The sequence below is a fragment of the Thermodesulfovibrio sp. TK500a genome (assembly GCF_055381765.1).
In genome coordinates, this window is record NZ_AP041606.1 from 459,076 (window position 1) to 516,746 (window position 57,671).

General features: G+C 37.9%; 58 protein-coding genes (2 of these 58 only partly in view). 9 read left to right on the forward strand and 49 right to left on the reverse strand.

Features of this window, described 5'->3' with window-relative positions:
• The 10 genes from flhA to ACZ430_RS02455 form a co-directional block, all read right to left on the reverse strand.
• Nucleotides 1-1,014: the 5' end (the start) of a flagellar biosynthesis protein FlhA gene (gene flhA, locus ACZ430_RS02410; RefSeq protein ID WP_464910645.1), read on the reverse strand. Its footprint begins 1,029 nt before the window's first position; 1,014 of the gene's 2,043 nt are visible here — the first part of the coding sequence; it begins with the start codon at nt 1,012-1,014; the stop codon falls past the left edge of the window.
• A 5-nt stretch (nt 1,015-1,019) separates the two neighbouring features.
• Entirely contained in the window at nt 1,020-2,081 is a 1,062-nt protein-coding gene (gene flhB, locus ACZ430_RS02415; protein WP_297211705.1) for a flagellar biosynthesis protein FlhB, read from the reverse strand.
• A gap of 3 nt (nt 2,082-2,084) precedes the next feature.
• Nucleotides 2,085-2,816, reverse strand: a complete 732-nt coding sequence (locus ACZ430_RS02420) for a flagellar biosynthetic protein FliR (RefSeq protein ID WP_297211708.1) — start codon at nt 2,814-2,816, stop codon at nt 2,085-2,087.
• Nucleotides 2,813-3,082, reverse strand: coding sequence for a flagellar biosynthesis protein FliQ (fliQ, locus tag ACZ430_RS02425; RefSeq protein ID WP_297211711.1), 270 nt, complete (start codon nt 3,080-3,082; stop codon nt 2,813-2,815). The genes ACZ430_RS02420 and fliQ overlap by 4 nt, the downstream gene beginning before the upstream one ends.
• Nucleotides 3,079-4,086, reverse strand: coding sequence for a flagellar type III secretion system pore protein FliP (gene fliP, locus ACZ430_RS02430; RefSeq protein ID WP_297211715.1), 1,008 nt, complete (start codon nt 4,084-4,086; stop codon nt 3,079-3,081). Before fliP ends, fliQ begins: the two co-directional genes overlap by 4 nt.
• A gap of 17 nt (nt 4,087-4,103) precedes the next feature.
• The gene (fliN, locus tag ACZ430_RS02435) at nt 4,104-4,526 is read right to left on the reverse strand and encodes a flagellar motor switch protein FliN (RefSeq protein ID WP_297211718.1); all 423 of its coding nucleotides are present in this window, start codon (nt 4,524-4,526) and stop codon (nt 4,104-4,106) included.
• 1 nt (nt 4,527) lies between these two features.
• Nucleotides 4,528-5,493, reverse strand: a complete 966-nt coding sequence (gene fliM, locus ACZ430_RS02440; RefSeq protein WP_297211721.1) for a flagellar motor switch protein FliM — start codon at nt 5,491-5,493, stop codon at nt 4,528-4,530.
• A 3-nt stretch (nt 5,494-5,496) separates the two neighbouring features.
• Nucleotides 5,497-6,000, reverse strand: a complete 504-nt coding sequence (locus tag ACZ430_RS02445) for a flagellar basal body-associated FliL family protein (protein WP_297211724.1) — start codon at nt 5,998-6,000, stop codon at nt 5,497-5,499.
• A 174-nt stretch (nt 6,001-6,174) separates the two neighbouring features.
• Nucleotides 6,175-7,809 (reverse strand): DNA mismatch repair endonuclease MutL, encoded by a 1,635-nt coding sequence (gene mutL, locus ACZ430_RS02450; RefSeq protein ID WP_297211727.1) that lies wholly within the window; start codon nt 7,807-7,809, stop codon nt 6,175-6,177.
• Nucleotides 7,810-8,340, reverse strand: a complete 531-nt coding sequence (locus ACZ430_RS02455; protein WP_297211731.1) for a Slp family lipoprotein — start codon at nt 8,338-8,340, stop codon at nt 7,810-7,812.
• A gap of 62 nt (nt 8,341-8,402) precedes the next feature.
• On the opposite strand from ACZ430_RS02455, the gene ACZ430_RS02460 reads away from it, so the two are divergent.
• Together ACZ430_RS02460 and ACZ430_RS02465 are read left to right on the forward strand one after the other, a co-directional pair.
• On the forward strand, nt 8,403-9,476 hold the full coding sequence (locus ACZ430_RS02460; protein WP_297211734.1) for a 3-methyl-2-oxobutanoate dehydrogenase subunit VorB: 1,074 nt from the start codon (nt 8,403-8,405) through the stop codon (nt 9,474-9,476).
• Nucleotides 9,477-9,480: 4 nt separating this feature from the next.
• The gene (locus tag ACZ430_RS02465) at nt 9,481-10,506 is read left to right on the forward strand and encodes a mechanosensitive ion channel family protein (RefSeq protein WP_297211737.1); all 1,026 of its coding nucleotides are present in this window, start codon (nt 9,481-9,483) and stop codon (nt 10,504-10,506) included.
• Nucleotides 10,507-10,508: 2 nt separating this feature from the next.
• Here the strand turns inward: ACZ430_RS02465 and xerD are convergent, their stop codons facing one another.
• The 16 genes from xerD to ACZ430_RS02545 form a co-directional block, all read right to left on the reverse strand.
• Nucleotides 10,509-11,393, reverse strand: coding sequence for a site-specific tyrosine recombinase XerD (xerD, locus tag ACZ430_RS02470; RefSeq protein ID WP_297211740.1), 885 nt, complete (start codon nt 11,391-11,393; stop codon nt 10,509-10,511).
• Nucleotides 11,371-12,165, reverse strand: coding sequence for a ribonuclease H-like domain-containing protein (locus ACZ430_RS02475; protein ID WP_297211743.1), 795 nt, complete (start codon nt 12,163-12,165; stop codon nt 11,371-11,373). Before ACZ430_RS02475 ends, xerD begins: the two co-directional genes overlap by 23 nt.
• A gap of 54 nt (nt 12,166-12,219) precedes the next feature.
• Entirely contained in the window at nt 12,220-13,347 is a 1,128-nt protein-coding gene (locus ACZ430_RS02480) for a metallophosphoesterase (protein WP_297211746.1), read from the reverse strand.
• 63 nt (nt 13,348-13,410) lie between these two features.
• Nucleotides 13,411-14,124 carry a YdcF family protein gene (locus tag ACZ430_RS02485; protein ID WP_297211749.1) on the reverse strand — a complete coding sequence of 238 codons (714 nt, stop codon included), beginning with the start codon at nt 14,122-14,124 and terminating at the stop codon, nt 13,411-13,413.
• A 4-nt stretch (nt 14,125-14,128) separates the two neighbouring features.
• On the reverse strand, nt 14,129-14,335 hold the full coding sequence (locus ACZ430_RS02490) for a hypothetical protein (RefSeq protein WP_297211752.1): 207 nt from the start codon (nt 14,333-14,335) through the stop codon (nt 14,129-14,131).
• Nucleotides 14,332-15,876 carry a bifunctional metallophosphatase/5'-nucleotidase gene (locus tag ACZ430_RS02495; RefSeq protein ID WP_297211754.1) on the reverse strand — a complete coding sequence of 515 codons (1,545 nt, stop codon included), beginning with the start codon at nt 15,874-15,876 and terminating at the stop codon, nt 14,332-14,334. Before ACZ430_RS02495 ends, ACZ430_RS02490 begins: the two co-directional genes overlap by 4 nt.
• Before the next feature lie 126 nt (nt 15,877-16,002).
• Nucleotides 16,003-17,028 carry a hypothetical protein gene (locus ACZ430_RS02500; protein ID WP_297211757.1) on the reverse strand — a complete coding sequence of 342 codons (1,026 nt, stop codon included), beginning with the start codon at nt 17,026-17,028 and terminating at the stop codon, nt 16,003-16,005.
• Nucleotides 17,029-17,362: 334 nt separating this feature from the next.
• Entirely contained in the window at nt 17,363-17,782 is a 420-nt protein-coding gene (locus ACZ430_RS02505; protein ID WP_297211760.1) for a DUF3617 domain-containing protein, read from the reverse strand.
• A 94-nt stretch (nt 17,783-17,876) separates the two neighbouring features.
• Nucleotides 17,877-20,411, reverse strand: a complete 2,535-nt coding sequence (gene leuS / locus ACZ430_RS02510; protein ID WP_297211762.1) for a leucine--tRNA ligase — start codon at nt 20,409-20,411, stop codon at nt 17,877-17,879.
• Nucleotides 20,412-20,466: 55 nt separating this feature from the next.
• Nucleotides 20,467-21,144 carry a cytochrome c biogenesis CcdA family protein gene (locus ACZ430_RS02515; RefSeq protein ID WP_440871035.1) on the reverse strand — a complete coding sequence of 226 codons (678 nt, stop codon included), beginning with the start codon at nt 21,142-21,144 and terminating at the stop codon, nt 20,467-20,469.
• Nucleotides 21,141-21,623, reverse strand: a complete 483-nt coding sequence (locus tag ACZ430_RS02520; protein WP_297209069.1) for a MogA/MoaB family molybdenum cofactor biosynthesis protein — start codon at nt 21,621-21,623, stop codon at nt 21,141-21,143. Before ACZ430_RS02520 ends, ACZ430_RS02515 begins: the two co-directional genes overlap by 4 nt.
• A complete protein-coding gene (locus ACZ430_RS02525) occupies nt 21,620-22,054 on the reverse strand; it encodes an MOSC domain-containing protein (RefSeq protein ID WP_297209066.1) in 435 nt (144 codons plus the stop codon). The genes ACZ430_RS02520 and ACZ430_RS02525 overlap by 4 nt, the downstream gene beginning before the upstream one ends.
• Nucleotides 22,055-22,056: 2 nt before the next feature.
• A complete protein-coding gene (locus ACZ430_RS02530) occupies nt 22,057-22,893 on the reverse strand; it encodes a universal stress protein (RefSeq protein WP_297209063.1) in 837 nt (278 codons plus the stop codon).
• Nucleotides 22,890-23,195 carry an MTH1187 family thiamine-binding protein gene (locus ACZ430_RS02535; protein ID WP_297209060.1) on the reverse strand — a complete coding sequence of 102 codons (306 nt, stop codon included), beginning with the start codon at nt 23,193-23,195 and terminating at the stop codon, nt 22,890-22,892. Before ACZ430_RS02535 ends, ACZ430_RS02530 begins: the two co-directional genes overlap by 4 nt.
• 48 nt (nt 23,196-23,243) lie before the next feature.
• Entirely contained in the window at nt 23,244-23,999 is a 756-nt protein-coding gene (locus ACZ430_RS02540; protein ID WP_297209057.1) for an energy transducer TonB, read from the reverse strand.
• Between the two features lie 36 nt (nt 24,000-24,035).
• Nucleotides 24,036-25,151 carry a cysteine desulfurase family protein gene (locus ACZ430_RS02545; RefSeq protein WP_297209054.1) on the reverse strand — a complete coding sequence of 372 codons (1,116 nt, stop codon included), beginning with the start codon at nt 25,149-25,151 and terminating at the stop codon, nt 24,036-24,038.
• Nucleotides 25,152-25,185: 34 nt separating this feature from the next.
• On the opposite strand from ACZ430_RS02545, the gene ACZ430_RS02550 reads away from it, so the two are divergent.
• Nucleotides 25,186-26,514 carry an MBL fold metallo-hydrolase RNA specificity domain-containing protein gene (locus ACZ430_RS02550; RefSeq protein WP_297209051.1) on the forward strand — a complete coding sequence of 443 codons (1,329 nt, stop codon included), beginning with the start codon at nt 25,186-25,188 and terminating at the stop codon, nt 26,512-26,514.
• The gene (locus tag ACZ430_RS02555; RefSeq protein WP_297209048.1) at nt 26,501-27,688 is read left to right on the forward strand and encodes a radical SAM/SPASM domain-containing protein; all 1,188 of its coding nucleotides are present in this window, start codon (nt 26,501-26,503) and stop codon (nt 27,686-27,688) included. Before ACZ430_RS02550 ends, ACZ430_RS02555 begins: the two co-directional genes overlap by 14 nt.
• Here the strand turns inward: ACZ430_RS02555 and ACZ430_RS02560 are convergent.
• From ACZ430_RS02560 to mraZ, 18 genes are read right to left on the reverse strand one after another with little or no spacing between them, the layout of a single operon-like run.
• Nucleotides 27,654-29,312 carry a radical SAM protein gene (locus tag ACZ430_RS02560; protein ID WP_297209045.1) on the reverse strand — a complete coding sequence of 553 codons (1,659 nt, stop codon included), beginning with the start codon at nt 29,310-29,312 and terminating at the stop codon, nt 27,654-27,656. The genes ACZ430_RS02555 and ACZ430_RS02560 overlap by 35 nt on opposite strands.
• Nucleotides 29,296-30,693: a cell division protein FtsZ gene (ftsZ, locus tag ACZ430_RS02565; RefSeq protein WP_297209044.1), complete on the reverse strand. Its 1,398-nt coding sequence runs from the start codon at nt 30,691-30,693 to the stop codon at nt 29,296-29,298. The genes ACZ430_RS02560 and ftsZ overlap by 17 nt, the downstream gene beginning before the upstream one ends.
• A 44-nt stretch (nt 30,694-30,737) precedes the next feature.
• Entirely contained in the window at nt 30,738-32,015 is a 1,278-nt protein-coding gene (ftsA, locus tag ACZ430_RS02570) for a cell division protein FtsA (RefSeq protein WP_297209041.1), read from the reverse strand.
• Nucleotides 32,016-32,024: 9 nt separating this feature from the next.
• Nucleotides 32,025-32,720, reverse strand: a complete 696-nt coding sequence (locus ACZ430_RS02575; protein WP_297209038.1) for a cell division protein FtsQ/DivIB — start codon at nt 32,718-32,720, stop codon at nt 32,025-32,027.
• Nucleotides 32,710-33,624, reverse strand: a complete 915-nt coding sequence (locus ACZ430_RS02580) for a D-alanine--D-alanine ligase (RefSeq protein WP_297209035.1) — start codon at nt 33,622-33,624, stop codon at nt 32,710-32,712. Before ACZ430_RS02580 ends, ACZ430_RS02575 begins: the two co-directional genes overlap by 11 nt.
• Before the next feature lies 1 nt (nt 33,625).
• Nucleotides 33,626-34,513, reverse strand: coding sequence for a UDP-N-acetylmuramate dehydrogenase (gene murB, locus ACZ430_RS02585; RefSeq protein ID WP_297209031.1), 888 nt, complete (start codon nt 34,511-34,513; stop codon nt 33,626-33,628).
• Nucleotides 34,510-35,880 (reverse strand): UDP-N-acetylmuramate--L-alanine ligase, encoded by a 1,371-nt coding sequence (gene murC / locus ACZ430_RS02590; protein ID WP_297209028.1) that lies wholly within the window; start codon nt 35,878-35,880, stop codon nt 34,510-34,512. The genes murB and murC overlap by 4 nt, the downstream gene beginning before the upstream one ends.
• Complete coding sequence (gene murG / locus ACZ430_RS02595) at nt 35,880-36,980, reverse strand: undecaprenyldiphospho-muramoylpentapeptide beta-N-acetylglucosaminyltransferase (RefSeq protein ID WP_297209025.1); 1,101 nt, start codon at nt 36,978-36,980, stop codon at nt 35,880-35,882. The genes murC and murG overlap by 1 nt, the downstream gene beginning before the upstream one ends.
• Nucleotides 36,977-38,155, reverse strand: coding sequence for a putative lipid II flippase FtsW (gene ftsW, locus ACZ430_RS02600; protein WP_297209022.1), 1,179 nt, complete (start codon nt 38,153-38,155; stop codon nt 36,977-36,979). Before ftsW ends, murG begins: the two co-directional genes overlap by 4 nt.
• Nucleotides 38,152-39,600: a UDP-N-acetylmuramoyl-L-alanine--D-glutamate ligase gene (gene murD / locus ACZ430_RS02605; protein WP_297209020.1), complete on the reverse strand. Its 1,449-nt coding sequence runs from the start codon at nt 39,598-39,600 to the stop codon at nt 38,152-38,154. The genes ftsW and murD overlap by 4 nt, the downstream gene beginning before the upstream one ends.
• Entirely contained in the window at nt 39,572-40,606 is a 1,035-nt protein-coding gene (locus ACZ430_RS02610; protein ID WP_297209017.1) for a D-alanyl-D-alanine carboxypeptidase family protein, read from the reverse strand. The genes murD and ACZ430_RS02610 overlap by 29 nt, the downstream gene beginning before the upstream one ends.
• 4 nt (nt 40,607-40,610) lie before the next feature.
• Complete coding sequence (gene mraY / locus ACZ430_RS02615; RefSeq protein ID WP_297209014.1) at nt 40,611-41,696, reverse strand: phospho-N-acetylmuramoyl-pentapeptide-transferase; 1,086 nt, start codon at nt 41,694-41,696, stop codon at nt 40,611-40,613.
• Nucleotides 41,686-43,032, reverse strand: a complete 1,347-nt coding sequence (locus ACZ430_RS02620; protein ID WP_297209012.1) for a UDP-N-acetylmuramoyl-tripeptide--D-alanyl-D-alanine ligase — start codon at nt 43,030-43,032, stop codon at nt 41,686-41,688. The genes mraY and ACZ430_RS02620 overlap by 11 nt, the downstream gene beginning before the upstream one ends.
• Before the next feature lie 2 nt (nt 43,033-43,034).
• The gene (locus ACZ430_RS02625) at nt 43,035-44,513 is read right to left on the reverse strand and encodes a UDP-N-acetylmuramoyl-L-alanyl-D-glutamate--2,6-diaminopimelate ligase (protein WP_297209009.1); all 1,479 of its coding nucleotides are present in this window, start codon (nt 44,511-44,513) and stop codon (nt 43,035-43,037) included.
• A complete protein-coding gene (locus tag ACZ430_RS02630) occupies nt 44,510-46,216 on the reverse strand; it encodes a peptidoglycan D,D-transpeptidase FtsI family protein (protein WP_464910646.1) in 1,707 nt (568 codons plus the stop codon). The genes ACZ430_RS02625 and ACZ430_RS02630 overlap by 4 nt, the downstream gene beginning before the upstream one ends.
• Before the next feature lie 23 nt (nt 46,217-46,239).
• Nucleotides 46,240-46,566: a hypothetical protein gene (locus tag ACZ430_RS02635; protein ID WP_297209006.1), complete on the reverse strand. Its 327-nt coding sequence runs from the start codon at nt 46,564-46,566 to the stop codon at nt 46,240-46,242.
• The gene (gene rsmH / locus ACZ430_RS02640) at nt 46,554-47,441 is read right to left on the reverse strand and encodes a 16S rRNA (cytosine(1402)-N(4))-methyltransferase RsmH (protein ID WP_297209003.1); all 888 of its coding nucleotides are present in this window, start codon (nt 47,439-47,441) and stop codon (nt 46,554-46,556) included. The genes ACZ430_RS02635 and rsmH overlap by 13 nt, the downstream gene beginning before the upstream one ends.
• Entirely contained in the window at nt 47,431-47,886 is a 456-nt protein-coding gene (gene mraZ / locus ACZ430_RS02645; protein WP_297209000.1) for a division/cell wall cluster transcriptional repressor MraZ, read from the reverse strand. The genes rsmH and mraZ overlap by 11 nt, the downstream gene beginning before the upstream one ends.
• 70 nt (nt 47,887-47,956) lie before the next feature.
• Here mraZ and bioF point away from each other — a divergent pair, with 70 nt between their 5' ends.
• Nucleotides 47,957-49,129 (forward strand): 8-amino-7-oxononanoate synthase, encoded by a 1,173-nt coding sequence (gene bioF / locus ACZ430_RS02650; protein WP_297208997.1) that lies wholly within the window; start codon nt 47,957-47,959, stop codon nt 49,127-49,129.
• Here bioF and ACZ430_RS02655 read toward each other — a convergent pair.
• From ACZ430_RS02655 to sdhA, 5 genes are read right to left on the reverse strand one after another with little or no spacing between them, the layout of a single operon-like run.
• The gene (locus ACZ430_RS02655; protein ID WP_297208994.1) at nt 49,095-50,309 is read right to left on the reverse strand and encodes a type II secretion system F family protein; all 1,215 of its coding nucleotides are present in this window, start codon (nt 50,307-50,309) and stop codon (nt 49,095-49,097) included. The genes bioF and ACZ430_RS02655 overlap by 35 nt on opposite strands.
• A complete protein-coding gene (locus ACZ430_RS02660) occupies nt 50,251-50,643 on the reverse strand; it encodes a succinate dehydrogenase/fumarate reductase transmembrane subunit (RefSeq protein WP_464910647.1) in 393 nt (130 codons plus the stop codon). Before ACZ430_RS02660 ends, ACZ430_RS02655 begins: the two co-directional genes overlap by 59 nt.
• Entirely contained in the window at nt 50,643-50,987 is a 345-nt protein-coding gene (sdhC, locus tag ACZ430_RS02665; protein WP_297208988.1) for a succinate dehydrogenase, cytochrome b556 subunit, read from the reverse strand. Before sdhC ends, ACZ430_RS02660 begins: the two co-directional genes overlap by 1 nt.
• Nucleotides 50,984-51,703 carry a succinate dehydrogenase iron-sulfur subunit gene (locus tag ACZ430_RS02670; protein ID WP_297208985.1) on the reverse strand — a complete coding sequence of 240 codons (720 nt, stop codon included), beginning with the start codon at nt 51,701-51,703 and terminating at the stop codon, nt 50,984-50,986. The genes sdhC and ACZ430_RS02670 overlap by 4 nt, the downstream gene beginning before the upstream one ends.
• The gene (sdhA, locus tag ACZ430_RS02675) at nt 51,703-53,436 is read right to left on the reverse strand and encodes a succinate dehydrogenase flavoprotein subunit (RefSeq protein ID WP_297208982.1); all 1,734 of its coding nucleotides are present in this window, start codon (nt 53,434-53,436) and stop codon (nt 51,703-51,705) included. The genes ACZ430_RS02670 and sdhA overlap by 1 nt, the downstream gene beginning before the upstream one ends.
• A gap of 75 nt (nt 53,437-53,511) precedes the next feature.
• On the opposite strand from sdhA, the gene ACZ430_RS02680 reads away from it, so the two are divergent.
• The 4 genes from ACZ430_RS02680 to ACZ430_RS02695 form a co-directional block, all read left to right on the forward strand.
• Nucleotides 53,512-54,915, forward strand: a complete 1,404-nt coding sequence (locus tag ACZ430_RS02680; RefSeq protein ID WP_297208979.1) for an NAD-dependent malic enzyme — start codon at nt 53,512-53,514, stop codon at nt 54,913-54,915.
• 74 nt (nt 54,916-54,989) lie between these two features.
• Complete coding sequence (locus ACZ430_RS02685; protein WP_297208976.1) at nt 54,990-56,000, forward strand: TAXI family TRAP transporter solute-binding subunit; 1,011 nt, start codon at nt 54,990-54,992, stop codon at nt 55,998-56,000.
• 9 nt (nt 56,001-56,009) lie between these two features.
• Complete coding sequence (locus tag ACZ430_RS02690; protein WP_297208972.1) at nt 56,010-56,372, forward strand: hypothetical protein; 363 nt, start codon at nt 56,010-56,012, stop codon at nt 56,370-56,372.
• A gap of 23 nt (nt 56,373-56,395) precedes the next feature.
• Nucleotides 56,396-57,671: the 5' portion of a TRAP transporter permease gene (locus tag ACZ430_RS02695; protein ID WP_297208969.1), read on the forward strand. 689 nt of this gene lie beyond the right edge of the window; the window shows 1,276 of its 1,965 coding nt (coding positions 1-1,276); the start codon lies at nt 56,396-56,398; the stop codon falls past the right edge of the window.

Sequence of the window (57,671 nt, forward strand, 5' to 3'; positions counted from 1 at the left end):
CTCCTGCATGCTTATAGGTTTTTCCTCAACAGTTGGTGGTGGAGTAACCTCTTTTTCTTTCTTTTCTTTCGTAATCATCAAGTAGGCTATTGCTCCCGATACAATGGCAATGAAAATAAAAGGCAGATGGGGTAATCCAGGAATAAGGCCGAGCAAAAGTAGCACTCCTGAGGCTGTGGCAAGAGTCTTTGGATTTTTAAAAAGCTGTTGAAGAATATCCTGTCCAAGATTGGATTCTGTAGCTGCCCTGCTTACCACTATACCTGCAGCAGTAGAAGTTACAAGAGCCGGTATTTGCGCTGCAAGTCCATCACCAATCGTTAAAATTACATACGTCTGCACAGCATCTGAGATAGACATTCCCTTTTGAAGAACGCCAATAAGTATTCCTCCAATGATGTTTATAATCATGATAATTATCGCTGCTATAGCATCTCCTCTTATAAATTTGCTTGCACCGTCCATTGCTCCATAGAAGTCTGCCTCCCTACTTATCTCCTCTCTTCTTCGGCGGGCTTCTTTTTCATCAATAAGCCCTGCATTCAAATCTGCATCTATACTCATCTGCTTACCGGGCATAGCATCAAGAGTAAAACGAGCCGATACCTCTGCAATTCTTCCTGCTCCTTTTGTTATTACGATGAAATTAATAATCACGAGAATTAGAAAAACAATCAACCCTACAACAAAGTTTCCACTGACAACAAACTCTCCAAAGGCTTTGATAACCTTACCTGCCGCCTCTGTGCCAAGTTCTCCTCTTGTAAGTATTAAGCGAGTTGAAGCTATATTCAGAGAGAGTCTCATAAGGGTTGCAATAAGCAAAACCGATGGAAATACTGAAAAATCAAGAGGTTTTCTTACATAGGAGGCAACGAGTATTATTAAAATTGAAAGAGTGATGCTCAGTGTAAGGGAAAGGTCAAGTATAAATGGCGGCATCGGAACAATCATAAACAGGAGAATTAAAATCAATCCAACGGCAACAACTACGTCACTCCTTATGTATGTCATTATATTCATGCTATTTTCTTTCCTCTTAATTTGTAGACTTGTGCCAAAATCTCAGCAACCGCTTTATAGAGAGCTTGAGGGATTTCTGTGCCTACGGGAATGCGATATAATGCTCTCGCAAGAGGTTTATTCTCGTAAATAGGCACACCAGCTGCTCTTGCCACTTCCTTAATTCTTTCGGCAAGAATATTGGCGCCCTTTGCAACAACCTCAGGAGCATTCATATTTTCTGCCTCATACTTAATACACACCGCCAGGTGAGAGGGGTTTGTTATAACCACGTCTGCCTTGGGAACTTCTTGCATCATTCTTTTTCTCGCCATTTCTCTCTGAAGACTTCTAAGTCTTGCCCTTACCATAGGAGACCCCTCTGTTTCCTTAAATTCTTCCTTTATCTCCTGCTTAGTCATTCTCAAATTTCGCTCATACTGCCATCTTTGATATGCAAAATCCATACCTGCAAAAACTGTAAGCATCACCAGACAGGCAAGGACAAGTTCATAAATTTTTTCAAAGGTTACATTTGTGATAGCTCTAACATCCATATCTATCAAAAGGGGAAGTATTCTCACATCTTTTTCAAGAATGAGATATATAATAATTCCAAGAGCAGTCAATTTTAGAATGCCCTTTACTGTTTCAAAAAGAGCATTAAGGGAAAACATTCTCTTGATGCCCTTAAGGGGACTGATTTTTGACAGGTCTGGCACTAAAGGAGCGCCTGTAAAAAGAAAACCTGTCTGAATGAAATGAACAAGCAGAACAGTAAACAGAAGAACTGCTCCAATGGGAAGAAAATTAAAGATAAGCCATTTAATATCCTCTTTTGCAAAGGCAAGAACTGCTCCACCTGCAAAAGAAGGAGCTTTTATTCTCATGAAAGACTCTTTCATATGATTTATCAGAGAGATAAACAGAGTTCCTGAAAATACAAAATATAGAAAAATGCTCCAAGTTCCGACAATACTCGTAAGTTCCCTGCTTCGGGGAACTTCTCCTTTCTGTCTTGCCTTCTCCCGCCTTCGCGGTGTCGCCTGCTCTGTTCGTTCCTGCAGTTCCTCTGGCATAGTTTACCTCAAAAGCCCCGTTAGAGCATCTTTTAGATTAATAAATGCCTTCGAAAGAACCATAGTAAAAATCGGAATACTAAGCCACATAATTGCAATTCCCGTAGCAAGAATAAGAGGAAAGCCAACGAAGAAAACATTTGCCTGAGGCATTATCCTTGAAAGGAAACCAAGCCCTATATTCATAAGAACTTGAACCAGAAGCACAGGAGCTGAAAGCTTAAGCGCAAGGGGGAACATTAGATAAGAAAACTCTATAATATTTCCTGCAAAAGAAAATTTCATTGGGAATTCAAAGCTTTTTATCATTAGCTCCGCAAGACTCAGATGTAAATCAAGAGAGAAAAAAAGAGCGATAGTGAACATTTCGTAAAAAACTGTAAGCGGTCCCATTAGTTCGCCAAACTGGGGATTAAAGACGTTTGCAACGGCAAATCCTACCTGAAGACTCATCCAGTGAGATGCAATCTCCACAGCAGAGACTACTATTCTTACCATAAGACCTATGGTTAGTCCAAAAAGCACTGCATTTAAAAGAGAGATTAAAAAATTATGTTCACCTGTTTTTATAAAAGGCATTATAGCAAGAGATACTGCGACGGCAAAGAAAAATCTAAAAACTATCGGAACAGTTCTGCTTCCTATATAGGGAAGAAAAAAAAGCACAATCGAAACTCTTATAAAAACTGGAATAAAATTATAGAGATTGGCAGTTAAAACTTCAAGATAGTTCATTTTACATAGAAGGGAAGATTCTCAAAAATCCCTCGGGTGAACTTAGTCATTATATTGACCATCCATGGAACGGTAAGCAGAAGAGTCAAGAAAACGGCAATTAATTTAGGAACGAAGCTTATTGTCATCTCCTGCAATTGAGTTATGGCTTGAAAAAGACCGATGAGAAGACCTACAAGAAGACTCACCAAAAGCACAGGACCACCAACTAAAAGAATGGTCTCAAACGTCTGTTTTGATATGTAATTTAAAAACTCTACGGTCATTTAAAACCTCCTGCCAGCGAGCCTATTATCAACTGCCAGCCATCTACAAGGACAAATAGTAACAACTTAAAAGGCATTGATATCATAACTGGTGGCAACATAAACATACCCATTGATAGCAATATACTTGCCACAACAATATCAATTACAAGAAAAGGCAGAAAAATCAAAAAACCTATCTCAAAAGCTCTTTTGAGTTCTCCAAGAGCAAAGGCTGGCACAACTACTTTCATTGGTAAATCCATTGGTGTGGTAGGCTTTATATCTGTTTTTGAAAGTTTTAGAAAAAGGGCAAGGTCTTTCTCTCGAGTTTGCTTTAGCATGAATTCTTTGAACGGCACAGAAGCTCTGTTTATGGCTTCTTCCATGTTTATCTCCTTCTTAGAAAGAGGAACATAAGCCTCATTGTATACTCTGTCTATAGTAGGAGACATTATAAAAAGAGTAAGAAAAAGGGCAAGTCCTATAATAACCTGATTGGGCGGAACAGCAGGCGTTCCAAAGGCCTGCCTTAAAAGAGATAGGACTATCACAATCCTTGTAAAAGAGGTCATCATGACAAGCACTGCTGGCAAAAAGCTCAACAAAGTTATAAAAACAAGAAGGTCTATGGCAGAGGAAAAACCAAATAGTCCACCGCCTGCAGATGCCTGTGGAGCTGCATGGCTTAAAGTTGGAATGAAAGAAATAAGCAACAAAAGACTACCCTTAAAAATTCTATGCCATGCAGATTTCCCCTCTGTTTTCTTTTCCTCAAACAATGATTCAATCTTTGCATTATCAAGTTTGGTTATCAGATTTATTCCGTTTTCTGATATGCCAAGTAGCAAATATTCATCGAAGGCCTTTACCACTCCAATACCTTTTTTATAACCTATGGGCTGATAATAAATTATCTGAATGTAACCTTTGCCAGGATTAATTTTGCTTTTCATGAGTCTCAACATTAAATATAAAGCAGCTATTACGAACAAAAGTGAGAGTATGACTTTTATGTATTCCATCTTATATACCCAATTATCTATCCGAGTTGCTTTACTCTTTCCTGAGGACTGATAATGTCTGTAATTCTTATTCCGAATTTCTCATTAACAACCACCACTTCTCCCCGTCCGATTAGTTTTCCATTCACATAAACCTCCATAGGCTCACCAGCGAGCTTCTCAAGGGCTACTACCGAACCCTGTGTAAGCTGAAGGAGCTCTTGAACTAAAATCTTTGTTCTACCAATAATGACTACAAGCTCGAGCGGGATGTCGAGAATAAAATCTATATCTCTTAGTTTTGGTTTTTCCTGTGCTGGTGTGAATTCATCTATCTGGGGCGTCTGTATCTCCTGTTTTTCCTTCATTGCCTTTTCCATCTCAAGAGCTTTTGCCATATCGAGCTCTTCTTCAATTTCTTCTTGAGATACCTGTTGTTGCTCAAGTTCTTTATCTTCCATTTTAAACCTCCCTTGTTATTTTCAATGCATAATTGCCCTTAAATGTTCCGAATTTACCTTTAAATTTTGGAACACCTTCAACGAGTAGTTCTACATCTTCGTCTATTCTTCTCGTTAATGTCAAAATATCACCTCTTTTTAGGTCAATCAAAGTTTTGAAGTCTATTGTAGTTTTACCCAAAACAGCTTCAACTGTAACGGGTGCATTTTTTATCTGCGCCTTAAGCCTTCCTATCCATTTCATATCCATCTCGTCTCTGTCTGCCATGAAAGCGCTGTAAAGCTTCTCCTTTATAGGTTCTACAGACGAGTAGGGAATGCATACCATAACCTTACACTCTCGGGTCTCAATCTCTAAGGTGAATTCTGTTTCAATAACTACATCAACGGGAGTAACAATGGTGACAAATTGAGGATTCATCTCACTTCTTATATAGTGGGGCTTTACAGGAAACACAGGTTTCCATGCATCTTCCATGCTGTCAAGAAACATGAGGACAACTTTGTGTATTATTCTCTGTTCAATGGGAGTAAACTCTCTTCCTTCAGGTTTGTAATAACCCTTTCCAGAACCACCGAAATAAAACTCTATGAGAGTAAAAATCATCGGCGCATCAAAAGCAACAAGGCTGAAACCCCTTAATGGTTCTAATTTTATTATGTTCAGGCTTGAGGGAAACGGAACAGAACGGAGAAAGTCATAAAATTTAGTTATGTTTACATTTACGTTTACCACATCTACTATTTTTCTAATATCCGAGGCAAGACTTATTCTGAAACTCCTTGCCAGTCTCTCGTTGATTATGTCAAGAGAGGGCATCTTGCCACGAACAATCTTTTCCTGAGAGGTAAAGTCATAAGTTCTTATTCCTGAGGGAGCTTCTGCTGTCTCAGTCTCTACTTCTCCACCGGCAATGCCCTTAAGCAGGGCATCAATTTCATCCTGTGATAAAATCTCGTCTGCCATGGCTTACTGCATCACAAAATCTGTTAGATACACATTTATTACGTTACCTTCACCGAGTATCTGATTGGCTCTCTGCTTTATTTCGTCCTTCAACATTAGCTTGCCTTCTGGAGTAATGAGTTCTTCGGAAGTTTTATTTGTAAGAAGTGTTATAACGGCATCTCTTAATTGAGGTGTTCTTGCCTTTGCATTATCCATCAACTTTGCATCGGCAAGCTCAATCTGAACAGTAACCTTCAGGTATTTCGTGCCTCCCTGGTCCATCAAGTTAACCACAAAGGGCTCAAGAGGAAAGTTAACTCCCTGTGCCACATTTGTTTGCTTTGCCGTCTTTGCTTTGTCTTTATCATCTCCTTTGCTAAACAAAAAGAAATATGCCCCTGCTGCACCACCCAGAAGAACTACAACGGCAAGTATAATTATTATTAATAGTTTCCCCTTTTTCTTTCCTCCCTCCTTTGGAGCAGCTTCTTCTCCTTCTGCCTTTACATTCTTTTCTTTTGCCATAGGAACTCCTCCTTGACGGAATGATTTTTTCTAAATTTAAAACATTTAGCATCTTTTATGCCAGAAATTATGAATTGACAAATAGAAAAATTGCTTAAATTTTTCTATTTAAAAAATCTGAACAAGTTTTTTATGCCAGATTTTTGACAGACGAGCTGTAGCTTTTATGACACTTTATTTTCTCATGAACCATTTTTTTATCTCTTCAATTGAGATAAACCTCTTAATTGGCCTTCCATGAGGGCAGTGTTCTGGGTCAGAAGTCTGTTCAAGTTCTCTGAGGAGAGCTTTAAGTTCCGAAGCTGTTATCTTCGTATTAGAACGCATAGATTTATGGCAGGCAATTGTTTCAGCAATTTTTATTTTTATATCAGTAAAATCAGGCTTTACAAGTTCCTCTTTTAATACAGAAGCGATACTCTCTATTATTCCCTCTAAATCTACATTTCTTAGAGTCTCAGGAATACTTCTTATTATTATTGAATTTTTACCGAAGCTCTCCGCTTCTATCATCAATTCTTTTAGAATATTGAGATTAGCGACAATCAATTCATAATCTGCTGGATTAAGTTCTATTATCTGTGGGAAAACAAGATTTATTGAACTTTCAGGCAGGGCTTTGAGAATTTTTTCAAAGTTCACTCTTTCGTGAGCTGCATGATAATCTATGAAAAGAATTCCCTCCGATTGTCTTATGGCTACTATTGCATCGCCGAGAGATAGAAAATCTAAAAATTCCTCTCTGTCTTCGAAGGAATTAAGCTGAAAAAAGTTAATCTGCTCTATTAAGTTGGAATTTTCACAAACTGCCCATTCAACAGGTCTTTCTGCTATGATTGATATTTTTTCAGGTTCTGCAATCTTAAATATAAGCTCACTCAATCTCGCTGTATCTCGAAATCTCACCTCTCTTTTTGTAGGATGGACGTTAAAATCCACCTCATCAGCAGGCATTGTAAGAAAGAATAAAAATTGAGGATGAAATTCCTTAACCTTAAATGCCTTGTAGAGACTACTTGAGACAAAAGAATCTCTTACAGGTCTCCGATTGACAAAAATAAGCTGTTTTGTTCGGTTTCTTCTTATTAACTGCGTATTACCCCAGAAAAGTTCTATTCTGTATCGATTATCTGAACTACTCTTAAACTCAAGCTTTTCAAGGAATTCAACTCCAAATACTTGAGCAATTCTCTCCTTTATAGAGTCTGCCCGTGGAAAATTTAATACCTCCTCGCCATCAATATTAAGATAGAAAGATATTTCAGGGTAGACAAGAGCGTAGTTTTGAACGGTCTCCAATATGTGAGCTCTTTCCGTAAAAGGCGATTTAAGAAACTTTTTCCTTACAGGTGTGTTAAAAAATAGGTCTTCTATCTGAATTGTTGTTCCGTTGGCATTAGCGGGTTTTCTCTCTATGATATCTCCCTGTGAGACAAAAATTTCTGTACCTATATTTTCGTATTTATGTTGAGTAATAATTCTGAGCTTACTGACTTGAGCTATAGAATAGAGAGCCTCACCACGAAAACCAAGCGTATTAATCTTAAAAAGGTCTTCTTCCTTCTCTATCTTGCTTGTCGCATGCCTTTGAAGAGCCAAAATTACATCTTCCGAAGGTATACCCTCTCCATCATCAACCACTTTTATCTCTGAAATGCCATAACCTTTTATGTAGATTTTTATTGACGTAGCGTGGGCATCTATTGAATTTTCAAGAAGCTCCTTCAGAGCAGAAGCAGGTCTTTCAATTACCTCTCCTGCTGCAATCTTTCCTGCAAGGGCTTCAGGAAGTATACGAATCCTACCCATTTACCAAGGACCGTATTCAAACCACCAGTGTGGATGACCATACCAAAGCCATATTGATGGACGCCAGTAGGGGTGAGGATATGTTTTGACTCGCTTTTTCCAGAGGTAAGTAGCTTCTGCTTCAAGGAGGGGAAATGAGTATGGCATTTGGTCTATTTTTCCTTCCTTCAGACCTTTAAACCTTCCTACGACAGTTAAATATCTTCCTTTTGCATATACTGCACAGTCAAGAAAATTTTTAGACTTTGCTATGAAACGTCCCTCAGAGTTATCTGTCTCGGAAGGATGACCATCGTTTTCAAGAGGCAGATGAAGTATTTCGAAAAGCGTTCCTTCCTCGATATTTGAACAGTTTGTAATTCTACCGCCCCACAAAAGAGGTTTGTCATAGTACTTTTGGGGATTATTCTTTACCACAGAGAAAGGAACATTTTTTAGGGACTCATACTCCTGTAGAGGTTTTGGAAGAGTTGCACAACCATAAAGCAAAAATAGGAGTTGAAGCGTCAGTATGATAAGTTTAAGGTTCATATTTCATTATATCAGTAATGTGTTAAAATAAAAAATCCAACAAGACAATAGGGAGGTTTTTTATGAATAAAATTCTGATGAAAGGTAATGAAGCAGTTGCAGAAGCAGCAATAAGGGCAGGATTGAAATTTTATGCCGGCTATCCAATTACTCCTCAAAATGAAATTCCCGAATATCTCTCAAAAAGACTTCCCGAAGTAGGCGGAGTTTTTATTCAGGCAGAAAGTGAGATTGCTGCCATAAACATGATATACGGAGCATCTGCCTGTGGAGCAAGGGTCATGACTTCATCAAGCTCTCCAGGAATAAGTCTGAAGCAGGAAGCTCTATCCTACATGGCATCAGCAGAGCTTCCAGCTGTAATAGTAAACATGATGCGTGGAGGCCCAGGATTGGGAAATATCTCAGGAAGTCAGGCCGATTACTTTCAGGCAGTAAAAGGCGGCGGACATGGCGATTATCGCCTCTTAGTATATTCACCTTTCAGCGTTCAAGAGCTATGGGATTATACAATACTGGCTTTTGAAAAAGCTGATGAGTGGCGAAATCCTGTTATGATTCTCGGCGATGGAGTAGTAGCTCAGATGATGGAGCCGATTATTCAAAGGTTGCCAGAGTTGAAACATTATGACAAATCATCATGGGCGCTGACTGGAGCAAAGGGAAGACCCTCAAGATTCATAAGAACTCTCTTAATGGCGGAAGGAGAACTCGAAAAGCACAACAGAAAACTTCAGGAAAAATACAGCCAATGGAGAGAAAGGGAAGTACGATACGAAACCTATTTCATCGATGATGCAGAAATTGTTGTGGTAGCATTTGGTTCTGCCGCAAGAATATCTCTTTCAGCATTGAGAAAACTCAGGCAGGAAGGCATGAAAATTGGACTGTTCAGACCAATTACTCTCTATCCTTTTCCAGAAGAACCCCTAAGGCAGCTTGCCCAAGAAGTTGAGAGATTTGTCGTTGTTGAATTTAATGCAGGCCAGATGATAGAAGACGTTAAACTCGCCGTAAATGGAATGGCAGAGGTCTATCTATACGGCAGACCAGGTGGAAGCATTGTAACTGCAGAAGATATCTATGAAGCTCTCCTAAATTATGCCTTTACTGAGAAGGTAATGCTAAATTTATGACAAAATGAACCTTGAAAAGTCTCTAATAGTCATCATAACTGCAGCTGTAGCATCGGCATTATTACTTCTCATACGAACTATTCTTTTTAGTCTACTGCACAGATGGGCTAAAAAAACAAAAAATCAGATAGACGACCTCATAATATCAACAATAAAATTCCCTTCCTTTTTGCTTTGTCTTGGAATAGGTCTTTACATAGGTTTTGAGACATCAGAACTTCCGTTTAAGTATAATGCCTACTTAATTAAAGTGATACATGTGATAATAATTCTCTCTGCCACTGCTGCCTTGGCAAATCTAATAACAAGACTTTTCATGAGCTATGTGGAAAACAAAGCCATATCTGTCCAGTCAACAGGTTTGCTCAACACAATAATAAAAGTATCCACATATTTAATTGGCATTATAATAATATTACACCTTCTTGGTATCTCCATAGCACCGCTTATAACCGCCCTCGGAATAGGAGGATTAGCCATAGGTCTTGCCCTGAAAGACACTCTTGAAAATCTATTCGCAGGCATTCACATCATGACTGAAAAAACGATTCGAATAGGGGACTTTATAAAGCTTGAAAACGGCCAGGAAGGTTTTGTTGATGATATTTCATGGCGTACAACAAGAATAAGAATGCTCCCAAATAATATGATTATCATCCCAAACAGCAAGCTTGCCCAGAGTATCGTGCTTAATTATTCTCTTCCTGACAAGCGAATGTCCCTTCAACTGCCAGTGAGTGTAAGCTATTCTTCTGACCCAGATAGAATAATGAGTATAATCGTTGAAGAAGCACAGATGGCCGCTGCTGAAATTCCAGGTCTTCTGAATGACCCTCCACCTACAGTCAGATTTATTCCAGGGTTTGGCGATAATTCTCTCGATTTTACGCTTATCTGTCATATCAACGAAATAACTGACCAATATGCTGTCCAAAGTGAACTTAGGAAGAGAATTTTTAAAAGATTTAAAGATGAAGGCATAGACATTCCTTTTCCCCAAAGAGTTGTCTGGCTTAAGAAAGCTGAATAGTCTTATTTTGCCCGTGGGTGGTGCTTAAGATATTCTTTGCGAAGTCTTTCCATTGAGACCTTTGTGTAAATCTGCGTGGTAGAAATATCACTGTGTCCAAGCATTTTCTGCAGAGACCTCAAATCTGCTCCCCCCTCAAGTAAATGGGTAGCAAAGCTGTGCCTTATCATGTGTGGCGTTACCTCAACTCCGGCTAACTTCCCCATATTCTTTAAATTCTGCCAAAATCGCTGACGAGTCATTGGTTGACCACGGTTATTCAAAAAGAGATAATCCGATGCCCTGTTTTTTATGAGCCTTGGTCTAAGGTCAAAGATATATTTTTTTATACCCTCAAGGGTCCGCTGGGCAACGGGAACAATTCTTTCCCTCTCTCCCTTACCTATTATTCTTATGAAACCAGCTTCAAAATTTATATCGGCTATTTTAATTTTTACTAACTCACTGACCCTTAGTCCCGTTGCATACATTAACTCGAGCATCACGATGTCCCGAAGAAAATATTTACTGTTCATAATAACAGACAAAAGCTTTTTTACATCATCTACAGGTAATGCCTTTGGAAGTCTTAGCCATTGTTTAGGAGACTTAATTCCTTCCACAGGGTCTTGAGATATGAGATTATTCAAAATCAGAAACCTAAAAAACTGTTTAATAGAAGATAGAATTCTTGCTATTGAGGAGGCAGAATATGCTTTTTCTTTAAGGGTTAAAAAGAACTGTATTACGTCCTCTCTACTACAACTCATTAAAGATAAATTACTTTCATTAAGATGGGAGATGAAGATTTTCAGATCAGTCTCGTATGATTTTACAGTGTTAATTGAGAGAGCTTTTTCTGTGATACAATAATTGAGAAACTTTTTAAGAAGTTCCCTTTCTTCCATTACCAACAAACTCTTCTATTCCCGCCTGCATGCGAAGCATTTTGTAAAAAATCTGACCCAACTTGAAAAGATTTTCCGTATCAGCCCTGTTGTAAGCAATTAGATATTCAAGACTTTCTGTGTGGCCATTTAAATAAGCCTTCCAGAATTTTACTGCATCATAACCATTAAGTCCCTTTAGGTCTTCATCTCGTTCGATTAAAAACATCGTTTCCAGTTTCTTTAATCCTCCCTGAATACCAAGTCTTTTTCCTGCCCAAAAAAGGTCGAAATGAGGAATATGGTCTATCTGCAGATTAGGAAACTCTTTCTTAAGAAAGGGAATATCAAAAATACTTCCATAAAAGGTAATTAGATACTTATAACCATCTAAGGCTTCTTGAAGACTCTCCTCTGTTAGATTTTCACCCCTCACAAAAGCTCTATAACCCTCAACAGAATACAGGCCGACCACAGTAACATAGCCACCTTTCTCTGCAGTAAAACCGTTTGTTTCTATATCAAGACAGACTGCCTCATTTACAAATTTTTCAAAAAGCCTCCAATGTTCTCTTTTCTTTAAGTATTTTGAGAAAAATAGACAATCTTTAGAATTAAGTGATTCGGAAGCTCTGCAAAGAAAGTCGTCATAATGTTTTTTTCTCTCGCCTTCTATGTCAAGAATACTTTTACAACAACAGAAATCTTCCCATGTGAGAATTCCCTCTTGCCATAATTTTCTTTCTCGTTTTTCTCCTATTCCATTAAGAAGAAGAAAGGTGTGCCTAATCATAGACTTATTATATCTCAAATTAAACAGAGAGGGAAAGGGAACTTTAAATTGACTCTATTTTTTCTTTACCTCAATAATTGTAATCTCAGGAGGCGCAAATATTCGTACAGGTGGTCCCCATGTTCCAGTGCCCCTGCTTATGTAAAGATATTTGTTTCTACCGAAATCTATTAGTCCTGCATCTTTTTTATAGTAAAGTTTTGTCAGAAGACTAAAAGGAAAAAACTGTCCTTTGTGAGTATGTCCGGAGAGTTGTAAATCCATTGATTGAAACAACTCCTTTTCAATTGATGGTCTGTGATTAAGGAGAATTGTATAACCATTGTTTTTAAAGGAATCAATTAGAGATTTTCTGTCAACATTTAAGCTCTGTCCGTATCTTAAAGCCTCTGTATCGTCTAAGCCTATTAAATTAATATTTAAGTCTTCTATTACAAAAAGACTATCTCTTAAGAGCTTAAAACCTGCTCTTTCTGTAAAATAAATAGACTTATCAATGCCAGCATAAAACTCATGATTTCCTGTTATGGCAAATTTTCCGTAGGGAGGAGCAATCTCTGCAAATATATCTGCCAAGTGATTAATGCTGTCTGTCTGAGCATCTACAAGGTCTCCCGTTGATATTACCATATCAGGTTTGGCTTGTTTTATTATTTCTGCAATCTTTTTAATTCGATTGTCTCTCACAATCAGCCCAATGTGCACATCCGATATCTGTAGGATTTTTATGTCTCTACTAACTTTATCGGAGCTAATGAAAACTCTTTCTGTCTTTATTTTTAAGGCTTCAAAGTATCCATAAATTAGAAAAGAAATTGAGAGAAATAGAGGAAAAAGAAAATTGAAAAATACAGGTATTCGGGAATAGAAATTCTGATTAAATATTTTGGATATTATTAACACTGATAATCTCACAATGTCAGTCATAATCCCAAAAAACAGAAACAAAACCACAAAGGCCATCCATATATATCCCACCCACGATAATGTTATTGCAAAGGCCTCATATCCATGCTTTTCAAGATTTCTTATCATCGCAGGAGAGAAAACCATAACTACCATCAAAAAACCAACTATTAGCTGAAGATAACCTTTTAAATTAAGTGCTGCCTTGAGTTTAATAAAAAAATAAAAATTGATTAATCCATAAATGGTAAAAAACAAAATAAAAAATGTTCTCATTTTTATCCTTTCGTTTATGCTTTGATTATTTATCTTACAACAAAGGGAAGAATAATTAAAAAATTAAAAATGCAACATAAACAGGGCGATGTGCTCACGCAATGCCTTTACGGAAAGGCTCAAAGTTGCTGACTTTGGCAAAAAACTATAGATGTTGTAGCTGCCAGATATCTTTGAGTCAGCAGGATATGGTAAAACCTTAACTCCTTTATCGCTAAAATGCTTTAATGCTCTTTTCATGTGATAGGCTGAAGTTACAAGAATTATGCTTCCATATCCTCTTTCTTTACAAATTCTAACTGTAAAATTAGCATTTTCTGCTGTATCTCTACTTTCTGTCTCCTTAATAAGTTTATTCTCAGAAATTCCCAACTCTCTGAAAAATTGATACAAGGCCTCACTGTCTGATAACTTTCCTTCTACACTACCTCCCGATAGAATAATGGGCAGATTTGTTTCCTTAAATACATAATATCCTGCAATGGCTCTATTTACAGTATCCTCTTTAAAAGCTCCAGAGTTGTAAACACCTCCTCCGAGTATGACAATTACATCTCCTTCTAATCTCTGAGGAATACGATATTGGTTCTCAAGCTTTGAAATCAAAAAATCACTTGTTGGTTCAATTGAAAGAATATAAATAAAAACACCACAAAAAACAGCAATAAATCTTATAATATTTTTCCTCTTTGAAAAGAGAAAAATGGCACAAAAAAATAAGATTATTAAGCCGGGAGGTAAAATTAATGCAGTGAGCAACTTCTTCAAAAAAAACATTCAGTCAGCCTTTATCAAGTTCTTGTAATACCAAGACATAAATTTTTGCTCCTTCAGAAAGCTCTCCATCAAGCCCAATCTCATTTCCCCATTGGTCATATACTCTTTTACCCGTGCTCAGTTCATCAAGTAAATTCAAACTCAAAAGAGCATGTCTCACAGTCATTCCTGGGAAAATTTCAACAGGTTGTTCATTTACATAAACTTTCATTTTTCTGAGACTTCCGTTATTCTGCCTTCTACAGCAGGAGCTATAATTTTTTTGTTTTTTATGTAGTCAACAACAACATCTCTAAGATATTTGCTCGTATCCGAATAGATAATTCTATCGCTAATGATTGTTCCTCCTGTTATTTCAAAATTTTTTGAAGACTTTAAAACTTCTCCAAAGGTTCTATATCCATCTCCTCCCGCAGCCAAGAAGTCATTTGTGGCAACCGTATACTCTCTGTCAATATAAAGAGGTTTATCTCCCACGTATACGCTTAATATTCTTTTGCCAGATTTTGCTTTGCTGTCATAAACAAACCTCATACCCGATATCTGAGGAAATCTTCCTGCACCTTCCTCTATGGCAGATACACCGTGTTCAAGGGCTTCTATTATATGTTTACCAGACATTTTAATGGCAACAAGGTAATTATTGAAGGGTAAAACAGAATAGATATCTTTAACCTTAATTTCGCCCTTTTTTATTCCCTTTCTTATACCACCACCATTTATTATTGCCACATCTGCACCTGTCTTTTCTCTTATCACATCTGCGATAAAATTACCGAGATTGGTCTCTTTTTTTCTGACATGCTCTCCATCTAAATCATTTGTTGCTAATCCAATCCTTTCATCGAGGATAGAATTAACCATCTCATTGTATCTATTAACTATTGTACTTATGTCTTTGTCTTCTGTAAAACTCTCAGGAACTATCTCTATTAGATGTCCGCTGAATTTTTCTATCTTTTTTCTATCAACAGTCAGGTCTAAAACCCCAAGAGCCTTGCCGTGTTCCCATGCTTGAACAATAATTGTATTGCCAATTACAACAGGCTTTTCTATTTTTGTGTGCGAATGTCCACCTACTATTAGATTAATTCCCTTGACTTTTTCTGCAAGTAATCTGTCCGCATAAAATCCAAGATGAGACACAACAACAATCAAGTCAACCTTCTCTTGCACTTGCTTCAAAATACTTTCAATAGTTCTATCGACAGGCTCAAATCTGAGGCCTGCAACATTTTTGGGATGCGTTGCCGTTACAGTTTCTTCAGTCACTACACCAATTATTGCTATCTTTACACCAGATAACTCTTTAACTAAAAAAGGTTTAAGAAGCTCTAAGCCATTAACATTTGCACCTAAAACTGGAAAGTTTGCCTCGGCAATCCTCTTTTTTAGAGTCTCCTTTCCAAAATCAAATTCATGATTACCAACGACCATTGCATCAAAGCCTATAGCATTCATCAGCTCTATAACGGACTTACCTTCTGTAAGATTTGCCCAGTTGTCACCCTGAATCATATCTCCTGCCGAGAGCAGAAGAGTAGGTTTTTCGCCTCTGAGCTTCTTTATTACACTTGCAAGATAAGATGCGCCACCCATTAACTTTTCTGAGCCGACAGGTCTGTAGCTTTCTGCAAAACCATGAAAGTCGTTAACATGAAGAATTCTGATTTCAACAGGTTCTGCGAAAACATTCTGATAGACAAGTAGAATAAAAATAATAATCTTAACACAGAAAACAAACCTTTTCATTTGATTTCTCCCTTATTTATTAATTTAAGCTTTTTTGGAACTGCCAATAGGTATAGCATAATAAGAATAAAACAAAAATAATCTTTTATTCATCCTTCTGTATGCCAGCTCTTATTATTTCTCTAATCAGTTTATCTCATAAAACTTCCACTTTATGTTGGTTTTTCCCTCACATCCTCCCTCAGGACATCTTAATGTCCGTTCTTGAAAGTAATCATATCCACAGGACAACTCCATAGATGGATTAAAAGGAGGGATTGACGATAATTCAACTGATTTAAAGCCCTCCATTTTTGAGCCTTTCTTTATAATATCCCTGATACTAAACCCACCAATTATGATATTTATACTGTCATTTCTGTATTTGTTACACTCAGGAAAGTTGGTTCCTACTTGTTCTTTTCCATCAATTGATATTAAAGTTCCATTTTTGTAAACGCTATAAAATCCTCTATTTTTAGCCAGTTCTTTCTTGTTCTCATTTGTTAACTCCAATTCTTTTGAGAAATCAAAGTTTTTTATGAATCTTCCTAAGGGATGCATGGTTAAATCAAATTTTCTGTCAATTGTAAAAATCCTGCTTAAGCCTCCTTGATAATAGGATATAAGCTTCGGACAACCTTTATTCGGCAGATTATTCCTGCGTTCTTCGGCAAAACTAAGGCTAATCCATAATTCATCGGGTCTGTAATTCTCATAAAGCCTGTTTGATTCCTCCCTTTGAAATTTCCAAAAACCGCTTATCATCACAAAGGTATTACCAAATCTATATAAGTTGGTAGATTTGCGTTTGCTTTCATCATAATTTATCTGACAGGTTATTATTCCAAAAATATCTCCCTTTTTACACTTCCTATTCATCGAATCACAAGCTTTGATAGATTGACGGTAATCTTCTAAATACTCTTTCTTACATCTGTCTATATGTTGCTCAATACACTTAGAAGAGTTCTCTCCTGCGGACCTACAAAGTTCTGAAAAGTATTCTGTCCTTGAATACTGACAGAAAATAGCACGCATTTTATACCATTCTTCGTTTTCTTTTCTACATTTATTTAACGCTTCTTTGCAGTTTATCTTTTCAGAAAAGGCTATTGAGGGAGTAATTATAAAAAACATTAAAAAAATTAAAACCAATCTTCGTCTAATCACAATTTCCTCCTGTTTTACATCTCTTTTAAATCCCCCTCAAAATTTTTAGATAAAAGCTCTACGCATAAATATAAGACCTGTTCATATTTGAAGAATTCTGAGTTACATATAACAGGCTCATACACATACCCTTGTTCTTTAATTCTATACCAATATTTATTGGATAAATTTTTATTGCAGGGTAGGAATGAGAACGCAATACTCAGTAAAACTGGAGTTATCATTTTACTTATCCTTTAAAAAGTTCTTATCAACATAATATCTTTTAATCAAAAGGCCAATAAAAATACAGTCTAATGAGTTCTTACTTAAATGACTTTTTTCTTAAAGTTAGCTATTTACATTCACCAATCCATTTACCATTCATTTTCTGCGTAATCTCCATTCCTCCGTGTTTAATTTTGCTAACACCATCAAAGGTTGTACCCTTGTAAGTTATTGTTCCCTCGGTGATTAATTTTCCATCGGGAGTTTGACATTCTGTTAACCAAGAAACTGTATCACCCTTAAATTCCTGTTTAATAGTTTTACATTGCTGATTTTTTGCATCCACTTTCTCTGGCACAAATTTGTCTTTTGTTATACACTGTGTGAAAGTCTGAGGAGGCATCTGAAAAGGCATCTTTCCAGTTGCTTCCATCTGAACAGTTATCTCCCATTTACCTTCCTTCATGTTAGGCCCCTCTGCTTTTTTAGAACAGGCTGAAATTAAAAACACCAGAGAAAGCACAGTTAACAATAAACCTTTCGTCATTTTCAATCCTCCGTTTTTTTATTTGTTTGAATTGTATCAATTAATATGAACTTTGTCAATCCCTTGGCAAGAGAGAAGAGGAAGAAACAATTTGTTATTCCTTGACGACTATATTTATCAGTTTGCCCTTTACTGTAATAACCTTGATTATCTCCTTTCCATCTAACCAGGACTTTATTTTTTCATCATCGAGTGCTATGTTTTTTATCTGCTCATCAGTCATGCCTTGAGGAATCATTATCTTTGACCTTACTTTGCCATTTATCTGCACCACGAGTTCAACTGTATGTTCTCTTGCAAGCTCTTCATCATAGGAAGGCCAAGGTTCGTTTAGAATATATCCTTCCTCACCAATAGCTCTCCACAATTCTTCGGCAATATGCGGAGCAAAGGGACTGAGGAGTATCAAAAAATTTCTTATGGCAAACTTAAATGCTTTCCTTTCAGTCTCTGTTTTTGGCTCATAAGAGTAGATTTCATTGACAAATTCCATCAGTCTTGCAATTGCTGTATTAAACTGATATTCCTTTTCTATATCCAAGGTTACTCTTTTTATTGTTCTGTGAATGAGGTTCAAAATTGAAGATGTCTGAACTTCTTGTATGGGTTCATGAGGAGAAATTAAAGCTGTGTCCCTTAGCCATTTGTGATTTTTGTACACAAGAGCGTATACTCTTTTTAAAAATCTGTGAGCTCCCTCAACGCCTTGAGAAGACCACTCGAGGTCTTTCTCCGGAGGAGCTGCAAAAAGGGTAAAAACTCTTACCGTATCTGTCCCGTAACTTTCTATCATTTCATCGGGGTCTATGATATTTTTCTTTGATTTCGACATTTTTTCAACTCTTCCAATGTGCACGGCTTTTCCACAATAAATGCATTTACCCTCTTCAACCTCCTTTGGAAAGAGCCACTCATGGTCAGGACATTTATAAGACTCCATACAAACCATTCCCTGCGTTAAAAGTCTTTCAAAAGGCTCATCAAAAGACACTATATTTAAATCTCTAAGCACCTTTGTAAAAAATCTTGCATAAAGCAGATGTAGCACCGCATGCTCAATTCCTCCGATATACTGGTCTACAGGCATCCAGTATTTAATTTTTTCTCTGTGAAAAGCCTCTTCTTTATTTAGAGAGCAATACCTTATGAAATACCATGATGAGTCAACAAATGTATCCATCGTGTCTGTCTCTCTACGGGCAGGAGATTGACATGTAGGGCATTTTGTATTGTAAAACTCATCTACATATTTAAGTGGCGATTCACCCTTTCCTGTAAGATTGACATTTTCAGGTAAAAGCACGGGCAAGTCTTTTTCTGGGACAGGAACAATCCCGCATTTATCACAGTAAATTATAGGTATTGGTGTTCCCCAGTATCGTTGCCTTGAGATTCCCCAGTCGCGAAGTCTGTAGTTAACTGTTTTTCTACCTATTCCTTTTTTTTCTATGAAATCAGCTACAGCTCTTTTGCCTTCAGTAGATGAAAGTCCCGAAAACTCTCCAGAGTTCACCATTACTCCATCGCCCTCATAGGCTTCTTGTAAAGGTTCTACAAGTTCTTTATCCTGTGGTTTTATGACAACCTTTAGGGGAATTTTATATTTTAATGCAAACTCAAAATCTCTCTGGTCGTGGGCGGGAACACTCATTATAGCACCCGTTCCATACTCCATTAAGACAAAATTCGCTATCCATATGGGAATTCTCTCTTCATTTAGAGGATTTATAGCATATTTACCTGTAAAAATACCCTCCTTTATGTCTGGTTCTCTCTGAAGCTGTCTTATCCTCCTTAAAGATTCTTTGTCTTCGCATAGTTTCTCTGAAAGAGGATGCTCTGCCGATATGCACATAAAGGTTACACCAAAGATTGTATCAGGTCTTGTAGTGAAAATTCTCAAACTCTCATTCATACCAACTATGGGAAAGTCAACCTCTACGCCCTCACTCTTTCCAATCCAGTTGCGCTGCATTGTAAGCACTTTCTCTGGCCAACCATTAAGTTTATCACAAGAACGAAGTAACTCTTCTGCATAAGCCGTTATTTTTAAAAACCACTGTTCGAGCTCTTTCTGCTCTACTTGTGATTCACACCTCCAACAAAGCCCGTCTATTACCTGTTCATTGGCAAGCACTGTAGCACACGATGGACACCAGTTAACAAAGGATGCTTTCCTGTAGGCAAGTCCTTTTTCATATAGTTTGAGAAATATCCACTGATTCCATCTGTAGTAATCGGGACTACAGGTGGTTACCTCCCGTCTCCAGTCGTAACTTAAACCGAGCCTTATAAGTTGTTTTTTCATATATTCAATGTTGTCATAGGTCCATTTAGCTGGATGAACACCATGTTTTATAGCAGCATTCTCAGCGGGAAGACCAAAGGCATCCCAACCCATAGGATGAAGGACTTTGTAGCCTTTCATTCTTTTGTATCGGGCGATTACATCGCCTATAGCGTAATTTCTGACGTGTCCCATGTGGATTTTTCCACTCGGATAGGGAAACATCTCCAGGCAATAGAATTTATCTTTTCCCTCGTCCTCATCTACTTCAAAAATTCTATTTTCAAGCCATTCTTTCTGCCATTTTTTCTCGATTATCTTGAAATCGTAAAGCTGGTTCATAATACCTCCAGAAGAGCTTTATTTGGAGTATTATATAGAGAAAAATCTCAAAAATTCAAACAATCGAGAGGCCACAAATCATCATAAAGCCAAGTATTATTAAAGATGCTCCTATGAAGTAATTAATTAGTCTAAAGACTTTCATAGATTTCCTCAGATACTGCATCGCCGAATTTATTATTAAAGAAGTGAATAAAAAGGGAATTGCCATTCCAAGAGAGTATGCACCGAGCATTTTCATTCCATCCAACACACTTCCGCTCATGCTTGAATATATGAGAATGCTACCAAGAACAGGTCCGATACATGGAGACCATCCTGCGGCAAAACCTAATCCTATGAAAAAAGCACCTAATGGTGTTCCAAACTTCTGAACTTTTATGTTCAACCTGAATTCTCTTAAAAAAAAGCCTGACTTTATCAAACCTACAAGAAGAATACCGAAAAGAATTAGTAAAATTCCCGCTGCGATTCTTAGATAATCCTGATATTCAAGGAAAATCACTCCGATAAATGAACTGCTCGCTCCCAGAGCAACATATACTGTAGAGAAACCGGCAATGAAAATCAGAGTGTGAATGAAAATCCGAAAACGAGACTTGCCAAGAGACAATTCAGTCGATGAAAGGCCTGAAAATAGAGAAACATAAACAGGCAACAAGGGTAAAATACATGGCGAAAAAAAACTTAAAATTCCACCTAAAAAAGCGGCAGCCAAGTTAATTTCGGTCATCTACTACACTCTGAAGGGTCTCCCTTTATTTTGTCAATGGCATGTGGGAGAGCATCCATTATTGCCTCGAGAGACTCTCTTACTGCCTTTGGACTTCCCGGTAGATTTATTATTAAAGTCCGTCCCTTTATGCCTGCCACTGCTCTTGAAAGCATGGCAGTCTTGGTCTTTTTTAGGCCTTCTAACCTCATGGCCTCTGCAATTCCGGGAATCTGTTTATCAATAATTTCAAGGGTAGCATCAGGAGTAACATCTCTCGGATGTAAGCCCGTTCCTCCATTTGTTAAAATTAAATCTGCCTTTTCCAATTCTTCATTAATCGCAATTTTTATAATTTCCTTCTCATCAGGCACAATTCTGTATGAAACTACTTCTGCCCATGAACTCAACATTTCTGCAATGACTTTACCGCTTAAATCCTCTCTTTCTCCTTTTGAACCTTTATCTGACACAGTAATTATAGAGACTCTGTATTTCATAGTATCTCTATTTCGTCTCCTACTTTTATTAGACCACCTTTAATCACTCTGGCAAAAACACCTTCCTTGGGCATTATACAATCTCCAATTGTCTTAAAAATATTACATTTACTGTGACATCTCTTTCCATGCTGAGTTATTTCAATGATTACTTCTCCGATTTTAAGGTGTTTGCCGAGTTCAATTTCAGATAAATTTATTCCTTCAGTGGTAATGTTTTCTGCGAAATCTCCATAACTTAGCCTTAATCCGTTATTCCTCATCTTCTCAATACTTTCAACGGCCAGTAGACTTATCTGCCTATGCCAATGAGAGCCTCCATGAGCATCGCCTTTTATTCCCCAATTTGCAATAACAATTGCCTCATTTACAGGCGATTTTGATTTTCCCTTTGAGTTGCTTATATTTATTGAAATTACCCTTCCTGCCATTTCTAATGAACAAGCAATATGGGTTTTTTTGCATTTTTTATGACAGCCTCTGCAACACTACCTATGAGAAAAGCCTCACTGTAAGACCTTCCTTTTGAACCTATAACAGTCAAATCAGCATCTGATAGACCCTTGATTATTTCTTCGGCAGGCAAACCAGCCAAAACTTCATAGGTAAAGTTATCCGCCATTTTGCCCAGCTTTTCTTCCGCTTCTGCCTTTAATTCACTCAAGTATTGCTTTACCTGTTCTTCTTCTTCAATTATTCCTCTTATTTTCTGTTCTGGAATTACGTGAATTACGTGCAATTTACTACCAGATTTCTCAGATATCTCCTTTGCAAAATCTAATGCTCGCAAAGAAACATCAGAAAAATCAACGGGACAGACTATTTTCTTTATTTCAATGGCATGGGGATTAATTTCATTAAAAATTTTTTCCTTAACAATCAAAGTAGGTATTTTCATTCCCTTGAGAATTCTTTCAGAAGTTGAAGGTCTTGTAATGTGAGATTTGTATCCTATAACGGCAATTGAATTATCGGTTACAGTCTCTTTAATACTTTCAACGAGTCTTCCAAGTAAAATTTTATAATCCACATTTATCTGATAATTCGCAAGCCTTGAGATGAGAACTTTGAAATTTTCCTCTATTTTATTTTTTTCTCTGTTAATGTAAGGCATTAAATAGGCAGGAGGAGTTAGAGTATACTCCATGATGTGAAAAAGTGTAATTTTATTACAATCTGTAACTTTAGAAAGCCACAAAGCATAGGAAAGAACCGTATCTGTGTTTTGTTTGAAATCAATTGCTACATAGATTTTTTCTGGCGAAATCATCTATTAACCCTCTTTCCCAATTTTTCCTCTACAGAGGCAACTTTTCCCTCAATTCTATTGTGGCTGTGTTTACGGTCATCAATCTTTATCTCTATCAGTATCCTATCCGTATCCTCCAAAAGAGCCTCTCTACATCTCTTTATCAAATCCATAACTTCATCCCATTCGCCCTCGACAATAGTTCCCATAGCATGAAGTTTATAGGGAATACCACTGTTTTCAACTATTTTTATAACCTTTGCCACATAGGAACTTAGACTAACCCCAACTCCTAAAGGCACTATGCTGAACTGAACAAGCATTTTTGCCTCCTATTGAACTATTTAAATATTAACATAAAACCTATTGTTTTATCTCAAATAAAAACCTTGCAGTGTATAGATAAAGTGACCCGTTATAGTTAAGCTATCTCTCTGCCAATCCTCTGGAAGAGGCCAGAAAGGTTGAGCATCTTTCAAGGCCCTCATTGCTGCTTCATCAAGCATTCGGTAGCCGGAGGTTCTTAAAAGCTCTACTGACACAAGATTGCCCCTTCTGTCAATTGTGAACTTTATGTATAGGTCACCAAAAATTCCTCTCTGTGCAGCTTGTGGTGGGTAATGCCAGACTCTTTCTATCTTTTCCTTAAGTCTTTCCAGATATCCCCAATCATTAAACTCTTTTGCAGAAAAGGTAATTCCCTGAGAAGTATCTGACTTATTACTGTCACTTTTTTTACTTGAAAACTTGGCTATAACATCTCTGTCAAAAATGTCTGTCTTTTGATGAGGTTTTATTTGGGTAAAATGGTTTTCTCTTTTCAGCTGTTCCAATGGATTTTTTTCTTCCTTTGTCTCCCTTTTCTCTTGTCCCTCATTTCCTTTTGGAATAGAAGACAAATCCCTCGGCTGTCTTTGTTGCCTTATGGGAGGCAACCTTTCAACTGTTCGAGGTGGAAGGGGTTGTTTTTTCTTGGGCAATTCCTTTATTTCTGGCTTAACAGGTAATATTAGAACAGATATTGGTTCTTCCTTCTTTGTGCCTGATTTGAAATAAGACTGTAAAAAGTTCAAAAGTACAAAAAGAAGGAGATGAAAGATTATTGAGTAGATTAATGCTCGCTTCACATATTTATTTTAACTTGAAACAGTTCTTGCTTTAAACTAAAAACTATTTTTAATTTCTTCCTCGATGATTTCTGATGCCTCTTTAATTTCTTCGACTGTGTTGAACTTGCCAGTGCTGATTCTTATTGAGGACAAAGCCTCTTTTTCTGTTAATCCCATTGCAACCAAGACATGACTAGGTTTTTCCACTCCAGAATGACAGGCAGAACCAGCTGATATGGCTATTCTTCCATCTAAGCGTTTTACAAATTGTTCTGCCTTGATATCACTGATTGATATGTTTAGTGTATTAGGAAGTCTTGGAGTTCCCTGTCCGTTAAGCTTTACTCTTTCTATTCTTGACAATCTCTCCCAAATAATATCTGTTATAGCTCTTAAATGCTTTTCTATTTCATCAAATTCACAATTTATAATCTCACAGGCTTTTGCAAAGGCTGCAATGTATGGAACATTCTCTGTGCCTGGCCTTACCCCTCTCTCATGACCTCCACCGAACATAATTGGTTTTATAATAAAACCTTCTTTAACATAAAGTGCACCTATGCCTTTGGGAGCATAAAATTTATGTCCCGCAAGAGAAACCATCGTAACATTCAACTCAGAAACTGAAACGGGAATTTTTCCAATGCTTTGCGCACAGTCTGTATGAAAAGGAATTTCTCTCTCTCTCAAGATTTCCCCAATCTCTTTAATTGGCTGTAACACACCTGTTTCATTGTTTGAGTGCATTATACTTACAAGAATAGTGTCTTTTCTGATGGCTCTCCTAAGGTCATCGGGGTCTAAAACTCCCTGAGAGTTTACAGGTAGATAGGTAACATCATAACCCATTCTCTGAAGCTGTCTGCAGGGATTCAAAGTGGCAGGGTGTTCAATGCAAGAGGTTATGATGTGCCCTCTTTCAAAACACAAAGCCCTCCCAAAAATAGCAAGATTATTTGACTCGGTTCCTCCCGACGTAAAAACTATCTCCTGCGGTTGAGCCCCGAGAAGTTTTGCAACTTTATACCTTGACTCTTCAACTAACTGCCTTGCTTTTCTGCCAAATTTATGAGCACTCGAAGGATTTCCAAATTCATCGAGAATTCTTATCATTTCTTCTTTTACCCTTGGTTCAATTGGAGTTGTAGCGTTGTAATCAAGATAAATCATGAATTATTATATCACTTTATGTTATTATTGTTGCATGAAAGTTCAGTTTTTCGGTGCAACGAAAACTGTTACAGGCTCTTGTTTTCTTTTCTCTGCCAACGGTAGTAATATCCTCATAGATTGCGGTCTTTTTCAAGAAGACGAAAAAGAATTTCTCAATTATGAACCCTTTCCTTTTAATCCTCGCAAAATCGACCTCATGATTCTTACACATGCCCATCTTGACCATTCTGCCTTAGTGCCCAAGCTTTTTAAAGAAGGTTATCGTGGGAAAATACTCACAACACCAGCAACAAAAGACCTTCTTGGAATTATGCTTTTCGATGCTCTAAAAGTTCAAAAAAATGAGCAGTATAAACAACCTCTCTATGATGAAGACAATATTAACCGAGCATTAAGACAGACCGAGACTCTAAGCTATGGCAAAGAGTTAAAATTTAACGGCATGACTATAAGATTTTTTGATGCAGGCCATATTCTTGGTTCTGCTACGGTAGAGCTTAATGTAAATGGAAAGACCGTTGTGTTTTCAGGGGATTTAGGAAGAACAGGATATCCAATCCTTAGAGACCCTGTTCCTCCACAAAAAGCAGACTATCTTATTCTTGAATCAACCTATGGCAATAGACTTCACAAGTCCCTTGCTCAGAGTATAGACGAACTATTACAGGCAATAAAAGACACTTTTAAAAGAGGTGGCAATGTTGTCATTCCCGCCTTTGCTGTAGGACGAACTCAAGATTTACTCTATATTCTCAATCGCAGTGTAAGGCAGGGCTTGATTGAGCCTTTAGACGTATATCTTGACAGCCCCCTTGCAGAGGAAGCAACAAGAATATACATCTCCCATCCAGAAGTTTTTGATGATGAAGCGTTAAACGAATTGAGAAATCATAAAAAAACTGCCATTAAACTACACTTTGTAAAATCCGTTGAGGAATCAAAAAAACTTAATCAAATCAAGTCAGGCGCTGTAATAATTGCAGGAAGTGGAATGTGTCAGGGTGGTAGAGTTATCTATCATCTATATCACAACATAGATAGAGAGGAATGTAGTGTCATAATTGTAGGATTTCAGGCGAAAGGCACGCTGGGAAGAAAAATTGTTGACGGAGAAAAATCCGTTCCAATACTTGGCAAGATGATACCAGTTAAAGCCAAAATATATACAATCGGTGGATTTTCAGCCCATGCTGACCAGCAGGAACTTCACCAGTGGCTTGGAAGTATAGATAGCAAACCTAAAGTATTCCTTATACACGGTGAGGAAAGTGTCATAGAAAATTTCAAACAAAGCATTGAGGAAAAATTCGGATTAAACTGCACTGTTCCAGAAAGAATGGAAATTCATGAAATTGTCTGATTTTTATTTGGCAGAAGATTTCTACCTTAAACTCATTGAATTTCCCGCTGTATATAACATAAAAACCGATGCGCTTTACTGTCTTGATGAACGGGCTTTTAATTTCCTTTCTAAATTAGCCATTAGAGACTTATCCTCCTTAAACTCATTTGACAAAGAAAAAGATGGAAAAATCAGGGATTTACTTGAAGTAGCTATCAGTGAAGGCATAGTAACAAAGGAACCTACAGCGAGACTTTTGCCAAAAATAAGACAATCACCAATCCCATCTTTGAGATACCTTGAACTTCAGATAACAAAGAGATGTAATCTCCGATGCAAACACTGCTTCGTAGGAGAATGCTTGAATGTTGACCTCTCAGTTGAAGAAACAAAAAAAATTCTCAGAGAATTTGAAGATATGCAGGGACTTAGAGTGTTAATTACTGGTGGAGAACCCCTTTTACATCCTCATTTTGATAGGATTAACGGTTTTTTAAAGGAGCTCGCTATTAGAAAAGTCCTCTTTACTAACGGATTGCTTCTCACAGATAAGTGGCTTAAAAAGCTTCATGTCCATGAAATTCAGATAAGCCTTGACGGCTTGAAAGATGGACATGAGAGTCTTAGAGGAAAGGGAACATTCGAAAAAACTCTCAGCGCTATTAGAAGGTCTATTGACTTTGGCTTTGAAGTCTCTGTGGCAACTGTAATTCATAAAAACAATATTGACGAATTCAATAAAATCGAAGAATTGCTAAAGGGCTTGAGCATAAGAGACTGGACAGTAGATGCTCTCACAATTACTGGTAATCTTGAATTAAACACTGACTTATGGGTTCACCCCTCCGTTGCTGGAAAGATAATGAGAAGATATGGATTTTCAAAGGAAGAACATCCTCGTGCAGAAGGTTATGCTTGCGGAGCACATCTTTTATCTGTCTCAGCAGATGGAAAAGCAGCTTACTGCTCCTTTTTTGAAAGCTCTCCGCTGGGTAATATCAAAGAAGGGCTTGAAAAAATATGGGCACGAAAAAAACATTTTCTTCTGAAAAATCTTGAGTGCATTAATCTCAATTGTCCTTATATCCAAGAATGTATAGGTGGATGTCGTTACAGGGCACAAAAGCTATCTGGCAAAGAAGGGTCACCAGACCTTTTTAAGTGTTATCAGTTTGAAAGGCTTCAGCTTTAGCTCTCTCATATTCATCCCATAGGACTTCCTTTTTTATACCTTCATGCTCAATGAAATCCCATGGCAAAAATTGGCTTAAAGACTTTATTTGGCAAGCTTCTTTTTTTATTTTTTCCCAAAGTTCTCCATTTTTTTCGCCTTTAGATAATCGCTCTAAAATCTCAACTGCCCTTCTGTCAGCCCTGGCTAAATAGCCCTGTAAGTATGAATATTTTGGAACTTCATGAAACAACTTAAAACCCTTTATCTGAAGTGTATCTTTTTTTATCTTTTTTAATTTCTCCGTAATTACCTCATAAGTCTCCATTCCATGCCACTGAAAGGGAGTGAAAGGCTTTGGAACAAATATGCTTATACTTGCCGTTATTCTCCTAAAAAATACTCCTCGAACCTTCTCAATAAGCTTTTTTATATCTTCCACATCCTCATCTTTTTCAAATGGCAAACCTATCATGAAGTAGAGTTTTAAATTCTGAACTTCCGTGTTAGAAAGTCTGCTTGCCACATTCAGAAGGTCTTTTTCAGAAATTCCCTTTTTTATTATCTTTCTTAGTCTCTCAGAACCAGCCTCTGGCGCTATTGTAACAGTCTTCATTCTTGAAAGGTAATCAATCGAATCAAGAGTAGCCCTATCAGCCCTCAATGAAGTAAAGGAAAGCTCGACTAATGGAGTCTCTAAAAGTTCAACCAACTCCCTGTATGCCGTAAGAGAGGGAGCTATCAAGCCTACTGAGCAAGTCTCAGAGGGAATATTCGAAAGCCTTGATTTCAATGCATCAATTGAAGCTTTTCTTGTAGGGCTATAAATCTTACCAACCAGACAAAATCTACAACTAAAAGGACATCCTCGCATTGCTTCAATAAGATATTTATTGGAAAAAACTGCTTCAGAAGTAATTATTTGAGAAAAACTGAGATTTTCTGATAGATTTTTGCAGTAAACTCTCTTTATTTTTTCAGGAACATTGAACCATAAAACTTCCCTGCCTACTATATTGCCCGAAAAATCATATATTTCCCTGTAAGCTTCGGGAACATAGAAACCCTGAAATTTTATTATCTCTCTCTTTAAATTCTCCTTGAAATCTTCTTCATAGGAAGCTTCTTTCACTTTTTTGTAATTATCAATAAAGGGTTCTAAAAGCTCTTCTGCCTCGCCGATGAGTATTATATCAAAAATTTCAGCTAACGGTTCTGGATTGGAAAAACACAACACGCCTCCTGCAATCAAAAGAGGAGAGTTAAAATCTCTGTCTCTTCTTCTGAATGGAATTTTTGCAATTTCTAAAATTTTAATTATCTCAGGAAGGTCATTTTCAAAGCAAATACTAAACGCCAGAATATCAAATTCATAAAGGGGCTTTTTAGATTCAAAGGAAATTAACGGAAATCCTTTTCTGTACTCTTCAATCTCATCCTTTGCAGGAAGAAAACTTCTTTCGCATACAACATCTTTTCGGTTATTAAAAAGTCTATAAACAGTCTGAAAGCCTAAATTGCTTATACCGACCTGATATATGTTTGGATAAATAAGGCATACCTTTATTTTTCCACCATGCTCTTTTCTTATTGTTCCCTTTTCTTTTTTCAGTAGGGTGTCAATTTTATCAAGTATTTTTCTCATCCAATATACGGTATTTCTTCCTCAAATAAGCGGGAATGTCCAGTTCATCCTCTATATCCTCAGGAATTTCTTTGTTAGGTTCTTTAATAAACCTGACTTCTCCCTTTTGTTCACTTTCAGACAACTGTAACGCCTCGGAAATATGGTTTTTAATCTCCGCTTTCTTTTCTGTCCTTTCAAGTTCGTCAAGTTCGCTCCTTGATATTTCAGGGGTCTTAGTTTTATTCTTTAAGTCTTCTGTAGAATCGTGAGAACCTGTCAACAAGTTACTCTGTTGTTGTTTTTCCATATTCAATGGATTTTCATTGGCACAAGAGGAAAGGGAGTTTATATCTTTTGATATTATCCGCCTGGTCATTTTTAAGGTCGAGTTAGCATTTTTAGGCATCCATTTTTCTGCCTTAGAAATTTCAATATCCTCCTGTTTATCCTCAAAACCTGTCGCAATTACTGTTACATGTATTTCATTTTCAATGTCAGGTTTTATTACTGTTCCGAATATTATGTTTGCCTCTTCATGAGCTACATCATAAACAGTTCCAGCAATCTCCTGGACATCATCAAGAGTAAGGTCAAAACCACCGGTTATGTTAATCAGTATTCTCTTTGCACCCTCTATAGAACTCTCCTCAAGTAGAGGGTTGTTTATGGCTTTTCTTGCAGCTTCTCGAGCACCTTCTTCTTTAAGACATGTTCCAAGCCCAATAACTGCCTTGCCTGACTTTTCAATGATAGTCTTTACATCGGCAAAATCTCTGTTTATGAAACCGGGGCTTAGTATTAAGTCTGATATACCCTGAACAGCCTGTCTTAAAATGTCATTAGCTATAGCAAAGGATTTAACAAGTGGCGTTCCTTTCTCCACAACAAGATGAATTCTGTCATTAGGAATAACTATTATGGTGTCAACATATTTTTTAAGCTCTTTGGCTCCTACAACGGCATTATGAAGTCTCTTTTTCCCTTCAAAGTAGAAGGGCTTGGTCACTACAGCTACTGTAAGAATTCCTAAATCTTTAGCTAAAGATGCAATAACAGGTGCTGCTCCTGTTCCTGTGCCACCACCCATTCCAGCGGTGATAAAAATCAGGTCAGACCCTTCAATACATGACATAAGGGTGTCTCTGTCCTCTAAAGCTGCTTTTTTGCCGAGCTCAGGTTCTGAACCTGCTCCAAGACCTCGGGTTAATTCCTTTCCTATCTGCACTTTAACAGGCGCCAAAGATATCTCAAGATGTTGTATATCTGTATTTACTGCTATGAACTCAACGCCATAAACTCCCGAAGAAATCATGGTATTTACTGCATTGGTTCCTGCTCCACCTACTCCTATTACTTTAATCTTTGCTACAGGTCTTTCTACTTCTTCAATGTCAAACATTGCCTTCTCCTCCTTTCTGGTTTAAAGGCTTTTTTAGTTTTCTATTAAATTCTCATAATCTCCTTAATCCATGATGCAAATCTACTCCATATACCTCCGATACCTGAATTTTGTTGTTGAAACGAACCTGCCCTTATGGCATATATCAGAGTACCAATGGTTGAGGAAAATTGAGGAGTTAAACACTCATGTAACTGTTCATCAATTATTACATATTCATCTCTGATGCCCATCTCTGCCATCAGCGTCATAAGTCCAAGGTCTGGTTTTCCAATTCTTACAGGCATGGACAAAAAACTCTCAGCCAGTTGAATAAAACCTCTCATCTGCGATGTTCCGCCTGTAATAACCAGAGACGACACCGATATACTTTCGGAAACAGTGGAGATTTCCTTCTTTATGAGGTCTAAAATTTCCTCACATCTGGCATAGATTATTTCTTTTATAACGCTCATGGGAATTTTTACAGGAATTTTATCCATCCCTATAATCTCGATTTCTCTATCCTTTTCTCTGAAAGAAAGGCTTCCAAAGTTAACATCTGGTAGGGCAACGCCAAACTGTGTTTTTATTCTTTCCGCTTCTTTGAAGGGAATTTTCAATCCTAAAGCCAAGTCATTGGTTATATGATTTCCTCCGATTCCATAATTACTAAGATGCCTGAGATATCCATCATGAAATACGGCTATTCTACTGCTACCCCCACCAATGTCAACAACCATTGTGCCCATGTCTTTATCATGTTCTGAAACCACAGCCTCAGCAGATGCAACACCATGAAGCACAACTTCTTCAACTTCTATACCGGCCTTGTTGCAGCAGGTTATTAGATTTTGAATATGCGATGAGGAAGCAGTGATGATATATACTCTTGCCTCAAGTCTTAAACCTTTCATGCCGAGGGGGTCTCTTATTCCGTCAATACCATCTACTACAAACTCATAAGGAAGTATGTGAACAGCCTGTCTGTCAGAAGGAATTTGCATCGCCGTAGCAGACTCTATTGCCAAGTTTATATCCTCTTCAGTTATCTCTTTTTTACGAATTTTTACTGCCGCATCACTGTAAAGTCCTTGAATTTCATTTCCCGAGGAACAAACAAAACTCCTTCGAATTTTCATTTTTAAAATATCCTCTGTATCCTGAATTGCCCTTTTTATCGAAGAGGTAAGTGATTCCATATCAACTATTCTGCCCCTCTTAATTCCAGAGGACGGAAAACTCTTAAAGAAAATTGATTCAAAGCTTCTGTTATCAAATTTTGATATAAAGACGGAAATCTTTGTTGTTCCTATGTCCAGTACAGTCAAAACTTCACCCATTATCTGCCCCTACTCTACAGGCTTTACAATTACCCTATCGGGAAATCTCAAATCTAAATACTGAACCTTAAGGCCTCTTTTCTGAATTTCAGAGTTAACAATTAAATATTTAGCGAATTTTGTTTCATAATCGCCCTTACCCACTATAATATGAAAACTATTTAGATAGACAGATAGATTTTCAGGCTCGCTACCATTTATTACTATCTCATTTTCGGATTTAATGTATCCCTTTGAATTAAGAAAATTGACAAGTTCAACAGCTGCATGAAGCATTTCCCTATTTTTAAATGGGTCTATGTTTTTTAAAATAGGCAGGAAAATCTTTGTATTGTTTAACTTTTCGGTGAAATCCTCTAAAATCTGACAGTCACTATCTATTAGATACGCCCTATCATTAAACAAAGCAATGGCAATGGCAGTAGACTCTTTTACGTATACAGTCAGTGTTCCGTTCAAATCTTTCCTTATTACAGCTTCTTTTATCCATGCAAGTTTTTTCAAACGCTCATATATGACTTTAGATGGAGGATAAAGGATTGAATTACCCTCTTTTAAACCAATAGCCTTTCTTATCTGTAGTTCAGTCAAATTTCTATTGCCAACAATTACAATATTTCTAATGGTTAAAATTTTTATAAAAAAAATTACTGCCACTAAAATTACGACGACCCCTGCAATCGCTATAAACTTCTTATTTCCCATCTTTTCTAAGAGTCATCTCTAAAATTTCTTTTACTAATCCCTTAAAGTCGTATCCTGCCAGAGAGGCAATTTTGGGTAAAAGGGAGGTCTCTGTCATACCGGGTATGGTGTTTACCTCGAGAACAAATGGTTGTCCATTAGAGTCTATTATCATGTCCACCCTTGTTCCACCACTGCATCCCAATGCTTTATGCGCCTTTAAGCCAAGCTCTTTAAGTTTTTCATACAACTCTCCGTCAATTTCTGGTGGCAGAATATAATCAGTAAGCCCCTTTGTATATTTAGCTTCATAATCGTAAAAGTCTTTTTTTGGTCTTACCTCAACTCCTCCTAAAACCCTGTCTCCAAGAACGCCTATGTGTATCTCCTTTCCTTTTATGAATTTCTCTACGATAACCCTGTCGCTAAACTTGAAAGCCTCCTGTAAAGCTTTCTTTGCATCTTCTTTATTGCTTACGATAGCTACTCCAACGGAAGAACCTTCGGTTGCCGGTTTTATAACAACGGGAAATGACAGCGAAGAAAGATTAACTTCAGAGGAAAGGAATTCCTTTTTACTTATCACTCTAAAAGGAGGAACAGGAATGTTATGATAGATAAAAACTTTTTTTGTTGCTTCCTTGTCCATTGCCAATGCAGAGGCTAATACTCCAGAGCCTGTATAGGGAATTCCCATTACCTCAAGCATTCCCTGAATACCACCATTTTCACCCCAGCCACCGTGTAAAACAAGAAAGGCTACGTCAATCTTTTCGTGTTTTATCTTTTCACAAAGCTCTTCCTTGGCATCTATGAACACCACATCGTATTCAAGCTCTCTGAGGGCATTAAATACGGCCTGTCCACTTCTGAGAGAGACCTCTCTTTCCGATGATATTCCCCCAGCAATAACTCCAACCTTCATCCTAAGCCTCCAGAAATTTTATTTCAGGTTCTAATTCTATAGAAAAAACCTTTAAAACTCTCTCCCTTACGAGTTCCATGAGCTTCAAAAAATCCGATGAACTTCCCCTGCCAGTGTTTATAAAATAATTTGCGTGAATACTACTTACAACGATATCGCCTATCTTTGTTCCCTTAAGGCCTGCCTTATCTATTAAATAACCCGCAGACGTGCCCTCTGGATTTTTAAATACACAGCCTGCAGAACGGGAAGTAAGGGGCTGCGATTTTATTTTTGTTTGAAGATAGTTTCTCATCTTTATATAGCTGTCTTCAGAGCTATCTCTGAGCTTGAATACAGCCTTTACTATTAAAGAATTCTCTGGCAGACCCGACTTTCTATATTGAAAATTAATATCATTTTTTCTTAAAGTCTTAATTCGCAGTTCATTGTCAATCAGCTCAATCTCCTCAAGGCAGTCTTTTATCTCAACTCCAAAAGAACCAGCATTTCCGAAAACAGCACCACCTACTGTGCCTGGTATACCAATCAGACCTTCCATGCCTGAAAGGCCTCTCTTTAGCATAAAGGCAAGAACCCTTCCAAGCCTTGCACCTGCTCCTACTGTAAGAATATTTCCCTGAAGCTCTATCATTTCAAGCCTTTTTGTGTGTATTATCACTCCTCTGAAGCCTCTATCACTTATGAGCAGATTGCTACCTCCACCAATAATGTAGTAAGGTATGCCTTCATTTTTTATTGCTTCTATAGACTTAGTTATATCTTTCTCCTCAGGAAACAACACAAAATCTGCTAAACCACCGATTCCTAAGGTAGTGTATCTATCTAAAGATTGCTCCTTTTCATAGGGAATTTTATTTTCTATGAAAAACTTCTCTATACTTTTCATAATCTGTCTCTTACAGCTTCTCCAATTTTATAGACATCTCCAGCTCCAATTGTGAAAATCACATCGCCCTCTCTAAGTTCCTTTAAAATACTCTCTTTAACTGTCTCTTTATCAGAATTAAAAATCACGTTAACTCCTGCACTTTTGAGTTTTTCATACAATACCTCACCGCTTACACCTTCAATAGGTGATTCACCGGCAGGATATATGTTCATTAAAAAAAGAACATCTGTTTTTCTTAAAGAGTCCCTGAAAACTTTAACAAACTGCTCCATAAGGTCTCTTGTTCTGCTGTATCTGTGCGGCTGGAAAATAACGCATAGTCTTTCAGGCTTCAACCACATGGCAGTTTTAAGAACAGCCCCTATTTCTGTGGGATGATGGCCGTAGTCATCATAAAAACGAATACCTTTTCTTTCTCCCTTAAATTCAAATCTTCTTCCAATGCCCGTAAAATTTTTCAATGACTCCTTGACCTTTTCAACAGGCATAGAAAGTTCCTGTGCTACAGCTATTGCAGCAAGAGCATTCAAGACATTATGCTTACCCGGCACATTAAGGGAAAACTCTCCGAGCAACTTATTTCTGTAAAAAGCCTTGAAATTTACATAGGGGAATTGAAATTTAATCTCTCGGGAATAAAAATCAGCGCTTTCATTAAATCCATAGGTAAGAAATCTTCTGCTCAATCGGGGCAGCAAATCCCTTATGTGCTTGCACTCTTTACATAAAATTGACACACCGTAAAAGGGAACTTTATCGGCAAACTCTAAAAAAGCCTTTTTTATTCTTTTCAGATTCTTAAAATAATCGAGATGCTCTCTGTCAATATTTGTTATTACCGCTATGGTTGGACTTAACTTAAGAAAACTTCCGTCACTTTCATCTGCCTCTGCCACCATAAAATCTCCCTGCCCAAGTCTTGCGTTCGTTCCAAGAGATTTAAGTTTGCCTCCGACAACTACTGTTGGGTCAAAACCTCCATCGTTTAACAAGGTTGCTATGAGAGAGGTTGTCGTTGTTTTTCCGTGAGCTCCTGCAACTAAAATTGAATATTTAAGTCTGCACAGTTCGGCAAGCATCTCTGCTCTGGGAATAACAGGCACACCCAGCTTCTTTGCCTTAACTATTTCCGGATTATCATGCTTAACAGCCGATGAAAAAACGACTACATCCGTATCATTAAGATTTTCCTCTCTATGACCGATAAATACCTTTATTCCAAGTCCTTCCAGTCTTCTTACTGTATCGGACTCTTTTATATCTGAACCAGTAACTGTATAGCCCATATTTTTCAAAACCTCTGCAATGCCACTCATGCCAATGCCACCTATTCCTATAAAATGAACTTTTTTGAACTGGTACATTACGATTTCCTCCTAATTAGCGATTCTCCAATTTCTATAATTCTCTCTGCTGCATTTGCCTTTCCAAAAGCGACAGAGGCCAATTCCATCTCTCTTTTAATCTCAGGAGACGAAAGGATTTTGATTATCTTTTTTGAAATGACCTCGCCATTGAGTTCCCTGTCAACAATCATCTCGCAAGCTCCCCGACTTAAAAGTCTTCTGGCATTTATTTCTTGATGGTTGTATGCGGCAAAGGGGTAAGGAATAAGAATGGAAGCTTTACCGAGCGATGTAATCTCTGCAACAGTTGAAGCTCCTGCTCTACAAATAACTAAATCGGCAGCAGCATAAGCTTCCGCCATTTCATAAATAAAAGGTAAAACCGTGGCCTTAAAAGCAAAATTTTGATACTCCCTTGCAACCCAGCTATAATCAGCCTCTCCAGTTTGGTGGATTATCTGAATTCTATCTTTCAACGGAATTAGATAAGACAGTCCCTCTGTAATTGATTTATTTATCTTTCTTGCTCCCAAGCTTCCACCAAAGATGAGAACAGTCATCCTTCCCTCTTCAAGACCGAAAAGCTCAATTGCTCTCTCTCTGCTGCCCAATAAAATCTCCTTTCTTATGGGCGTTCCAGTAAGATAAACTTTTTCCTTCGGAAAATAATCTATAGTTTCTGGATAGGTAATGGCAATGGCATCAACAAATTTGCCCAAAATTTTATTTGCCAGGCCTGGAACGGTGTTCTGCTCAAGAATTACTGTTGGAATTTTACTCAATGACGCAGTAAAAACCATCGGCAGAGAGGCATATCCACCAACGCCATAAACAATGTCAGGAGGAAAACTCTTTATTATACTCCTGCACTCCCCAATTGATTGAAGCAGTTTCATCAGAGATTTTGATTTTTCCGTAATTGATTTTCCCACGAAACCCCTTGCAGAGATAAACCTCAGTTCATATCCAAGTTTTGGTATCACCTTTGCCTCAAGACCCCTTTCTGTACCGATAAAAATAATCTTTGTTGAGGGACTTCTGGCGAGTATACTCGATGCCAGTGCTACTCCGGGGAATAAATGTCCTCCTGTTCCACCACCGGCAATTATAACTTTCATTTATAACTTCTCCACCTGTAGTATTTACGGACGTTTTTGGGCTTTAAATTTTGTGAAATTATAGGAGTTTCAATGGAAGCATTATCTTTGTTTCTTGAGAGATTGAGCAAAACACCAATAGCAATCATGCTGACCACAAGCGAAGAGCCTCCATAACTTATAAATGGCAGAGGAAGGCCTTTTGTTGGAGCAAGGCCTGTAACAACGGCGAAGTTTATAAGCGCCTGCATCGATATCATAACGGTAATTCCTGCAGCAAGTAAATATTGAAAAGCTTCAGTTTGAGATGTGGCAATTTTGAAACCTCTTAGTGAGAGAACAAAAAAGAGAATAACTACGACGCAAGCTCCAATAAATCCCATCTCTTCACCAATATGAGCAAATATAAAGTCCGTGTGAATTTCGGGAAGATAGGCAAGTTTTTGTTTACCCTCTCCCAGTCCTTGTCCTGTAAGTCCTCCACTGCCAAGAGCAATAAGAGATTGAACAAGCTGAAATCCACTTCCTTGGGGGTCTGCCCAGGGATTAAGAAAGGAAGTTATTCTTTTCCATCTGTAAGGCTCTTTTGCAAGATAGAATATAACCGGTAGAGCTAACAAAAAGGAAGCACCAAGATATCTGAGATTTATTCCTGCAAGAAAAAGCATCATAAAAGTAATTATGCCTAAACTCATGGCTGCGCCAAAATCTGGCTGCTTTAGAAAAATTAACTGAAATAAGGCCATTAATCCGACGGGTACTGCAAAGTGTGAGATTTTATCCTTGTCATAGCCTGGACGACTTAAATACCAAGCAAGAAAAAACACTATTGAAAGCTTAACCAGTTCAGAAGGCTGAAACACACTCGGCCATAGCCTTAACCACCTTCTTGCCCCTCCAGCGCTAACTCCCAGAGGAGAAAAAACAAGTATTAGCAAAACAAAAGAAAGCAACAAAAGGGGAAATACGAGACCTTTTAGTTTATTCTTGGAGAGAAAAGTAAACACGACCATAAAACAAAAGCCAATTAATAGAGTGAATAGCTGTTTTTTTAAATAAATCAAGCCTCCCTTGTCTGCATATTTTGCTTTGACAGAAGCCAACACAGAGGTAGAGCTGTAAACTGCAATGAGTCCTATAGCAATAAGGGCTATCACTACTATTATCAAAGTTCTGTCAAAAGTTCTCACTGTCATAGAGATTTAACTATCTCCTTAAACACATCTCCTCTGTGCTCAAAATTTCTAAACATATCAAAACTTGCACAGCCTGGTGAAAGCAATACAACATCGCCTCTTTCTGCAATTTCCTTTGCTTTATAAATAGCAGCCTTCATATCTTTTTCAAAGTAATGGGGCACAAGGTCTCCCAGGGAATTTGCAATTTTCTGGCTTGCCTCTCCTATCAATATGAGAGCTTTGACCTTTTGTTTAACAATTTCCCTGAGAGCATTAAAATCCCCTTCTTTATCTTTGCCTCCAGCAATTAATATTACATTTTTTGCAAAACTTTCGAGGGATTTTGAAACAGCATCAACATTTGTTCCCTTTGAATCATTAATATAGGCAACACCATTAATTTCTCTGACAAACTCCATCCGGTGAGGAAGCCCCGGGAATTCCTCTACCACCTCTTGAATGCTTTGTGCCCTACACCCTGCAGAGAAAGCAAGAAGTGAAGCAGCCATTATGTTTTCTATATTGTGAACACCTTTTATTCTGAAAGAATCTATAATTAATTTTGCCTTCTCCATCTCTTCCCTGACAGCCTCATCAATATCCTCTCTTGCATTGAATCTTACAGCTCCTCCATCGACAAAGGCACCGTATACCCGTTGAAATCTGCTGAAGTATAAAATATGTGGAATTTTACCTCTTTTCAAATAGACATCTCTCAGCTTTTCAATGGCATGGAGAGTATTTTTATCATCCATGTTCAAAACGAGAAAATCCTCTCCTGACTGATTTTGAAATATCCTTGCCTTAGCATCAATGTATTCCTTCATCCCCGAATATCTGTCCATATGGTCGGGCGTAATGTTTAATATGGCAGCAGAATTTGCCTTAAAATTCCTAATTCCTTCAAGCTGGAAACTTGAAAGCTCTAAGACAAGATACTGAGGTGCAATTTCATTGGTAAGAATTTGATAAACAACATCTGCCATAGGCAAACCTATGTTTCCAGCAAGAGCCACAGCCTTGCCATCTTTTTTTAGAAATTCATAGGTTAGAGTTGAGGTCGTAGACTTGCCGTTTGAACCAGTAATGCCTATTATCTTTATTTCAGGGTTTATGATATTTAGTATCTCCCAACTTAATTCTATCTCCCCTACTACAGGCAAACCTTTGTAAAGCGCAGAGACAAGTGAAGGAGTGCTAAGGGGTACGCCAGGACTTACAACAACCATTTCTGCCTCTTCAAATGCCTCTGGAGGATGTCCTCCACTAAATACTTTTATTATATTGTCTGAAAAAGAAGAAGCATCCCTTAAGATGTCTTCTTCGGGCTTTGTATCATTCAGAATTAATTTTGCTCCTAAAGATGACAACAATCTACCCAATGATATTCCGCTTTTCCCAACTCCAACAATTGCTATCTTTTTTTCAGCTAAATCAGATAGACTGTGAATTAATCTTTGCATTGTTACCTCTTGTCTGTGTAGATTTTTTATTGGGAGACCTCTTAACTGCATGCTGCTTCTTGGAAGACTTATTCTTTGTGCTGATAACTTTTTTTCTACTTTCAGCAGGCTTTGACTTTTTATATGAAGCCTTTATAATATTTTTTTCTGATGTAAAATGGACGAAAGGTTCATTTTTTCCTGACAGAATATCCTCTGCCTTGGTAAGAAGAATTTTTGTCTCTTTCCATAGTTTCTCTCTGTTTGAGACACCGAGTATTGCCGTGTATACAAGTCTGTTGTCTATAGTAGTAGCACTTACAAAACAGTGCCTTGCCCTGCTTGTATAACCTGTTTTCCCTCCTATCATGCCATCCTCAACCCACAGAAGTTGATTTGTATTCTGAATGAAATGTTCTTTTCCATCTTCAGAGCGAACAAGGCAGACTCGTGTATGAATTGCCTCTTTTATTAGGGGATATGACAAAGCCTTAGACATTATTTTGGTAAGGTCAAAAACAGTAGTATACTGTTCCTTACCTGGAAGTCCTGAAGCATTGGCAAATTTAGTATCCTTAGCACCTATCTGTTTTACCTTTTCGTTCATAAGTTTTACAAAAGCCTCTTCAGACCCGGAAACTGCCTCAGCAAGAGCAACAGCAGCAGAATTAACTGACCTCATCAATGCAAGATAAATCAAGTCATGCACCGTATAAGTCTCTCCTTCTTTTAACTTAGGTTCTACGCTGTGAGTTTTGGCAGCCCTTTCTGAGATTGTTACTTTCTGCTGCGGTGAAAGTCTATCAAGAGCAACCATTGTAGTGACAAGTTTTGTAGTGCTTGCTGGAGGAAGCTTAAGGTGAGGATTTTTTCCATAAAGTATCTTGCCCGTCTGGGCATCTACTGCAACAGCAGAGGGAGCATCAATTGTATCTGCTACGGCAGATGATATGAAAAAAAACAGGGAAAAACACAACAAAACCCCTACAACACCCTTCATCCTCAAGCCTTCAATTTTCTTTCTCATACTTTCACCTCAGTTTTAAAGTTAAAAGACTTAAAAGTGCAAGAATTATACCTATTATCCAGAACCGCACTATAACCTTTGGTTCTGGCCATTTTTTAAGTTCAAAATGATGATGTAGAGGTGCCATTCGGAAAATCCTTTTTCCACCCGTTAATTTAAAGTAACCCACCTGTAAAATCACAGAAAGAGCCTCTACTACAAAAATACCGCCCACAAGGGCAAGAACTATTTCGTGTTTAGTTATAACAGCCAGAGTTCCAAGAGCTCCGCCAAGACTTAAAGAACCTACATCCCCCATAAAAACCTCGGCAGGATAGGCATTATACCATAAAAATCCCAGACATGCTCCAAGCATGGCTCCACAAAACACAGCAAGTTCACTGGTGCCAGGTATGTATAAAACATAAAGATACTTGGCAAAAACTGCATGGCCTGAAACATAAAGAAGCACCGCATTTACAATAGAAGCTATACCCACAAGACCAACTGCCAGTCCATCCATACCATCGGTTAGATTTACAGCATTAGAAGAACCAACGATAACAAAAATAGCAAAAGGTAGATAAAAAAGCCCCAAATCAATCAACCACTGTTTAAAAAAAGGAATACTTAAGACCGTTGTATAGGGGTCTTTAGGATTGAAATAAAGAAAAAGCGTAACCGAAGTGGCTAAAGCCAATTGAGCTAAGAGTTTGTATCTTCCAGGAAGACCTTTATAGTTTTTTCTTGATACTTTTAGATAATCATCTAAAAAACCTATCGCTCCAAAGCCGAGAAAGCTTAACGTAATTATCAAAAGATAGTGATTACTTAAGTTACCCCAAAGCAGCATAGATACTAAAACAGAAGCAATTATTATAATTCCTCCCATAGTAGGAGTGCCTTCTTTTTTTAGGTGGCTTTTTGGTCCATCGTCTCTTATATGCTGAGTAAGGCTTAGGCTTTTCAGCCATCTTATACAGGCAGGAGCTATTAGAAAAGTAAAGGCAAAAGAAGTCAGTATTGCAAGTATAGTTCTGAAAGTAATGTATCGGAAAACATTAAAAATAGAAAACTGGTCACTCAGACTATACAGTAACTCATATATCATTTTTTTGTCCTTTCATTAAAATTTCTAAAATTTTCTCCATTCTAACTGCCCTTGAACCTTTAATGAGAACCACTTCATTACCCTTTAGATTTTCCCGAAGAAAATTACCGGCCTCTTCTGCATTAGCAAAAACGTGTCCATCCACATATCTTAATGCATTTCCAATGAACTTTCCCACTCCGATAAATTGCTCTATTTTAAGTTCTCTTAACCAGAGACCTATCTCCTCATGAGCTTTTTCAGTATAATCACCCAGTTCAAGCATGTCTCCCAGAACAGCCACAGCTCTTCTATCTTTCTTCCTTCTGCTAAGCTCCAAAAGAGCAGCTCTTACAGAAGAGGGATTAGCATTATAGGCATCAAAAAAAATCTCCCTGCCATCTATCTTAAAAATTTCTCCTCTCATCTTTACAGGTTCAAAATTTTTCAATGCCTCTCCTATCATACATTTAGAAATTCCCAAATGCACTGCCATAGCACAAGCAGCGATTATGTTATAAAGGTTATGTAAACCTATAAGATTTGTCTTTAACGGAAAGCTTGCAAGATTAGAATTGAAAACAAACTCAGTTCCATCTTCATGAAACTCTATCTCATCTGCATAGTAATCAAATTCATGTTTTAAACCAAAGGTTATTATCTGTCCTTGCCAGTTCTCTAAACCTTCCATCAAAAAGTTGTCGTCTCCATTTGCAAATACTGTTTTAACGTATTGAAGAACTTCTAACTCCCCTTCTCTTACTCCCTCAAGACTACCAAAACCTTCAAGATGTTCATATCCTATGTTAGTTATTACGGCATATTGGGGATAGACTATTTCACATAGTTCTTTTATATCACCCTTCCTGTTTGTGCCAAGTTCCAAAACCATTATCTCGGTGTTTTCTCTGTATTTGCTTAAACTGAGAGGCACCCCTATGTTGTTATTTAAATTTCCCTCTGTTTTTAAAATGTTATACTTTTTTCCGAGAAAAGCCGATATTAGTTCTTTTGTTGTCGTTTTTCCATTGCTACCTAATACAGCAATTACAGAGCCTTTAAATTTTGCTCTGATGTATCTACCAAGAGACTTTAGTGCCTCAGAGGTATCTTGCACTCTCACTACTGTCTTTCCAGAAAAATCTATATCAACAGCCTTTGAAATAACCGCTCCAGCAGATTTGCTCAAAGCTTCGCCTACAAACTCATGACCGTCTCTTTTTGTTCCCTTAAGAGCAAAAAAAATATCACCACTTCCAATAGTTCTTGTGTCAATAGAAGCAGAGCTGAAGACTTCATCTCCTTTTGAAACTATCCGTCCTCCCGTAGCATTTACTAAGTCTTCAAGAGTAAACATTTTTAGCCCTTCAATTCTCTTAAGATTTTTCTTAAAACCTCTCTATCATCAAAGGGGATCCTTTTCCCTTCAATTTCCTGATAATCCTCATGCCCCTTTCCTGCAACTATAAGTATGTCACCACTTTCGCACATTTCTACTGCAACCTTTAAAGCATCCTCTCTATTTGTTACGACCATATAATTGTTCCGCATTATACCTTCCTCAATCTCTCTAATTATCTCTCTGGGTTTTTCCCATCTTGGATTGTCTGAAGTAACGATTACAAAGTCGCTCAAATCTGAAGCGATTTTGCCCATCTGAGGCCTTTTACCTCTGTCACGGTTTCCACCACATCCAAAAACAGTTATTATTCTTCCTGTCTGTCCTATTTCTTCCCTCAGTTTCACCACACTCTTGAGTAGCCTCTCTAAAGCATCGGGCGTATGGGCATAATCGACAAATACGCTAAAATTCTGTCCTTCATTGATATTTTCAAATCTTCCATCTGGAGCTTTTGCATTTAAAAGCGATGATTTTATAACATCCATAGGAATTCCGAAACAAAGAGCCACTGATATAGCACAAAGGGTATTATAGATGTTTGGTATCCCAATTAGCTCTGTCTTTATAGAATGTGTTTTTCCATTTAAAACAAGTTCAATTTCTGTTCCCCTGAAGGATAGTTTATATTTTTTTACAAATAAATCAGCCTCTCTATTGTGTAAGGAGAAGAGAATTTTGCTTGCCCTAATCTCCCCTGCAAGTCTTTTTCCGTATTCGTCGTCGATGTTTATGACTGCCTTTCCGTCTTCCTTTAGGAGTTCTGTAAACAATCTTTTTTTGGCAAGAAAATACTCTTCCATGTCTTTGTGAAAGTCTAAATGATCCCTTGAAAGATTGGTAAATACAGCCACTTCAAATTTAGAATAGTCAACCCTTTTAAGAGATAAAGCGTGGGATGATACTTCCGATATAACGTAATCTATTCCCCTTTTTAACATCTCATCAAGCAGAGCCTGAAATTGAAGTGCATCGGGTGTAGTGTGTGGAGCTTTTATTTCTTGTTTGTCTAAAAGATATCGTATTGTTCCGATTAATCCTGTCTTTTTGCCATATCCATTTAGAATTTCTCTGACTAAATAGGAAGTCGTTGTTTTACCATTTGTGCCCGTAATTCCTATAAGATGTAATCTCTGAGAGGGATTGCCATAATAAAGACTGGCTATCCAAGCGAGGGCATCTCGGGAATCTTCAACTCCTATCCAAGTCAAATCATCTCTTCTTGTTGGGCTATATCTGGATTTTTCATACACTATAACAGAAGCACCCTTATTTATGGCTTCATCAATAAACTCATGACCGTCACTGTTTTGACCTACAATAGCAACAAAAAGGTCTCCTTCATCTATTTCCTTTGAATTACATTTGACTTTTTTAAAGTCTAAGTCAATTTTCCCAATTATCTCAAAGTCTGCTCTCACTATATCTATAATGTTCATCTTGAATTAGCTACCTTTCTGCTTCTTTCAGCATCAAAAGTTACCAAAAGACCCTTGTCCTTTGCATCATCTCTGGGCACATTAAGATATGCCATTGCCTCATCAGAAATTGCTCTGAAAACCGGGCCAGCCACAACTCCACCATAATGAGCTCCCCTCGGGTCATGAACTACTACTATAAGGGCAATTCTTGGATTTTCTGCAGGAATAAATCCTACAAATGAGCTTACATATTTGTCTTTTGAGTATCTTTTCGTTTTAGGGTCATATTTCTGAGCTGTTCCTGTTTTCCCTGCCACATTATTTCCCTCTACCTTTGCGGTAGTTGCAGTTCCACCTTCTTGTGTAACTTTCTTAAGAATTTCCCTTAGAGTGTAAGCTGTCTTTTCTGAGACAATTCTCTCTCTGTCAATAACAGCTTTGTAAACTATTTTCCCCTCGGGCGAACGAATTTCAGATACTACGTAGGGTTTCACAAGATATCCACCATTAGCAATAGCAGAGTAAGCCCTCAAAATCTGAAGTGCCGTAACTCCTACTTCCTGTCCTATGGGTATTGCTCCCATAGAAGTTCCAGACCATCTTGATAAAGGCCTCACATAGCCTGAGATTTCTCCAGGAAGGTCTACTCCTGTTTTTTCACCAAAACCAAACTTTTTTATATAGTTGTATAGCCTTTCTCTACCAAGCATCATTGCTATTTTAATAGTGCCAACGTTTGATGATTTCTGAATGACCTCTTCAAAGGTAAGAACTCCGTGTTTATGGGCATCTTTTACTTTTTTGCCACCTACTTCTATGTGTCCTAAGGAGCAGTCAAATTTTGTGTTTGTCTTAACAATGCCTTCTTCTAAGGCAGCGGTTGCTGTTACTATTTTAAATGTTGAGCCTGGTTCATATAAATCTGTTATAGCCCGATTTCTTATTATAGCAGGATTTTTAAGGGATTTTAAACTATTAGGGTCATAGGTCGGCCTGTTTGCTAAGGCAAGAATTTCTCCTGTAAAAGGGTCCATCATTATGGCAATAGCAGAGTTGGCCTGCCATTTTTTTACTGTCCAGTCAAGATGTTTCTCAACAATATACTGTAGGCCTTCATCAATAGTCAAAAATAAATCGCTCCCTTTGATTTCATCTAAATCCCCTTCTGAGAGTTTCTTACCTCTTGCATCTCTCAATACTGTCTTCGCAGATTTCTGAGCTTTTAAATACCTATCATAGTAGCTTTCAAGTCCTTCAATCCCCTGTTCATCAATATTTACAAAACCTATAACGTGGGAAGCAAGAAAGCCTTTTGGATAAAATCTTGCACCTTCGGTTACAAAACCTAATCCTTCTATTTTTAGAGCCTTAATCTGATTCGCCATATGGCTGTCAATTTTTCTCTCTATCCATATGAATCTCCTGTTCCTGTTAGTGCTATTCTCAAGCAAATGGGCATTCACTTTTACATATGCTTTGAGTTTCTCTATATCTTTATAGTCCCTCAAAGCAAGGGGGTCAACAAAAAGAGATTCTTTTTCAAGAGAAACAGCAAGCTCTCTACCTTTTCTGTCATAAATATTTCCCCTTTTGGGAGTTATCTCCTCTTTCTTAATCTGCTGTATTTTTGCTCTCGCAAAGTAGGTTTCGTGTTCAACAAACATTATAAGAATTAGACGAAAAATAACAATGGCAAATAAAGCGGTGATTGCCAGCTTCAAAAAAAATAATCGCTTGTGCATTGCTATTTTGTTTTGTTATAACTTACGGATTTTATGAGGTGCTCTGGTTTTCCTGTAATATATACAACCTTTTTTCTGTCTGGAAAAATAAGAGCATATTCTTTGTTCTCAATTCTTACGAAGGATGTAAGAGAAGCCCTTTCGGCTATGAGAGTCTTCTGCTCTCTTAAAAGCTCTTTTTTCTGCTCCTCAAGACTGCTTAAACGATACTCTATGGCAATTACATTTGAACGAACCCAAAGAATTGCAAAAATAGACAGAAGAGTGAAAACAACAATCCCTATCTGTATTAGAGTAATAAATCTTGATACAGGAGCTAATTTAAGCATAGCTTTTGCCCTCCTCTCAGTCTTGCACTTCTTGAAGAAGGATTTCTTGTAACCTCCTCCAAAGTTGGTAAAAGGGGTTTTTTTGTTATTATTCGAAGCATGCCTTTAGCCTCTTCTTCTCTGAAAAAATTTTTCACCATTCTGTCTTCTCCCGAATGATAGGATATAACGCAGATTCTTCCGTCTTTTGATAGAAGTTCAATAGCCTGCGAAAGTCCCTCTTTGAGTTCTTCAAACTCCTTGTTAACTTCAATCCTTATGGCCTGAAAAATCTGTGTAGCAGGGTGTGTTTTTCCTCTTCTTGGTATGCTTTTTCTTATTAGCTCTGCAAGTTCTTTACACGTGTCAATCGTCTTCTTATGCCTGTATCTTACAATCTCTCTTGCGACCTTTCTTGCAAAAGGTTCATCACCGTAGTCTCTGAAAATCTGCTCGAGTTTGTGTTGGGGATATCTGTTTACAACTTCCCAAGCAGTCATTGAAGTCTCTCTGTCCATTCTCATATCAAGAAGCTCGTCGGAGTAGAAACTAAAACCTCTTGAAAAATCTCTCAGTTGAAGCATTGATACACCAAGGTCAAAAAGTATTCCATCAATTTTTTCAATTCCCTTTTCGAGCAATACCTCTTTTAGTTCTGAAAATTTTGATTTCACTAACGCAACTCTGTAGTCACTAAGAAACTCTCTTGCGCACTTTAATGCAGTCTCATCTCTGTCCAATCCAATTATTCTGCCTCTTTCGCCAAGTCTTTTAAGAATTTCCATGGCATGACCTCCACATCCAACCGTCGCATCTACGTAAATTCCATCTTCTTTGATGTTCAAAATCTGCAAGACCTCATTTACCATTACAGGTGTGTGAATTTTATAATCCATACTTAGAGAGGGCATCCTGTATCCTCTTAATATCTACTTTAGATGGGTCTGTAATACTATCCCAAGTTGACTTATCCCATATTTCGATTCTTTCAATCTGACCTACAATTACAACCTCAGCATTTATGCCAGCATCCTGTCTGTGTTCATAAGGAATTAATAACCTTCCCTGTTTATCGAGTTCACAGGGAACCGCAGAAGCTATAACTCTGCGAAGGAAATACATGACAGCTTCATCTGACCTTGGAAGTTGCCTAATTTTTTCCTCCATTTTTAGCCATTCTTCAAGAGGATAAAGATGTAATGCCTTATCAAAAGGAGCATTGGTCAAGTAGAGCTTTCCCGAGGAATACTTACTTGTTAATACTTCCCTTAGGGAAGAAGGCATAATAACCCTTCCCTTTTGGTCTAAATTATGGTAATATTTTCCTATGAAAGATATCATGCTCCACTTTCTACCACTATTTACCACCAATAATATACTAAGGTGAAAATTTTGTCAAGAGGTCTTTTTTATGAATGAAAAAATTTTTGATATTTTTGAAAAAAAACTTGAAGAACTCAAGGGAAAAATACTCTACCGTTCAATCAAGGACATAGAATCTACTGCCAAGATGAGGATTACCTTCGAAGGCAAGGAATACCTGAATTTTGCGTCTAATGACTATCTTGGACTTACTAAACATCCCCTTGTTGTTGCCGCCGCTAAAGAAGCATTAGAAATTTTCGGAGTTGGAAGTGGCGCTTCAAGACTTCTTGCAGGAGGAACAGTATTTCACAGAAAACTTGAGGAGGAAATTTGTAAATTTAAGGGAGCAGAATCTTCTTTGCTCATGAATTCCGGTTACTCTGCAAATGTTTCCCTCATACCTGCTCTCACCTCCGAAGATGACATTATCCTCAGCGATGAATTAAATCATGCAAGCATAATAGACGGTTGCCGATTAAGCAGAGCAAAAAAATTTATCTATCGCCACAGGGACATAGAGGAGATAGAGAAAATACTGAAAGAAAATGACTGTAAGGGTAAAAAAGTTTTGATAACCGATACAGTTTTCAGCATGGATGGAACTTTAGCTCCCCTTAAAGAAATTTACCAGCTCTGTAGGGAATATGATGTTCTTCTTTATATTGACGATGCCCATGGAACAGGAGTTTTAGGACAAGGATATGGAGCTCTCAGACATTTCGGGCTTCAATCTGAGAGTTTTGTTGTTCAGATGGGCACTCTTTCAAAAGCTCTGGGTTCTTTTGGTGCCTTTGTCTGCGGTAAAGATACTATCATTAAATGGTTTATAAATTCTGCAAGGGGCTTTATATTTTCAACCTCTCTGCCAGCGTTATTAGCTGCCTCTGCTTACGCATCACTGCAAATAATAAAGGAAGAAGAACTTTTGAAAAAACTTTGGAATAATACGGAAAAAGTAAAAGGGTCAGTAGAAAAACTCGGACTTAAAACAACTGAAACGGAGACTCCAATTATTCCATTACTCTTTGAAAGTATTGAAGAGGCACAGAGAGCATCGGAAATTCTTAAGTCCTTTCAAATATTTGCTCCTATCATAAGACCTCCGACAGTAAAAACACCGAGGATAAGAATTTCCGTTAGTGCTGGCCATACAGAAGAGGATATTAACAGACTATTAGAAGCGCTTATCCGCCTTTACCAACAACTTCGCCCAACTTGAATATGGGCAGATAGAGGGATACGACTATAAAACCTATTGTAACACCAAGAAAGACAATCAATGCAGGCTCAAGCATACTCATTAGATTTGCAACGGCATTATCCACTTCTTCATCATAAAAATCAGCAACTTTATTGAGCATATCATCAATTCCACCTGTAGACTCACCGACATTTACCATCTGGATGAAAATAGGTGGGAAAAGTTCTGTCCTTGATTTTAGAACCTCTGTCAATGACTTACCAGCAGTTATATCATCTCGCATACTTATTATGACGTCTTCGATTACTTTATTGCCCGATGCCCTGGCAGAAATCTCCATACTGTTAAGTATAGGAACACCACTTCCAAGTAGAGTGCCTAAAGTTCTTGCAAATCTTGAAAGGGAGGCTTTTAAAAGAATTACACCAAGCAAGGGAAATTTAAGCAAAATGTTATCTGTTATCTTTTTACCTTGTTCTGTTTTTCGAAAAATTCTTACGAATACAAAAAAGCCAATTATACCGAAAAGAATAAAAATGCCTGACTGAACCATAAAATTACTCAGAGCTATCGTAACCCTCGTTGGAAGAGGAAGCTCCAAGCCCATCTCTCCGAATAGCTTGGCAAAGGTCGGTATAACAAAAATCATTATCACCGCTACCACTAAGACTGCTATGGCTATAACCATTGAGGGATAAATCATTGCACCAATAATTTTCCTCTTCAGTTTAATCATTTTTTCAAAATAATCGGCCATCTTAAACAGCACTTTGTCAAGCATACCGCCTTCCTCGCCAGCCCTTATCATGTTAACAAAGAGAGTGCTGAAAACTTTCGGATGTCTTTTCATAGCATCGGCAAGAGAAGAGCCTTTTTCTATGTCATTACGCATTTGAATGAGAATTTTTCTAAAGTTTTTGTTTTTAATCTGACCGATTATGGCATCCAAAGCCTGAACAATTGGAACTCCTGAGCTAAAAAGAGTTGCAAACTGACGGGTGAAAAAGAGGATATCCTTTTGGGAGACTCCTCCGCCGATTCGAAAAGCTTTAGCTTCCTCTTTTTCTCTCACATAGCGGGGTATAATACCCTGCTTTCTCAGAGCTATTATGAGGTCGCCTTCGCTTTCTGCCTCGGTCTCACCGGTGACCAAAGTTCCTTCTTGTGTTCTGCCTTTCCAAATATATACGGCAGGCATACTTATACCTCAAATAATTTTTTAAAACAATACAATTTTTACCCCAAAAAAAGCAAGTGCTATAGGTAAAATAACTAAAAAAGTTTTTAAAAATTTTTTCGGATAACCTCTCACATACTCTGTTACAACTCCATTGAGTCCATAAAATCCGTGATATAAGGCTGAAAAGAGAAAAAACAATATTAAAAATTTTCCATGAAGACTCACTGAGTCTCTGCATAACCGCCTCATAGGAATAGTTATCGTGCCCCATGAAGTGCATTAAAATGAAATGATATAGTAATCCAACTACAAGAATCACACCTGTTATTCTATGCAAAAGCCAACTCCACATTAGAACACCTCCCTAAAAAAGTAAAAAGCTCCTACAACCCATACGATAAAAACTAAAAGAGCTCCTACATATGCCATAGATTTATGATACTTCGTGGAAACTCCCATTTCAAGAAGAGTAATTCTTATTCCTGCAAAGACGTGTTTAAGCACAATGGCAAAGAGGATTAATTCGCCTATTTTAAGCAAGGGATTTTTCATAAATGCCATAAGTTTATTGTATGCAACAGGGTCTTTTAAATGACTTAAAACATAAATATGAGCTATCAGATAAAGGCTGAGTATTATACCAGTTACTCTATGAACAAGCCATGCGAGAGAACCTGTGTTCCAACGGTATCTCATTTTTCACCTCCTGTAAAGCCTTTTTTCACAGCCAGTCTTTTGAGCTTGAGTATGTGCTTTGTTATATCTATCTCCTTTGGACATACCTCCACACAGTTAAAAATTGAGTGACATCGCCATACTCCATGTTCTCCTGTTATAGCTTCAAGCCTTTGCTCAGTTGCCCTATCACGAGTATCAAATAGAAATCTATATGCCTTTAGCAATGCGGAGGGTCCAAGATATTCCTTGTCAGCCCAGAATACAGGACAAGAGGTAGTGCAGCTACCACACATTATACAGGTTATAGATTCAAGAATCTTATGCTGGTCTTCAGGCGACTGAATTCTCTCCCTTTCAGGCGGCGGTTCTTCATTGATGAGATAGGGTAGAACTTTATCGTTTTTATGGAAAAACATTGTCATGTCTACCACAAGGTCTTTTATAACAGGCAAAGCTGGTAGAGGCTCTATCTCAATTATTTCAGGTAAATCCTTTACAAGGGTTTGACAGGCAAGGCGATTTTGTCCATTTATCTTCATTGCGCAAGAACCGCATACTCCATGAGCACAGGATTTTCTGAAAGTTAAAGTGCCGTCCATTGTTTCTTTTATTTTTATAAGGCCATCTAAAACCCTTTCCATGCTGTTAAGTTTTACCCTGAATTCGTCCCATCTTGTTGAAGGGTTTTCATCGGGCAAGTATCTTTTAATTTTGAAAGTGTAATATTTGCTCATCAGTATTTCCTCTCCTCTGGTTTAAATCTTGTTAATTTAACAGGTTTGTATTTAAAGGTAATGCCTTTGTCTCCCTGAAATGCAAAGGTATGCTTAAGCCAGTTTTCATCATCCCTTTTTGTATAGTCTTCCCTGCAATGAGCTCCTCTGCTTTCTGTTCTCTGCAATGCGCAAGAGGCAATAACTTCTGATAGAGTTAACATGTGCCCAAGCTCAATTGCTTCAAGAAGGTCTGTATTGAATGTGTTTGATTTATCAGCAATTGATATGTCTTTGTATCTTTCCTTTAATGCTTGTAATTCATCAAGAAGAACTTTAAGCTCTTCTTCTTTTCTAAAAACAGAGCATTTATCCATCATGGCAGATTGCAAGTCTCTTCTTACTGAAGCCACTGTTTCTCTTCCATTACTCTTTCTTATCATATCTAAACAATCTGCAATGAGAGAGATTCTTTCCTTTTTAACCTTGCCTTTTGTAGCAGTCTTCAAGGTGGAACTTGCTGCCTTTCCAGCTCTTCTTCCAAAGACAACAGTATCAAGGAGGGAGTTACAACCGAGTCTATTTGCACCATGAACAGACACACAAGCACACTCACCAGCAGCATAAAGACCTTCTACAACTGAGCCATCTATGTCTCTCAAAACCCTCCCATCATTGTCCGTTGGAATGCCACCCATTGCATAATGGGCAGTGGGAACAACAGGAATTGGGGCTTCCGAGGGGTCAATTCCCATGTATATTTTGCAAAAAGTTGTTATCTCAGGAAGTCTCTCTTCAAGAATTTTTCTATCTACATGTCTTAAATCAAGATAAACATAGTCTTTCCCATCAATACCTCTACCCTCTCTTATCTCCGTTAGAATTGCACGGGATACCATATCACGAGGGGCTAAGTCTTTTATTGTTGGGGCATACCTTTCCATAAATCTTTCGCCTTTCCCATTTATGAGAATTCCGCCTTCGCCTCTTGCACCTTCGGTAATCAATATTCCAAGCCCGTAAAGTCCTGTAGGATGGAACTGAAAGAACTCCATATCTTCGAGGGGCAGTCCCTGCCTAAAAAGCATGCTAAGACATTCACCTGTACTTGCATAGGCATTTGAGGTTACTTTAAAGACCTTTCCATATCCACCGCTTGCTATTATCACTGCCTTTGATTCAAAGACATGAAGAGAGCCATCTTTTATGTTAACGGCAATTATACCCTGAACAGCATTGTTTTCTACGACAATATCAAGCACTTGAAACTCCTGAAAAAATCTAACGCCTTTGAGCTGACATTGCTCATAAAGAGCAAAAAGCACTGCATGACCTGTTCTGTCAGCAGAGTAGCATGCTCTTCTAACTGGTGCTTTACCAAACTCCCTTGTATGCCCGCCAAATCTCCTCTGGGCAATCTTACCTTCTGGCGTGCGAGAGAAAGGTACACCCATATGCTCAAGCTCAATGATAGTTGGAATAGCATCGTAGCACATAATTTCAATGGCATCTTGGTCACCAAGAAAATCGCTTCCCTTTACAGTATCATAGGTATGCCACTCGGGGCTGTCTTCTTCTTCATTTCCAAGAGCAGCTCCAATACCACCTTGTGCTGCTGTAGAATGGGAACGAGTAGGATAAAGCTTACTTAAAACTCCAACTGTTCCGTGATTAATACATTCAATGGCTGCACGGCATCCCGCAAGACCAGAACCGATAATAACTGTGTCAAAATAGTGCCTGTTAATCTCCATTTACCTCTCCTTCTTTGCAAAAATTATTTTATTTTGTATAATTTATAGCACAATGTCAAGATTAGGGGGACAAAAATGGGATATGTGCCAAGTCCAAGTTATAGCATAACTGTTAGGGTAGAGATTGAAAATAGAATAGGAATGTTTGCCAAAATAGCCTCAGCTATCAGCAGTGCAGGTGGAGATTTAGGTTCAATCGATATTGTAAGAGTTGAAAGAGGAAAGATTATACGAGATATTACTGTAAATGCCAGAGACGAAGAACATGAGAAGAAAATCATTAAAGCATTAAAACACATTGAGGGAGTGAAAATTATAAGGGTCATGGACAGGACATTTCTTGTCCATGAAGGAGGTAAAATTGGCATATACAATAAGATAAATGTTAAGGGAAGAGAAGACCTCTCGAGGGTTTATACGCCAGGCGTAGCTCGAGTCTGCCTTGACATAAATAAAAATCCTGAACATGTATATAAATATACAATAAAGGGAAACACTGTGGCAGTAATAACTGATGGTACAGCAGTTTTAGGGCTTGGCAATATCGGACCAGAAGCAGCAATGCCTGTCATGGAAGGAAAATGCATGTTATTCAAAGAGTTTGGCGGTGTCGATGCTTTTCCGATAGCTATAAAAACCACCGATGTGGACGAGCTTGTTAACATTATAAAAAATATTTCAACTCCTTTCGGTGGTATAAATCTTGAGGACATTGCTGCACCCCGATGTTTTGAAGTTGAAAGAAGACTGCGTGAAGAATTAGATATTCCTGTAATTCATGATGACCAGCACGGAACAGCCATAGTTACTCTTGCAGCCCTAATAAATGTTGGAAGAGTTCTAAAAAGAGATATAAGAGATTTTCGAGTTGTAATCTCAGGAGCAGGTGCTGCGGGTACTGCCACGGCATACATGCTTCTTGAATATGGCATAAAAGATATCATCGTTTGTGACAGAGCAGGCACCCTTTATGAAGGAAGAACAGAAGATATGGATTCACACAAAGCAGAACTTGCCCAAAAAACAAATCCCAGAAAAATCAAGGGAAAACTTACCGATGCTCTTTCAGGAGCTCACGTATTTATTGGACTTTCTGCACCTAATATTCTCAAACCAGAAGACATTGAAAAAATGGAAAAAGACAGAGTTGTATTCGCCCTTGCAAACCCAGACCCAGAAATTGCACCCGAGCTTGCAATGCCCCTTGTAAGAATCATGGCAACTGGAAGGTCTGACTATCCAAACCAAATAAACAATGTTCTTGCTTTCCCAGGATTATTCAAGGGCTTGCTTGAGGTTAGAGCAAAGGGTGTTGATAAAGAGATATTCTTTGCCGCTGCTAATGCAATAGCGAACATAATCAAAGATGAAGAATTAAACGAAGATTATATAATACCGAGCATCTTTAATAAAAGAGTTGCTTTAGCTGTATCTAATGCTGTTTCAGAAAGGGCTAAAAAATTGAAATTAGCCAGATAAAACTGCTTTGTTGTTGACTTTTTTTTGTTTTTTTAATATTATCATAAAAATCCTAAATAAGGAGGGGTAGAGAAATGAAAAGAACGGTGTTTTTGCTGTTAAGTTTTTTTCTGTCTCTTGCTTTTTTAGTGAGTCACTCCGTTACTGCTGAAGCGGCAAAGAAGTTCTATGTCAAATGGGGTGCCACCTCTGTCCGTTCAGGTCTTTATGCCAACACAGTGGCAATGGCAAAAGTTGTAAACAAAGCCTATCCTGGAGAGATTGAAGTAACCGTTGTTGAAACCGGAGGCTTTCTTGAGAATCTTTCAAGGCTTCAGAGAAAAGCAATTCATATGGGACCAGCTGATGCAGCAGCAGGTTATGCAAACTACATGGGAATAATTGATTATCAAGGCAAGGCAAATCCTAATTTAAGAACGATGTGGGGTGGATACATTACACCAATCCATATTGTTGTCACTGAAAAGAGTGGTATAAAGGATGTAAAACAGTTAAACGGTGTAGATTTTGCAATGAATCCGGGAACCACGTCTGGAAGAGTGGTTGAATTATTTTTCAAAGCCCTTAACATCAATCCAAACTATAAAATGATGGGAATTGGAGCAAGTGTGGATGCCATGAAATCAGGTGTTGTAAAAGGCTGGTATAAGGCAGGCTACAAAGACTCAGCCATACTTGACCTCGAAGCAAACATGGATATAAGAGTTCTTCCTGTGTCAAAACAGCTAATCGACCAATTCAACAAGGTCTATCCTGGTCAGGGTTTAATGATGGACATTCCCGCTGGTTTATTCAAAAGCGTTAAAAAATCTCAGCCAAGCTTAGCCTATGTGGTAACAGACTTTGTTGACAAAGATGTGCCAGAAGAAGTTGTTTTTAAAATTGTAAAAGCCGTCTATGAAAACAGAAAAGAGATTGTTGGAGCCCTCGCAACGCTTAAAGAAGGAAACTTCGAAGACATGTTTGGCATGGCAGCAAAATACGGTAATGTCCCTCTTCATCCAGGAGCTGTGAGGTTTTATAGGGATGTTCTTAAAGTTAAAATACCTGACAAATTAATTCCTCCAGAGATGAAAAAGAAATAGGAGGCCAAAATGAAGACAAAATTATTTTTAATAGCAATCCTTATTTTTGCCATTCCCGTTTTTGTCTACGCTCAACCTCAAGTTACGATAAATCCTCCTAAGGGTGAACCAGCAGCAGTGATAAGCATAGAAGGAAAGGGATTTCAGCCAGAAGAGGAGATTGACATCGTTATAACCCTTGATGAGGGAGAAAAAGTTGGATTAGGCACAGAAAAAGTCGATATTATAAAAACCGATGCCAACGGCGTTTTTTCTGTTAAATCAGGCATTCCAATTAACGCCAAACCCGGAAAGCATAAAATAGAGATAGTTGGAAACAAGGGTAGTCAGACAGAGGTAGAGATAGAAGTAACACCAAAGGAAAAGAAATAGAATAAGGAGGACCGGAATAAACAATGCGGGAGCTCAAAGGTTTCTGGAAATTAATTCTTAATCTACTCGTTGGAGTGTGGGGGATATTTATTCTCTATACAGCCCTACTTTATGCCTTACATCCACTTCTGCAGGGTGGAATTTCCCTTTCAATAGGACTTGCCATCGTATTTCTCGTTTATCCTTTCTCAAAGAGAATGCTCAAGTGGAATGTTCCAAAAGTCTTTCAATACCTATTGACAGGAACAAAAAGTGCACCATCATTTATAGACCTCGTATTCATCGCTATTAGCTTAATTCCATGCATTTACATAATGATTCACTGGGAAGAGATAGTTAGAAACCCTGGGGTTTTTGAAAATTATCACTTAATACTTGCCGTACTACTCATACTTGCCCTACTTGAAGGAACAAGAAGGGCTCTCGGTCTTACAATACCCATACTCGTATTATTTTTTATTATCTATACGGTAGCAGGACCTCACATACCGGGAAGATTTGGACATCCCGGCTTCAGTTTCACAGACATACTTTACCAGCTCTATCTCATGACTGAAGGTATATGGGGTTTACTTACTGACATGGCAAGTAGAATAATAGCACCATTCATAATTTTTGGTCCCATACTCTTTGCCACAGGTGTAGGTTCAACAGTTATGGAACTCTCAACCTATTTTGGAGGCAAAATAAGAGGAGGTCCCGGACACGTAGCAGTTATTTCGAGCTCCCTTTTTGGAATGCTCAGCGGCTCGTCTGTAGCAAATGCTGCCACCACCGGTTCATTTACTATTCCACTGATGAAAAAGTTCGGTTTTTCAAGGGCTTTTGCATCTGCTGTTGAAGCAGCAGCTTCTTCTGGTGGACAAATTATGCCACCTATCATGGGCGCTGGATGCTTCATCATGGCAGAGTTTCTCAATATTCCATATGCCCATATAATGATTGCTGGCTTAATTCCGGCTCTAATCTATTTTGCAGGTATTGCTGCAGGAATCTGGATTGAAGCAGGCAGGACAGGTATGGGTAAACTTCCGAAGGAACTCATGCCTGAGTTAAAGACTATCCTCAAGCCAAACAGAATTCTTGGCTTTATTCTTCCAATCGGAACGCTGGGTGTCCTTCTCTTCATGTTTTTCCCTGCACAGATATGTGCTGCGTGGGCAATTGTAGTTTCGGTCATATTTTTCACATTCTTTGGTGGTCCCCTTAAGGCAAAAGAAATATGGAGCAGAATAAAGTCAATCTGGGGTGGCTTGTATGAAGGTGTTGTAAAAGCGCTTGCTTGGCTGATGATAATGA

Bases quoted from the DNA above. Each gene is read 5' to 3' on its own strand.
- ACZ430_RS02635 (WP_297209006.1), bottom strand. From the start codon at position 46,566: ATGCTTAAATTAGCTCCTGTATCAAGATTTATTACTCTAATACAGATA.
- ACZ430_RS02525 (WP_297209066.1), bottom strand. From the start codon at position 22,054: ATGGCAGGAAGGGTAATTTCAATAAATATAAGCAACTCAAAGGGAAAA.
- ACZ430_RS02455 (WP_297211731.1), bottom strand. From the start codon at position 8,340: ATGAACCTTAAACTTATCATACTGACGCTTCAACTCCTATTTTTGCTT.
- mraZ (WP_297209000.1), bottom strand. From the start codon at position 47,886: ATGATATCTTTCATAGGAAAATATTACCATAATTTAGACCAAAAGGGA.
- ACZ430_RS02530 (WP_297209063.1), bottom strand. From the start codon at position 22,893: ATGATTTCGCCAGAAAAAATCTATGTAGCAATTGATTTCAAACAAAAC.
- fliM (WP_297211721.1), bottom strand. From the start codon at position 5,493: ATGGCAGACGAGATTTTATCACAGGATGAAATTGATGCCCTGCTTAAG.
- ACZ430_RS02490 (WP_297211752.1), bottom strand. From the start codon at position 14,335: ATGAAAGTTTATGTAAATGAACAACCTGTTGAAATTTTCCCAGGAATG.
- ACZ430_RS02610 (WP_297209017.1), bottom strand. From the start codon at position 40,606: ATGAGAAAGAAAATTGAAGGCTTGAGGATGAAGGGTGTTGTAGGGGTT.
- ACZ430_RS02520 (WP_297209069.1), bottom strand. From the start codon at position 21,623: ATGAAATACAGAGTCTCTATAATTACTGTGTCAGATAAAGGTTCAAAA.
- ACZ430_RS02485 (WP_297211749.1), bottom strand. From the start codon at position 14,124: ATGTTTTTTTTGAAGAAGTTGCTCACTGCATTAATTTTACCTCCCGGC.
- ACZ430_RS02480 (WP_297211746.1), bottom strand. From the start codon at position 13,347: ATGAGAACATTTTTTATTTTGTTTTTTACCATTTATGGATTAATCAAT.
- sdhA (WP_297208982.1), bottom strand. From the start codon at position 53,436: ATGGAGATTAACAGGCACTATTTTGACACAGTTATTATCGGTTCTGGT.
- ACZ430_RS02660 (WP_464910647.1), bottom strand. From the start codon at position 50,643: ATGTGGAGTTGGCTTTTGCATAGAATAACAGGTGTGATTCTTGTAGTT.
- ACZ430_RS02680 (WP_297208979.1), top strand. From the start codon at position 53,512: ATGGGATATGTGCCAAGTCCAAGTTATAGCATAACTGTTAGGGTAGAG.
- mraY (WP_297209014.1), bottom strand. From the start codon at position 41,696: ATGATATATGAGTTACTGTATAGTCTGAGTGACCAGTTTTCTATTTTT.
- ftsZ (WP_297209044.1), bottom strand. From the start codon at position 30,693: ATGTTTGACATTGAAGAAGTAGAAAGACCTGTAGCAAAGATTAAAGTA.
- ACZ430_RS02580 (WP_297209035.1), bottom strand. From the start codon at position 33,624: ATGAAGGTTGGAGTTATTGCTGGGGGAATATCATCGGAAAGAGAGGTC.
- mutL (WP_297211727.1), bottom strand. From the start codon at position 7,809: ATGGGTAGGATTCGTATACTTCCTGAAGCCCTTGCAGGAAAGATTGCA.
- ftsA (WP_297209041.1), bottom strand. From the start codon at position 32,015: ATGGGTGAAGTTTTGACTGTACTGGACATAGGAACAACAAAGATTTCC.
- xerD (WP_297211740.1), bottom strand. From the start codon at position 11,393: ATGGAAGAAAGGGAACTTCTTAAAAAGTTTCTCAATTATTGTATCACA.
- ACZ430_RS02560 (WP_297209045.1), bottom strand. From the start codon at position 29,312: ATGAGAAAAATACTTGATAAAATTGACACCCTACTGAAAAAAGAAAAG.
- fliP (WP_297211715.1), bottom strand. From the start codon at position 4,086: ATGGAATACATAAAAGTCATACTCTCACTTTTGTTCGTAATAGCTGCT.
- ftsW (WP_297209022.1), bottom strand. From the start codon at position 38,155: ATGACAGTGAGAACTTTTGACAGAACTTTGATAATAGTAGTGATAGCC.
- ACZ430_RS02460 (WP_297211734.1), top strand. From the start codon at position 8,403: ATGAATAAAATTCTGATGAAAGGTAATGAAGCAGTTGCAGAAGCAGCA.
- ACZ430_RS02445 (WP_297211724.1), bottom strand. From the start codon at position 6,000: ATGGCAAAAGAAAAGAATGTAAAGGCAGAAGGAGAAGAAGCTGCTCCA.
- ACZ430_RS02625 (WP_297209009.1), bottom strand. From the start codon at position 44,513: ATGAACATTATAGATATAGTGAGAGCAGACTTTGAGATAATTGGGAAA.
- ACZ430_RS02465 (WP_297211737.1), top strand. From the start codon at position 9,481: ATGAACCTTGAAAAGTCTCTAATAGTCATCATAACTGCAGCTGTAGCA.
- leuS (WP_297211762.1), bottom strand. From the start codon at position 20,411: ATGAACCAGCTTTACGATTTCAAGATAATCGAGAAAAAATGGCAGAAA.
- ACZ430_RS02515 (WP_440871035.1), bottom strand. From the start codon at position 21,144: ATGACCGAAATTAACTTGGCTGCCGCTTTTTTAGGTGGAATTTTAAGT.
- fliQ (WP_297211711.1), bottom strand. From the start codon at position 3,082: ATGACCGTAGAGTTTTTAAATTACATATCAAAACAGACGTTTGAGACC.
- ACZ430_RS02620 (WP_297209012.1), bottom strand. From the start codon at position 43,032: ATGTTTACTCTTGAAGACTTAGTAAATGCTACGGGAGGACGGATAGTT.
- murB (WP_297209031.1), bottom strand. From the start codon at position 34,513: ATGAAAAGTATAGAGAAGTTTTTCATAGAAAATAAAATTCCCTATGAA.
- ACZ430_RS02475 (WP_297211743.1), bottom strand. From the start codon at position 12,165: ATGATTAGGCACACCTTTCTTCTTCTTAATGGAATAGGAGAAAAACGA.
- ACZ430_RS02545 (WP_297209054.1), bottom strand. From the start codon at position 25,151: ATGATTTATCTTGATTACAACGCTACAACTCCAATTGAACCAAGGGTA.
- ACZ430_RS02535 (WP_297209060.1), bottom strand. From the start codon at position 23,195: ATGCTTGTTCAGTTCAGCATAGTGCCTTTAGGAGTTGGGGTTAGTCTA.
- rsmH (WP_297209003.1), bottom strand. From the start codon at position 47,441: ATGGATTATAAAATTCACACACCTGTAATGGTAAATGAGGTCTTGCAG.
- ACZ430_RS02575 (WP_297209038.1), bottom strand. From the start codon at position 32,720: ATGGGAAATAAGAAGTTTATAGCGATTGCAGGGGTCGTCGTAATTTTA.
- sdhC (WP_297208988.1), bottom strand. From the start codon at position 50,987: ATGAGATACCGTTGGAACACAGGTTCTCTCGCATGGCTTGTTCATAGA.
- ACZ430_RS02655 (WP_297208994.1), bottom strand. From the start codon at position 50,309: ATGCCTGCCGTATATATTTGGAAAGGCAGAACACAAGAAGGAACTTTG.
- ACZ430_RS02555 (WP_297209048.1), top strand. From the start codon at position 26,501: ATGAAATTGTCTGATTTTTATTTGGCAGAAGATTTCTACCTTAAACTC.
- murC (WP_297209028.1), bottom strand. From the start codon at position 35,880: ATGTACCAGTTCAAAAAAGTTCATTTTATAGGAATAGGTGGCATTGGC.
- murG (WP_297209025.1), bottom strand. From the start codon at position 36,980: ATGAAAGTTATAATTGCCGGTGGTGGAACAGGAGGACATTTATTCCCC.
- murD (WP_297209020.1), bottom strand. From the start codon at position 39,600: ATGCAAAGATTAATTCACAGTCTATCTGATTTAGCTGAAAAAAAGATA.
- bioF (WP_297208997.1), top strand. From the start codon at position 47,957: ATGAATGAAAAAATTTTTGATATTTTTGAAAAAAAACTTGAAGAACTC.
- ACZ430_RS02685 (WP_297208976.1), top strand. From the start codon at position 54,990: ATGAAAAGAACGGTGTTTTTGCTGTTAAGTTTTTTTCTGTCTCTTGCT.
- ACZ430_RS02420 (WP_297211708.1), bottom strand. From the start codon at position 2,816: ATGAACTATCTTGAAGTTTTAACTGCCAATCTCTATAATTTTATTCCA.
- flhB (WP_297211705.1), bottom strand. From the start codon at position 2,081: ATGCCAGAGGAACTGCAGGAACGAACAGAGCAGGCGACACCGCGAAGG.
- fliN (WP_297211718.1), bottom strand. From the start codon at position 4,526: ATGGAAGATAAAGAACTTGAGCAACAACAGGTATCTCAAGAAGAAATT.
- ACZ430_RS02495 (WP_297211754.1), bottom strand. From the start codon at position 15,876: ATGAAAAGGTTTGTTTTCTGTGTTAAGATTATTATTTTTATTCTACTT.
- ACZ430_RS02690 (WP_297208972.1), top strand. From the start codon at position 56,010: ATGAAGACAAAATTATTTTTAATAGCAATCCTTATTTTTGCCATTCCC.
- ACZ430_RS02505 (WP_297211760.1), bottom strand. From the start codon at position 17,782: ATGACGAAAGGTTTATTGTTAACTGTGCTTTCTCTGGTGTTTTTAATT.
- ACZ430_RS02670 (WP_297208985.1), bottom strand. From the start codon at position 51,703: ATGAGCAAATATTACACTTTCAAAATTAAAAGATACTTGCCCGATGAA.
- ACZ430_RS02550 (WP_297209051.1), top strand. From the start codon at position 25,186: ATGAAAGTTCAGTTTTTCGGTGCAACGAAAACTGTTACAGGCTCTTGT.